Genomic DNA, 57,671 nt, shown 5'->3' on the forward strand with positions numbered 1-57,671 from the left:
TAAAGGCAAAATTAAAAATGAGCCCGGTGCAATACCGGACTCATTTGGATCAAGCTGCCTAATGAAATAACCGTGTCAACTTTTAGGGGTCACTTCAAAACTCGCTCTTTTTTTGTTATGTACAATAATTCATTACTACTCTAATTCAATCGAAACATTTTTTTGTGGTACGAATGTAGAAATTGCATGTTTATAAATAAGCTGTTGCTTACCTTCTGTTTCCAGTAGGACTGTAAAATTATCAAATCCTTTAATTAATCCACGAAGCTGGAAACCATTTAATAAGTACAGCGTAACAAACGTATTTTCTTTACGGAGTTGATTTAAAAACTGATCTTGAATATTGATTGATTGCTTCATGTCGAATCCTCCTCTTTTTCTCTACTTACTATTATTCGACTTTAGTTGTAACTTTCCTTCTATGTATCGTAAAATTTCTGACGTTTTTTCACCATCTGTAACATCAAACCATGTGACATCCATTTTATTACGGAACCACGTTAATTGACGTTTTGCATAACGACGTGAATTCGTCTTTAATTGTGATACCGCTTCTTCTAAAGAGACACGATTCTCAAAATAGTCATATACCTCTTTATACCCAATCGCTTGAATAGATTGACAATCTCTCATCCCACGATTATACAGCCCTTTTACTTCCTCTAATAAACCTTGTTCCATCATTAAATCCACTCGTAAGTTAATGCGATCGTATAGCATTTCTCGATCCATTGTCAAGCCAATTAGTGAAACATCATATAATAACTCGTTTTCTTGTTTTTCGAGTTGTTCACTCATTTTTTCGCCCGTCGTGTGGAAAATTTCTAACGCCCGAATGACACGACGCACATTATTAGCATGAATACGCTCCGCGCTTTCTGGATCTACTTCTTGCAATTTTTCATGTACATATTCCACACCACGTTCTTGAGCTAGCTTTTCCATTTTCTCTCGGTATATAGCATCACCAGCATCATCTGTAAACTGATAATCGAATAAAACAGATTGTATATAAAGACCGGTTCCACCAACAATAATCGGTAATTTACCCCGCTCTGTAATTTCTCGAATATGTTTACGAACACGTTCTTGAAATTCTGCGACAGAAAATGAATCTTCCGGATCTTTTATATCGACCATATAATGTGGAATTCCGTCCATCTCTTCTTTTGTCACCTTTGCGGTTCCAATGTCCATCGTGCGATAAATCTGCATGGAATCTCCACTTATAATTTCACCATTCAACGCTTTGGCAAGGTCAATACTTAACTTCGTCTTTCCAACAGCAGTTGGTCCAATGATGACAGCAACCTTTTCGCGTTGCATTTCTCCCATATCATTCAACTCTCTTTATGTAATATACTCCATCTATTGATTATATCCAATCTTAACAATTTTAACGGTACGATTGCAAGTTCTTTCATTCTGGTACATGAAATTTCATATAAAAAAAGAACATAGTTTGTCCAATTCTGCATACACATGATAAAAAATAGCTTTGAGAGGATGAGTTGACTATGAAACAATCTACCATCAATTTTTCATCTTTAACAAAAGACCTCATTTTAGCCACTGCTACAAAAGAACAAAACTGTTCACAAGAAGAATTATACTTCGCTCTAAATTGTTTGCTACGTTCTTTTCATTCTACGCTCCAAGAAACAACATTACATCCAGAAAATAAAAATACAGAGTATATGCAGACTCAATTTTGCAGTGCATATAAAATTCTTACAGGTACAACTATTTATCCCTTTCAATAATCCATAAAAAGCGGTTGCTTGAAAATATGTAAGCAACCGCTTTTTAAATTAATACATATACACTATTGTATAACTTTCACTTTTACAGACTTACGGCCCCAGCTATTAGCACTACCATCTGAGCCCACTAATACATCAATGCGATTTCCTTTAATCGCACCACCAGTATCTCCAGCAATCGCTTCTCCATATCCTTCTACCCATACTTTCGATCCAAGTGGAATTACCTTTGGATCAACAGCAATTACTTTCATATTTGGATTCGCTGTTAAATCATGCCCCATTGCAGTTAACACACGACCACCATACGTACCATTCTCACTTGGATTTGCTGTATACGCCGTCGCTTCTACTGTTATTTCACGACCGCCAGCAGGTGCATTTGTTTCAGCAGATTTCTTAACTGGTTTCGCAGCTGGCTTTTCCTTTGCTACAGGCTTACTTGATTCTACATTTTTAACAGACTCTTTGCTCTTAACTGCCGTATTATTTTTAACCGACGGATTTACTCTAGCCGGTTCTTCTTGCGTTACAACTTCTTTCTTTTCAATCACAGGTGCTTCTCCTGTTAAAAATGGTACGTGAACATATGCAACTTTTCCATTGTAGTCGAATTGTAACCATTCATTTTGAACTTGATTTGTCGTTTCAATCAAATCATTTTTATTAAATTTACCAAGAATTTCAGAGTCAGTATTCGCTCCAGCACGAATATTTAATACGTTCGCAGTTACATAATACGTACCTTTAGTAAATTCAGCACTTACAAATGCTTCTTTACCGTCTAATTTAATTTTCGACCATCCGTTTTCTGTATTTATAACATCTAATTTATTTCCACTTAACATTTTACCTACAAGCTTTGACTCTACATTTGGGTTTTCTCTCACATTTAATACGTCTGTTGTTACAATCGTTTCTGCTTTCGCAGAACCTGCAAAAATCCCAAGACCAAAAACTGCCGCTGTTGCTATACCTAATAATTTTTTCATGAATAGCCTCCATTTGCTTTGTTTTCGTATTTTCATTATAGCAACAGATTTTTTAGTTTTTTAGAAATCACACAATTACAAAGCATTCGTAATATACGATTAACGAGTTGTAACATAAATTTCCACATTAATGAAATGCATTTTCAATAGAAACCCCAATATTTTTCATATATTTTCCACATACAAGCATGAAAATTTTTTTCCAAAAAAAATTACAGTATTACTGTTTTGTTACAAAAAAATCATATTCCATTACATCTTTTACCATAAAACATCATTCTCCAATTATTAATCTCTTTTTTTGTAATAAAAAGGAGTAGCTTATAGCAGCTACTCCTTTTTCATTTATTATTTAACTTTCTTTTTCCAAATTCCCATCATAAGAGCAGAAATAACTGTCCCTACTAATATAGAGAAAATATATAGCAACGGTTTATTTACTAATGCTATAACAAATAACCCACCATGTGGTGCCGGTAATGTAATTTGGAATAACATAGATAACGCGCCTGCAATACTTGAACCAACAACACAACTTACAATTACTCGAATCGGATCTGCAGCTGCAAATGGAATTGCACCTTCTGTAATAAACGATGCTCCCATAATATAATTTGTTAAACCAGATTTACGTTCCGCTTCTGTAAACTTCGTTTTAAAGAATGTAGTTGCAAATGCAATTGCAAGTGGCGGTACCATACCACCAGCCATAACAGCAGAGTGAACTCCAAAGTTCTGCGCTTCTATTGCAGCAATACCAAATGTAAATGCGGCTTTATTAATTGGACCACCCATATCGATTGCCATCATACCACCTAAAATAAGACCTAGTAATATAGCATTTGTACCGTTCAAACCATTTAACCATCCTGTTAACATTTCATTCAATGCTACTACAGGTGGATTTACTACTTTTTGCATTACAACTCCTGTAATTAACAATCCAAAGACTGGATATAACAAAACAGGTTTAATTCCTTCTAACTGCGCTGGTAATCCTGAAAATAATCTTTTCAATCCTAAAACAACATATCCAGCTAAGAAACCAGCAATTAATCCTCCTAAAAACCCAGCATTCGCATGTGCCGCTAAAAATCCTCCGACAACACCAGGCATAAAACCAGGACGATCAGCAATAGAACTCGCAATAAATCCAGCTAAAATTGGTACAAGGAATAAAAACGCCCCTGTTTTTCCTCCACCAATAGACATGAACAATTCAGCTAATGGACCTTCCGCCTTTATACCACCAAACGAAAACGCTAGCGCTATTAAAATGCCACCGCCAACAACGAACGGAAGCATATTACTTACACCACTCATTAAATGCTTATAAATTCCTAATCCTTTTTCTTTCTCTATACTCTCTGACTTCCCATTCTCTTTTACACCTTTAAAGATTGGTGCATCTTGTTTGACAGCTCGATTAAGAAGCTTTTCCGTTTTTCTAATCCCATCAGCTACTGGCACTTGAATGACATGTTTTCCAGCAAAACGATTCATTTCTACTTGTTTATCTGCCGCAACGATAATGGCTGTTGCACGTCCAATGTCCTCTTTCGTTAAACCGTTTTTTATACCTGTTGATCCGTTCGTTTCAACTTTAATCGCAATCCCTAACTCTGCCGCTTTCGCTTTCAAACTATCAGCAGCCATATATGTGTGAGCGATTCCAGTCGGACAAGCTGTAACAGCTAATACGTATGGTTCATCCCCTTCTGGTTTCGCTACTTCAACTTCTTCTTCTTTTTCATTCTCTTTTTCATCAAATAAGCGAAGAAGTTCCTCTTCATCCTTTGCTTCTAATAATTGCTTGCGAAAGCCTTCATCCATTAATAATGTAGAAAGACGGGACAACGTTTCTAAATGTGTATTATTTGCTCCTTCACTTGCAGCAATCATAAAGAATAAATGTGCAGGCTGTCCGTCAAGCGATTCATAATTGATACCGCTTACACTTCTACCGAAACAAATCGCCGGTTGCTTAACAGCCTTCGTCTTCGCATGTGGTATGGCAATGCCTTCCCCAATTCCAGTCGTACTTTGGGACTCCCGCTTTAAAATAGCTTCTTTAAATTCCGTTTTACTATTTAAACGATTTGCCCCACTTAATTTCTCAACTAATTCATCTATGACAGCTTCTTTATTTGAAGCTGTCAAATTCATAATGACTGTATCCCTTTTTAATAGTTCTGTAATTTTCATATGTTACTTCCCCCTATCGCTTAACTACAATTACTTGCGACAATAATTCTTCTACTTTTTCCTTTTTACATAAATCTGCCGAAAATGCTGTTGCACTCCCTGTTGCAACACCATATTGGAATGCCTTTTCAATATCTTTTGTCTGTTCGTATTTACCTACAAATCCAGCAACGAGAGAATCTCCTGCCCCAACTGAATTAATAACAACACCTTTTGGAACAGTTGCTTCATATATACCTTCTGCCGTAAATAATAAAGCTCCATCTCCGGCCATTGATACAATAACGTTCTCTACACCTTGTTCGACTAATTTTCTTCCATACGGTAAAATCTCTTCTACTGTTAAAAGCTCCACTCCAAATAACTCACCAAGTTCATGATGATTTGGCTTTATTAAAAATGGCTTATTTTTAATTACATGTTGCAGTGCACTTCCACTTGCATCCACTACTACACGAATACCTTTTTCAGCTCCAAACGCAGCAATTGATTCATAAAAAGTATTTGGAATAGAAGTCGGTACACTTCCAGCAAGTACAACACAATCTCCACGTTGCATACTTTCAATTTTGTTCATTAACTGTCCGAACTGCTCTTTTGTCACAATAGGACCTTGTCCATTTAATTCTGTTTCTTCTTCCCCTTTTATCTTTACATTAATTCTAGTATCTTCATCTACTTGGACGAAATTTGTTGTTACACCTTCATCATGTAATACATCTTGCATAAACTGACCAGTAAATCCACCAGTAAATCCAAGTGCAACATTTCCAACACCTAAACGATGAAGAACGCGAGAAACATTAATCCCTTTTCCTCCAGGAAACTTCATGTCTTTCTCTGCTCGATTTACTGTGCCTAAATCAAAAGAATTAACTTGTACTACATAATCAATAGATGGGTTTAAAGTAACTGTATAGATCATTGTTTATCAGCCTCAATTACATTGGTTTGTCTTTTATATTTTTCTAAATCAATTTCTAAATGGTTTGTAATAATATTTGCATCTTCAACATTGGCAATTTTCGCAAACGCAACTTCTGAAAACTTACTTTCATCAATTAAGAAATACCCTTCGTTCGCTAATGTTAATGCCATTTGTTTTAAAAGCGCTTCTTCTGGATCTGGTGTTGTAAAACCAAACTGTTCATGTACGCCATTCGCTCCTAAAAAACATTTATCAAAGCGATACTTCTGCATACTTTCCTGTGCCATCGCACCAATTAAAGCCTTCGTCCTACTCTTCATCATTCCGCCTAGTAAATACGCACGAATATTATTTTCAACTAAAGCTTCAATATGCATAAGTCCATTCGTCACGACAGTAACATCTTTATTTATTAGAAATGGAATCATTTCAAATGTTGTACTTCCTGCATCTAAATAAATACAATCCCCTTGTTCCACAATAGTAGCTGCATACTTAGCAATTTGATGTTTTATTTGAATGTTTTTGGATGATTTTTCAGTCATCGTTGGCTCCTGTCCCTTTGCTGTTAAAACAGAGGCACCACCATGAACTCTTTTTAATAACCTTTGTTTTTCTAATTGTGCTAAATCACGACGAATTGTTGATTCAGAGCTTTCTGTTCTTTCAACTAATTGCTGTAATTTAACTACTTTCTGTTCTTTTACAAGTTGCAATATCATTTGATGACGTTCAGGAGTTAACATTTTACTCACCTCTTCTTTGATTACAGTATAATGAAAACGATCACAAAAATCAACCACATACATTCATAAATAATCAAAAACAATCAAAAACAGTTATAGACAACAAAAAAAGGAACCCATTTGATTGTTATATCAAATAGGTTTCTTTCCTCGATTCACTTATAAAGAAGCTTTATATATGTTTAAAACATCATCTTTATTTAATTTTTTAAAGTTACCAAATTCACCATAAGCCATCGCTTTATCCGCCATTAAATCAATTTCATTTTCTCCAATAGTATAATCAGATAATGTTACTGGTGCCTCAATTGAAGTCCAAAATTGACGCAGTGCCTCAATTCCTTCTAACGCCACTTCTTTATCTGTTTTGCCATCTGTTTCTATATCAAATACACGAATAGCGAACTGTTTAAAACGACTTACATTTTCATCTATAACATGCTTCATCCAATTTGGGAATAGAATTGCAAGGCCGCCGCCGTGCGGTATATCATGAACAGCAGAAACTGCATGCTCAATATTATGAGTTGCCCAGTCTCCTTTTACTCCCATTGCTAAAATGCCGTTTAACGCCATAGTACCGCAATATAAAATTGTTTCCCTATGCTCATAATTTTCTAGATCACTTAAAAGCTTAGGAGCTGTTTCAATTACTGTTCTTAAAACAGATTCACAATAACGATCTTGTAGTTCTGTATTTGTTCCATGATGGAAATATTGCTCTAATACGTGTGACATAATATCTACCATACCGTAAATTGTTTGATCTTTCGGTACAGACGCAGTATGAACTGGATCTAAGATTGAAAACTGCGGGAAAGTAACCGGGCTACCCCAGCCGTATTTTTCATTCGTTTCCCAGTTTGTAATTACCGAGCCTGCATTCATTTCAGATCCTGTTGCTGCAAGAGTAAGTACAGTACCAAATGGTAATGCCTCGCTAGCAAATGCTTTTTTCGTTACAATATCCCATACATCTCCATCGTACTTACTACCAGCGGCAATCGCTTTCGTACAGTCGATTACACTTCCTCCACCAACTGCTAAAATAAATTCGACACCATTTTCTTTACAAATTTGAATCCCTTTTTTTACTGTTGATACACGAGGATTCGGTTCAACACCAGTCAATTCAAATACTTCTGCATTTATATCTTTTAAAATAGAAATTACATTATCATATATACCGTTTCTTTTAATGCTGCCTCCTCCATATACGAGAAGAACTTTTTTACCGAACTGTGGAATTTCAGTTTTTAACTGCTCTAATTGTCCTTTACCGAAAATAAGTTTTGTCGGATTACGAAATACAAAATTTTGCATATCTTTTTACCATCCCTTCTATTTAAAAAGCAACTATACTTTTGTATACCATATTTTTTTCATTTCACAAAAATATTTGCTTAACAAAAAAATCCCAGCCTTTAGGGCTGAGATTTTTTAGTGATAATAAGGTGAGATCATTAAGTAAACAATAACACCAGATAGACTTACATATAGCCAAATTGGCATCGTCCATCGTACAATTTTACGGTGACGTGTTAATTGATTCGTAAAACCAAATACAAGTGCGAACAATGCAAGTGGTACAATAATTGCCGCAAGGATAATATGTGTAATTAAAATGATGAAGTACACATATTTAATAAATCCTTCCCCGCCAAAATGTGTTGCTGGCGCCAAGTAATGATACGATAAATACGAAACACAGAATAGCAAAGTCGTCGTGAATGCCGCAAGAATGAAACCGCGGTGCATTTTCACATTCTTTTTAATAATAGAGTATAAAGCTGCTAATAAGAATACGAACGTAAAGCTATTAAAAATTGCATTTAACATTGGTAAAATCGTTACATCAAAATGTACTTCTCCTTCATAGCCAACAGGTCCAAAGAACAAAAATAAAATAATCGCATTTACAATTACAGAAAGCGTTATCACAATAGGAGCATAGCTTTTCTGATTTGTTGATTGATCCACCAAAATGGTCACTCCCTCTTCCTTCAAATATGTATACGTAACCTCACTATTTTAACATATTATTCACAGTGTAAATGTGACAATAGTTTGACACAGTAAGACAAGACAAAGAAAAAAATCCTTCTTAATAAAACTTCTTAAGAAGGATTTTATCGCTTTATTATTCAAATAGCAATGCAATTAGTTTTTGTTAAAAAACGTATCGCTATATGCTTGAAAAATTTCAGATACTTGATATCCCATTAATGAAATTGCTGTTAATGAAAAGAAACCAATCATAAGAAATCGAAACCACATATAAATCTCCTCCTTGTATTTAGCTTAAAAAACGTTAGCTATATTACAAGTTACGTGGCACTCTTCATCATCACTTTCTTTCTTCTTTACAATTGCTGTTATAAATCGAATCATAAAGAATAGAACAAAAGGAATTTGTTCGTAATTCACCTTGGCATAGTTCAGCAACGGCTCACGCTGCACATCGAACGGGGATGAGAAGGAATAGAACATACCTTGCTCTTCCATATATACAATTACAATTTTCATGCAAAATACTATTCCTAGAAACGAAACAATATCTTGCCATTCTGTCGTATATAACAGGTTATACAGCTCTAATACGTACTCTTCCATCATCATCCCCCCCTTCCTTTTTTACCATTTTGCTCGCCTTCGTATAAAAAGTCAAGAAAAAAGTTTATATTCACTATGACAATAGTAATTACTCGTTTCTATGTTTATATATGATTCTTTTATAGCAATGATTGGGTGTAACTCTATTCCAAAACAATAAATTAGAATCGAACGGATTCTTCATTTCTACTTTTAGGTTTCAAAACTGTGCTATTTTTATTTCTATTAAAAATAAAATAAGAAAGTATTATAAGAACAGTAACAAGCATCGTTAAAAGTGCTTGTGGACGCAAAGATTCAATTGCAAGCATTGCAACTAAAACTGCTATAATAGCAGCAATTGTAACATACGTTACATATGGGAAAAGCCACATTTTCACTTTCAAATTTCTTTGTTCTACTTTTCCCATTTTTTTACGCATCTTTAAATGCGAAACTGCAATAACGAGATAAACAAGTAACGCGATCCCACCAGAAGCATTCACTAAAAATAAAAATACTTTATCTGGAGATATGTAACTAAAAACAACTCCAATATAAGCGAAGAAAGTTCCAAATAAAACTGCTCGAACTGGAACACCACTACTGTTCAATTTTAAAAACACCTTTGGAGCATCTCCTCTTTCTGCCATCGAAAAAAGCATTCTTGAGTTTGTATATAAGCCCGAATTTAAACAAGAGAGTACAGCTGTTAAAACGATAAAATTCATAATTTGTGCTGCCGCTGGTATTCCTATATGTTCAAGTACCGCTACAAATGGACTTTTTAGTATGTTTGCTGAATTCCACGGAAGGAGTGTAACGACTATAGCAATAGATCCAATGAAAAATACGAGAATACGCCAAATTACACTATTTGTTGCTGTTTTTACTGCTTTTACAGGCTCAGCAGACTCACCAGCCGCTACTGCTACAATCTCTGACCCCATAAATGAAAATATAACGACGGTAATTCCAAGCAGCACCGAACTTATCCCATTTGGCATAAATCCCCCTTGTCCTACTAAATTTGAAGTGCCAGGTGCTTCCGTTCCTGGTACAAATCCTAAAATAACAGCAAGTCCAAGACAAAGGAATAAGACGATACTTATTACTTTAATAAAAGAAAACCAATATTCAAACTCTCCAAATGATTTCACTGAAAAAACATTCGTCAACGTTAATAAAATCGTTAATATTAGGCTTAATAACCAGAGTGGGATGTCTGGAATCCAGTATTGAATAATACCAGCACCTGCTGTGGCTTCTATTGCAATAACAATTACCCAGAAAAACCAATATAGCCACCCAATTGTATACCCCGCCCATAGACCAATAGCTTCTCGTGCATATGTTGCAAATGAACCACTTGTCGGGTTAATAGCTGCCATTTCCCCCAACATTCTCATGACGAAAATGACTAGAAGTCCTGCTAATGCATATGAAACGATAGAACCTGGCCCGGCCGAATGTACAACTGCACCACTTCCAACAAACAAACCAGCCCCTATTACACCACCAATTGAGATCATCGTAATGTGGCGTATTTTTAGGTCTTTCTTAAGATTTTTATCCAAATCTTGTACATCCCCTTCCAAACTTTATTTTGAAATTTATGTAAGAGTATTATGCAAAAAACCTTGTCTTACATTTCTTAATATATCAAAATATTCTGAATTTAAAAATTATAAATCCACCTCCTTCATAAATTATTACATTAGGTTTAATAATTTTCCATACACAATTGTTGAGAAAATTATTAAACCTAACAAAAGATAAAATTTTCAGATATCATTAAAGAAACAAGATTATACATCTAGACAACTTTTTGTATAGGAGTGTTGATATGTTAAACAAGTTCAAATTCATTTGTTGTATGTTAGTAATTTTCTTACTGCTACCGCTAGCCCCCTTCCAAACAAAAGCAGCAAACAATTTAGGATCAAAATTACTCGTTGGATATTGGCATAACTTTGATAACGGTACTGGCATTATTAAATTAAAAGATGTTTCACCAAAATGGGATGTAATAAATGTATCTTTCGGTGAAACTGGTGGTGATCGTTCCACTGTTGAATTTTCCCCTGTGTATGGTACAGATGCAGAGTTCAAATCTGATATTTCCTATTTAAAAAGTAAAGGAAAAAAAGTAGTTCTTTCAATAGGTGGACAAAATGGAGTCGTTTTACTTCCTGACAATGCCGCTAAACAACGTTTTATTAATTCCATACAATCTCTAATCGATAAATACGGTTTTGATGGAATAGATATTGACCTTGAATCAGGTATTTACTTAAACGGCAATGACACTAATTTTAAAAACCCAACAACTCCTCAAATCGTGAATCTTATCTCAGCAATTCGAACGATTTCAGACCATTACGGTCCAGATTTCCTATTAAGCATGGCCCCTGAAACAGCTTATGTTCAAGGCGGGTATAGCGCATATGGAAGCATATGGGGTGCATATTTACCAATTATTTACGGAGTGAAAGACAAACTAACTTATATTCACGTTCAACACTATAATGCTGGTAGCGGCATTGGGATGGACGGTAATAATTATAATCAAGGAACCGCAGACTACGAGGTCGCGATGGCAGATATGCTCTTACATGGCTTTCCTGTAGGCGGTAATCCAAATAATATTTTCCCCGCTCTTCGTTCAGATCAAGTAATGATTGGACTTCCAGCGGCACCAGCAGCAGCTCCAAGTGGCGGGTATATTTCTCCAACTGAAATGAAAAAATCTTTAGATTATATCATTAAAGGCGTTCCTTTCGGAGGGAAGTATAAGCTTTCTAATCAAAATGGCTACCCTGCATTTCGTGGTCTAATGTCTTGGTCCATTAATTGGGATGCAAAAAACAACTTTGAATTCTCCAATAACTACAGAACATATTTTGATGCTATTCCTTTGCAAAAATAATAAAAAACAGCAATAGGTTATATAAAGTAACCTATTGCTGTTTTTTATTTATGTAAATTACTTTTTCACATCCATATCTACAGTACGAAGAGATTCATCTCCATTTCGTAAATAGCTATTTACGAGACTTAAAAGTAACTTCCCACCAACTAACATTGCACGTTCATCAAAATCAAATTGAGGATGATGATGTGGATATGTTGCTCCTATTTCTTCATTACCCGCACCTGTGAAGAAAAATGCTCCTGGAACATGCTCTAAGTAGTATGCAAAATCTTCACCACCCATAATCGGCGGCACTTCAATGACCCTTTCTCTTCCAAGATCACGTTCTGCAACCTCCATAAAATGACTCGTTTCCTCTACATGATTTATTAATATTGGATAGCCACGTTTATATTGAATATTAACTTCAGCCTGAAGAGACTGACAAATCCCCTCAACAACTCGTCTAAATTCCTTCTCCATATATTCTCTTACTTCAGGATCTAACGTTCGAATGGTTCCTGTAAACGTAGCAGTATCCGCAATAATATTATCCGCTTGACCAGCATGGAATGTACCAACTGTTAAAACTACGGATTGAAGTGGATCGACTTTTCTACTAACTAACAGTTGCAACTGGTTAATAATTTGTGTTGCAACAATAATAGCATCTACAGTATGATGTGGCATACCTCCGTGACCACCTCGCCCTTGAACCTTCACCTCAAAAGAATCAGCTGCCGCCATCATTGCTCCTGCTTTCGCACCAACAATTCCTACAGGCATTTGAGAAGATACATGCGTACCAAAAACAACATCTACTCCTTCTAAACAACCATCCTCAATCATAGCGATAGCCCCGCCAGGCTCTTTCTCTTCTGCATGTTGGTGTATAAGAACTATTTTTCCAGAAAGTTGGTCTCTATGATCACTTAATATTTTTGCAACTCCTAAAAGTGTTGCTGTATGTCCATCATGGCCACAAGCGTGCATTACGCCCGGAACCTTTGATTTATATGAAACTTTCTTTTCATCTTGAATAGGTAGTGCATCAAAATCAGCACGCAACGCGATTGTCTTCCCAGATTTCCCACCTTCAATTACGCCGATGATTCCTCTTCCCCCGACATCTGTTTTCACATCAATATGAAAACTTTTTAAGATTGCAGCTATTTTTTTCGGTGTTTCTATTTCTTGAAACGATAGCTCTGGGTATTGATGAAAATCTCTTCGCCACGAAACCATTTGGTTATACAAACTTTCCAACTCTTTATGCCATGTTTCTATCATAGAAATTCCCCTTTCTTTTTTAACACTTTAAATTTAATTTACATAACATTCTGTATTTAATCAATAAAAAGGAGAACTTTCTCTGAAAGTCCTCCTACTATTCTAGAATCGTCTAATTACTATTTTGCTTCAACACAAATACTGAAAGTTCAGGTACACTCCAAAATCTAACCGGCATTCGGGTTGTCCCAATACCTCGATTTACGTATAAATGTAACGGCTTATTCTTCCCTTCTAATTCATACATACCTTCAACATAGCTCTCAGCTAATTTTGTAGTAATTAATGGACCTATAAAAGGAATTTGAACTTGTCCTCCGTGACTATGCCCTGAAACTTGAAAATCAACTGGATAACAAGCTACTTTGTCTACAACATCCGGCTCATGTACTAATAGCATATTGAAATCTTGTTGCCTTACATGTTTTAAAGTCGCGTCTATTTGCGGCTTCCCTAATAAGAAATCATCCAAACCTGATATTGTAATATATTTGCCGTTTCCCACTTTAATTTTCTGCACTTCATTTACTAATACAGAAAAACCAGCTTCCTCCATATACTTTTTATAAAACACACTCCCCCCCCCGCCCCTATCATGATTCCCAAACACAGCATATTTCCCTAAGGGAGCATTAATTTTCTGCAAAATAACCTTCGCTTCATCTTTTTCCGCACTATAAGATCCAAACTTATCTATTAAATCCCCTGTGAAAACTACTATATCTGGATGCAATTCATTCATCTTCTCCACCAAATTTTCTAGTTGTTTCAATGTAAACTCTGGTCCTAAATGTACATCTGAGAATTGCAATATTTTTTTATTATTAAACTCTTTAGGAATCGTCGGGGCTTCTATTTCATTCCACGTAACTGTTATTAGTTTTCGTTCTATTTCTGTCGCATAGAAATACAAGCTTACTGGAATCATTACTATACTTATGAAACTTATAATAAGTTTCTTGAAGATTGATTTTTTTTGTTCTTTTTTTACATGATGCGTATTCATGTTTTCACCTCTAGATGTAGTTTAAAATCCTTTTGTTACATTGATGTGACAACATGAAAAAAATTGGGGTTTCAACACGTTGTAGCAAATATGTTTGTTATCCCAGCTGCAATTTTTACCGGTCATGTAACTTGGATTGAATATTTCCCAAACTTCTTGTTTTCTTTGGGAATTTAGTAGGCGGTTTGTATTTTGTAGAACTACCTTATTTCATATCTTATAATAAGAAACTACCTACAAATAAAGAGAAGACTGAAATACAGAACAAATCTATATCCGCTTAAATGGAATGGTTATAAAGTAGGCCTAAAAAATATTACAAATTTCATTTTTTTCGTGAATATATCTACGTACACTTGTTCTCGAATGTTTTATACGTTATAATAACAACTTAAATAGCATTATTTACATATGAGGTGAAAAACATGAATAAAACAGAATTAATTAAAAACGTAGCACAAAATGCTGAGATTTCTCAAAAAGAAGCTACTGTAGTTGTACAAACTGTAGTAGAATCAATCACTAACGCTTTAGCTGCTGGTGAAAAAGTACAACTTATCGGATTCGGTACATTCGAAGTTCGTGAAAGAGCTGCTCGTACAGGCCGTAACCCACAAACTGGTGAAGAAATGCAAATCGCAGCTTCTAAAGTACCTGCTTTCAAAGCTGGTAAAGAACTAAAAGAAGCTGTAAAATAATGAAAAAATAGCCTTCTCGTTTATGAGAAGGCTATTTTTTCATAACATAATTAATAAAAATCTGACCATTGTGCTGTTTTTTTTGTTCCTTTATGCAAATAAAACCTTTCCTTTCAAAGAAAGGTTTTGCTGTAATACTCGCCTCTGTATATATATCCCCGTGCCCTAAGTTCACTGCTTCTTTTTCTAACTTCTGTAATATGTATGAAGCTACCCCTTTTCCTTGATAATCTTTATGCGTAAATAAGCGATCTATGTAATGCTCATCATTATAATTCCCAAACCCCACTATCACACCTCTATACTCAGCAACGTAACAAATATTCTTTTCTAAAGACTGTAGCCATCTTTCTCTATCTAGTCGCTTTGGCGCCCATGCCTGTAGCTGTAACTCGTTATAATCTCTTGCATTCACCGTATGAACTGTTTCATAGAACAATTGTAATACTGTTTCTAAATCCTCTTTCTGGAATGTCCTAATTATAATATCCGTTAACATATATGAGTCTCCTTACTAAACTAACACTCGGCTTTCTACTATAATAAGATTCAATATTGCTGCTTTATTATACCTTTTTTCTTTTTATACAAACAAAAAAAACAACACTTATTCAAAGTATTGTTTTTTTGTATAAAAGCATTTTCAATTACTCTATAAATTAAAATTTTTATTATTTTAATTTCACTCTTTGCAATCTTAGTGCATTTAATACGACTGATACCGAGCTAAATGCCATCGCCGCCCCTGCAACCCAAGGTGCTAAGAAACCTAATGCTGCAATTGGGATCCCTAAGCCATTATAAGCTAACGCCCAGAATAGGTTTTGCTTAATATTTCTAATCGTCATTTTACTCATAAAAATTGCATCGGCAATACTATTTAAATCACCACGGATTAACGTAATATCCGCTGCTTCCATCGCTACATCCGTTCCTGTTCCAATTGCCATACCAATGTCTGCTGTAGCAAGAGCAGGAGCATCATTTATTCCATCTCCAACCATCGCTACTTTCTTACCTTGCGCTTGCAGTTTTTTCACTTCTTCTGCTTTTCCTTCTGGCAATACTTCTGCAATTACGTGATCAATACCAACTTGCCCTGCAATTGCCTGAGCAGTTTGTGTATTATCCCCTGTAATCATAACAACGTCTAGACCCATTTTCTTAAGCCGTGCGATAGCTGCTTTTGAAGTATCTTTTACAGTATCCGCAACAGCAACTATTCCAGCATACTCCTTATCTATCGCTATTAACATTGCTGTTTTTCCTTCTCGCTCTAGCTCTTCCATCGATTTAGAAACTTCTTCAATATCAATATTAAACTTCGTCATTAATCGACGTGTACCAATTAATAATTGTTTCCCTTCAACAATCGATTCAATACCGAACCCAGGAATTGCTTCAAATGTTTCCGAACTTGGTATATCAATTTTCTTTTCTTTAATTCCTTCTACTATCGCTTCTGCAAGTGGATGTTCAGAATTTTTTTCTGCCGCTCCTACTAAACGTAGTATTTCTTCTTCATGGAATCCATCTGCTACAATTATATCTGTTAACACTGGCTTCCCATTTGTCACAGTACCCGTTTTGTCTAAAATAACCGTATCTAATCGGTGCGTTGCTTCTAAATGCTCTCCACCTTTAAATAAAATACCATACTCAGCTGATCTTCCTGATCCAGCCATAATAGATGTAGGTGTCGCAAGACCTAACGCACATGGGCAAGCGATAACAAGTACTGCTATCATTTTCTCAAGCGCTCCGCCAAAATCACCAGGTGTAACAAATATCATCCACACTGCAAATGTAATAATAGCAATTACAACTACAACCGGTACGAAAATACCAGAAATTTGATCAGCTACCCGTTGAATAGGCGCTTTCGATCCTTGCGCTTCTTCTACTACTTTAATAATTTGAGCTAATGCCGTATCTCTACCTACCTTAGTTGCTTTAACTTTTAAAAATCCATTTTTATTTATTGTAGAACCAATTACTACATCTCCAATTGTTTTATCAACTGGAATACTTTCACCCGTTAACATCGATTCATCAATCGCAGATTTTCCTTCTACAATTTCTCCATCAACTGGTATTTTTTCACCAGGTTTTACATAAACGATATCACCAGCTACCACTTCTTCGATTAAAATCTTCATTTCTGTTCCATCTCGCACAACTGTAGCTGTTTTCGCTTGTAATCCCATTAACTTTTTAATTGCTTCTGATGAACGTCCCTTTGCCTTTGCTTCAAATAATTTACCTAAAATAATTAATGTAATAAGTACCGCACTCGTTTCAAAATATAAATCTGTCATATGTTCCGAAGAACCAATAGATTGAATACTTAAATATACACTATAGAAATAAGCGGCCGACGTTCCAAGTGCCACGAGAACATCCATATTCGCACTTTTATTACGTAACGCTTTATAAGCTCCAATATAAAACTGTCCACCAATGATAAATTGAACAGGAGTTGCAAGGGCTAGCTGTACCCAAGGGTTCATTAGCATATCAGGTAAATAAATAAACGATGTAAATGAGAAATGACTCACCATTGCCCACAATAACGGGAATGATAAAATAAACGAAATAATAAATTTCTTCTTTTGTCGTTCAATTTCTTGTAAGCGATGATCTGTTGATCCATCTTGCTCATCTGATTTCACTTCTAATTTATATCCTAACTTTGTAATCGTACTCTTCATTTCATTTACACTGACTTCATCAGGATTAAAGTCTACCGTTGCCGACTCTAAAGCGAAATTAACCGTCGCTTTGTTCACACCATCTAACTTATTTAAACGCTTTTCAACTCTATTCGCACATGCTGCACATGTCATTCCTGAAACAGTAAATTCAGCTTTATCACTTACAATTCCATATCCTAACGATTCAACTTTTTCTTTAAAGTGTTGCGGATTTGTTTTAGTTGGATCGTACATTATTTTTGTTTTTTCAAGTGCAAAATTTACATTTGCATCATGAACACCTTCTACTTTTTTCAGACCTTTTTCAATTCTATTGGCACATGCTGCACATGTCATTCCTGATATTTGAAGATTGGCCTCTTTTTGTTCATTCATGTCTCTCACCTCTATATACCCTTATAAGGTATAATTATTAGCAAAATAAATCGTACTTCGTTTAAAGTACGATTTATTTCCATATCTAAAAATAATTATTGAACATCGTATCCTTGATCTTCGATTACAGCAACGATATCTTTTAATGTTATAGCAGATGAGTCGATAGTAACTTCAACAGTTCCTTCTGCTAATTGAACCTTCACTTGTTCAACACCGTTTAGCTCTTTCACACTGCTTTCGATAGAGTTTACACAATGTCCACAAGACATACCTTCAACTTTTAATGTTAACTGTTCCATTTAAAATCCTCCTCTTGTTTCTTCATTGTTTGTTAATCACAACTACATCTTACCATACCCCCCTAAGGTAATCAATGGTTTTGTATCATGATTTTTCAATTATTTTCTAAACGTTTATTTTACACACACTTTTTCACTACAATACACCTAAATCCAATATACGGGTAAACAAAAAAAACAAGCCAGTTACATACTAGCTTGTTTTTACGCTTTTGAAAAACGTTCAAATACTGTCATTAATTCTTCAATTGCTTCGTCACCATTTCCATTTTTAATAGCTCCTGAAACACAATGACTCGTATGATTTTTTAAGACACCCATTCCTACTTTTTTCATCGCTGCATTAATCGCTGAAATTTGCACTAAAATATCAACGCAATAACGATCATTTTCAATCATATTTTGAATACCACGAACTTGTCCTTCGATTCTCTTCAATCTATTTATAATTTGCTCTTTTTCTTTTTCTGATCTATGTGTTACTGATTCATGCTCTTTATGATCCATATTATCACCTTCTTAAAATTTCTCTTCATCCAATAAAACAATTGCTTTTATGAGTATACTAATTATAGCATTAAATATCTATGTATGATACCCCATATGAGTATATTTCCACTTTATGATTATTCTTAACACATTATTAGCTTCTCAGTCTCAATTTTTATTATACCCTTTCCTTTTTGTAAAAAAATCATTATATCTCCAATCAAAATCCAATAAAGTGAAACTTTAATTAGCACTCCCCAATCGGGCTTTTACGGGTAGCCTGCCCGGCAAATAGCGGGATAAATTGAAACAATAATAAGCGGGGATTGTCCATCCCCGCTTATTATTCGCCTACAAATATAAAAGCCTCAATCTTCACACGTTTAAATTGAGACTTTTTTCTTCCTATATATAGTTATTGCTGATCACATACTTTTGTATCATTCACTACTGAAGTTCCTTCAACGGTCACCGTATGAAAACAATCATTCACTCGAACTGTCACAACATTATCTTGCCGATCAATGATATGATATTCATTAAAATTTTTATTCAGAGCACTGCGAATTTGTTCTCCTTCATAAATTGGGATGCCATGTGATAGAACCCAAATCAGTCCAGCGATAGCAAGAATAGTTTTCATACGATCTACCTCCTTGAGAATATAGTGAACTTTTAATCCGCGCTTTTTCAGCTCTATTCCTCTTGATTTGAATGAATCAAGCCTTTTTGGAAATAAGTTCATTTCGTCTATTTTATGTTTATGCTAATTGTGACGGAAATGTGACAACTTTTTGTCTCTTTAGACGAAAAGTTGAAACAAAACTTTCAAAAAGGACAATTCTACTTGAACAACACAAAAGACTATGGAGAATTTCCCCATAGCCTTTTGTTTGCATTTTATTAGACGATCACTTGATTAACTAACTTAAAAATGTGAATTTACTCCAATCACTAGCCTTTTAAACACTGGATACATGACTAATAAATCTCAACCCTTTACTTAAAGAAGTCGGCACAACAGATGCATGATTCTCTCCTTCTGCTTCATAAAACATAAATCTAAATTGATCGTGTTTTACTTGGAGAAGGCGCTCTGACAATTCATTTGCACCTACAACCATATGCTCTCGTTCAAGTGAACCAACTGTAAGAAATACTCCTGTTTTAACCTTTGCATTGTTTAATTCATTTATAAGATTCTCTTCTTTTTCAAGTACAGATCGGTTATTCCACCAAATAGATGGGCTACTAATAAAATAATTTTGAAAGGCATTTACGTTTGTAAATAATATATGTAAAGCAAATAGGCCACCTAGCGAATGCCCAAATAACGTTTGTTTTCCTTTATCAATCGCAAAACTTTTTTCAATTTGCGGTTTAACTTCTTCTTCAATAAAAGTAAAGAAGTTATGCGCTCCTCCTGTTTTAGGCCACGGTTTACCGTCTGGTTTTAAAGGAGCATCTTTTGAAATTACGCTAGGTGTAAAATCATAGCATCTTTCTTCACCTGAAAATACCCCTTCAATCGGATAACCAATACCTACTATAACGGCTGGTGCAACACCTGTTTTTTCCGCTCTAACTGATTGTATTTTAACCGCTTCATGGAATGTTTGAAAAAAGGCATTGCCATCTAATACATATATAACAGAATATCCTGACTCTGGTGCTGGCTGCTTCGGCTTTGAAATATGAATTTGATATTCCTTACCTTCAAATTTTGAATACATTTTCCACTGTTCTGTATTAGATGTTATAATCTGCTGTTTTTCAATCGTAGTAGTCATCTTATATCTCCCCTCCTTAACTCGTCACATATATTTCTACTTTTTCTTCTTGAGGTACAACGCTATCATAACCGAAACAAACAGGAGACCCATTATACGGATCAATCATGACACGTGCATCAATATGAAATACTTCTTTTAGCACTTCATTTGTAATGATCTCTTCTGGGCTACCAGTTGTAACAATTTCCCCTTCCTTCATTGCAATAATCTCATCTGAAAACCTTGCTGCATGGTTAATATCATGTAGTACCATTACGACCGTACAATTATGTTCTTTATTTAACTTCTCCACAATTTGTAATACATCTAATTGATGAGACATATCAAGATATGTAGTCGGTTCATCTAATAGCAACACTTCTGTCTCTTGTGCTAAAGCCATTGCTAGCCATACCTTTTGTCGTTGACCACCTGATAAATTTGCAATTTGTCTCGTTCTAAATTCTGAAGTTTTCGTTATATCTAATGCCCAATCAATCATTTCTTTATCTTTTGAGGTTAACTTGTTTACGTTATTTCGATGTGGATAGCGTCCATAAGAAATTAATTCTTCTACTTTAAGCTCTCCTGGTGCAATCGGAGTTTGCGGAAGTAAAGCTAACAGCTTGGCAATTTCTTTCGTTGGAATTGTATTTAAATCCTTTCCTTGCAAATACACTTTACCGCTTTTTTGCTTTAAAATTCGTCCCATCGTTTTTAATAGTGTTGATTTACCGCACCCGTTTGGTCCTATAATTGTCGTTACTTTTCCTTCTTGTATTTCCACATTTAAATCGCGAAACACTGTAAGTTTTTCATAACTTGTTTCTAAATTTTTTGCACTTAACATACTCACTTTTATTCCTCCTCTTACGCTTTCGCCTTATAAAGTAAATATAAGAAATACGGTACACCGACAATAGAAATAACGATTCCAACTGGTAACTCTACAGGTGTGAAAACTGTTTTTGCAATAAAGTCTGAAGCAATTACAAGAAACATTCCGATTACTCCGCACGTAGGAATGATATGCTTATGCTGAATACCAACAAGTCTTTTCGCTATATGCGGTGCCATTAGTCCTATGAAACCAATACTTCCTGAAACAGCAACACATGCGCTTACAAGTCCGATACTACTTAATAGTAAAATTGATTTCTCTCTTTCTACTGAAACACCTAAACTCGTAATACTCGTTTCTTCCAATTGAAATAAATCTAATAAATAAGCTTTCTTCTGTATAAGTGGAATTAAAATGATAAGCCACGGTAACATAGCAATAATATACTTCCAGTTTGCACTATATATGCTTCCAGACACCCAAACTGCAGCCATCTCAAAATCAGTTGATTTCATTTTGAGTGATAAATACATAGAGAATGCGCCAAACCCTGAACCGATTGCAATCCCTGTTAACAAAAGTCGCTGCGAATCTAACTTACCGTTTTTCCAAGAAAACAGATAGATTATAATGGCTGCACCTAATCCACCAACTAGGCCAAACATCGGCATCATCATTATAGAAATCCAGTCTGTGCTCTTTAATTGTCCTTGAAAGAAAAACATAAAAATGACGATAGCTGTACCTGCGCCGGCATTTACTCCTAAAATACCTGGGTCCGCCAAACCATTTCTCGTAATCCCTTGAATTACAGCACCCGCAACGCCTAATCCTAATCCTACTAATCCAGCAATTACAATGCGCGGAAGACGAAACTCAAAAATAACTAAATCATGCTCTGGTAACGGATCTATTCTAAAAAGTGTTTTAAATACATCTGTAATCGTAATATCAAACGTTCCATTCGTTAAACTAATATAAATGGCACATAGTATTAAAAATATAATAATCCCCATCGTCATTCCAAAACGTTGACTTGAACTTTTAAGCATGTCTCTCTCCTCCTCTTGTACGGATTAAATAAAGGAAGAAAGGAATCCCAATTAAAGATGTAACGACTCCAATTGGCGTTTCAAATGGATAGTTTACAAATCTACTTAATACATCACATAAAGCTAAGAAAACTCCACCAATAACACCCGCACATGGTAAAATCCACTTATAATCTACCCCAATAATAAAGCGAGTAATGTGTGGAATAATTAAGCCTACAAAACCAACTTTTCCTACTAAAGCAACTGCTGTTCCTGTTAAAAAAATTACTGATAAAATTGCCATCGCTTTTACTAGTTTTGTACGCTGCCCTAGATTAATAGAAACTTCTTCTCCTAAAGAAAGAATGGTAATAGATTTCGCTATTAACAGCGCTAAAACTATCCCAATTATCCCAAAAGGTATCGTGATTTTAATTATATTAGGGTCCACTTGGTCTAACTTTGCATTAAACCAAAAACTAACATTTTGAGAGATTTGGAAATACGAAGCCATCGCAGCTGATACACTGCTTAAAAATGTTCCAATAACTGTCCCTATAATTGCTAACCTAACAGGAGATAAGCCATTTTGAAGAAGTGAGCCAAAACCAAACACGATACCGGCCCCTAGTGCAGAACCAATCATTGAACATAAAACCATACCGATCGATGACATTCCTGGAAGAAAAATCATACATAGTGTAATAATAAAGGCTGCACCATCCGTCACACCCATAATCGAAGGGGATGCAAGATAGTTTCTTGTCATCCCCTGCATAAGTGCTCCTGATATGGCTAGAAATGCTCCGACTAAAAGAGCTGCAACTACCCTTGGTAAACGTGAAGTAATAATAATATTATGATTTACATCGCTTGAATCAAAATGAAATAATGCGTTCCACACTGTTTCAGCATCAATACTTTTCGCACCATACAAAATAGAAAGTATAACTGTAGCTAAGATGAGTATGGGTGCTATACATAATATAGTTACTGGTACTGCATTTGTTTTCTGCATATCATTCAACGCACCTTACTTATTGTATTATTTAGATAAACTTTTCACTGCTTCTTTTAAGAATGCTGTTTTACTCCAAGCTGTACCACCTTGTGCCATTGGATCCACAACGTTTACAAATACTTTCTTTTCTTTCGCAGCATTCATACTTTGCCAAATTGGATTGCTTTCAATTTCTTCTAGTACTTTCGGGTTTTTATTTTCACTTGCCTCGTATTGTAAGAAAATATAATCCGGGTTAAGTTCAGCAAGTTTTTCAAATGAAATTTTCTCTTGTGCTTTTACAGTTTTCAATTGCTCTGGAGCAGTTAGTCCAAGATCTTTATAAATGACAGGGTTAAAGTATACGCCTTCAGGATATAGGAATAATTCGTTTGCTCTTAGTCTAACGACAAGTACTTTTTTGTCTTTTAACTTATCTCCTAGTTTTGCTTTTGCTTTTTCAGCGTCCGCATTGTAATCATTAATAATCTTTTCTGCTTTATCTTTTTTACCAGTTAATTCTCCCATTAACTTTAAGTTATCTTCCCAATTTGTTGAAACGTGTGATACTGGGAACGTCGGAGCTACTTTCGTAAACTTTTCAGCTGTTTCTGCTGGGAATTTCGTACTTGATGTAATAACATCTGGTTTTAATTGAAGTAATGTTTCAAAATTCGGTTGCATTTTCTCACCAACAGATTTTGCACCCTCTAAATCTTTTTCAAGATACTTTGGTAATTTACCACCTACAGTAATCGCACCAACTGGTTTAATTCCAAGTACTGCCGCATCTTCCATTGACTCTAAACTCGCTGTCGCAATTTTATCTACTTTTGCTGGCACTGTATATTCTTTACCTAAATATGTAATTTTTCGTTTTTCATCTTTTTTTGTTTCCGTAGCTTTTGTCTGTTGCTTTTGCTCCCCTGAAGTTTTATCCGCACTATTACATGCCGCTAACCCTACACTTAAAACTGTAACCATCCCTAATGTAAATAACTTCTTGTTCATCTTTATATATCTCCTCTCGAAACCTGTAAATAGATTATTTTTATATAAAAACTTAACTACATGAAACTTGTTCTAAGCATATATTTCATTAGATTAATAATTTTATCCGGAACTCATTCTCATTCACTTCCCCTAAAATATAATTCTTTTATACTTCACCCATTGATAATTCTTTTCACTGATAATGATTATCGTTACTAAGTATATATTTAATATGTAATTATTTCAAGAATGATTTGAAAAATTTTAACAAACTGAATTAAAAAGAAGTATCCGCCTATTATTAGCGAGATACTTCTTTTTTTAGAAATTTATATGTAATTCAACTGGACAATGGTCTGATCCTATTATTTCACTGTTAATTTTCGCATCCGTTATTTGCCCTTTTATTCTGTCCGAGACAACAAAATAATCTAAACGCCATCCGATATTTTTCGCTCTTGCTCCCATACGATAGGACCACCAAGAGTATGCACCTTCCTGATTAGGATAAAGGTGACGGTACGTATCAACAAATCCTTCTTCTAAAATACGTGTAAACTTCTCCCTTTCTTCATCAGAGAATCCAGGGTTTTTACGGTTACTTTTTGGATTTTTTAAATCTATTTCTTTATGAGCAACATTTAAATCTCCACAGAAAATAACTGGTTTCTTTTCATCTAATTGCTTTATGTAAGCCCTGAAATCATCTTCCCATTCCATTCTGTAATCTAAACGCTCTAATCCTCGTTTTGAGTTTGGCGTATATAACGTTATCATGTAAAAATCTTCGAATTCTAAAGTAATGACTCTTCCTTCTTGATCATGCTCTTCAATGCCTAAACCGTACGTAACAGAAAGCGGTTCTTTTTTCGTAAAAATTGCCGTTCCTGAATAGCCTTTTTTCACAGCATAATTCCAATATGTATAATATCCCTCTAGATTTAAATCAATTTGTCCACTCTGTAATTTAATTTCTTGTAGACAAAATATATCTGCATTGGATTCCTCAAGATATTCTAAAAATCCACCTTTTGTGATAACTGCACGTAAACCATTTACATTCCATGAAATTAACTTCACTTATAATCCTCCTCTTGCTGTTCACTTTCAAAGTTCATGCTATCACAAAATAGAAAAACAATCATATTTTCATCTTTGTAATCTTGCTCTTACATTTTTGAATACGTACATACGCACTTTATTCAGGTTATACTAATTTCAGAGGTGATGTTCTTTGCACAATGGAGAATTTATGTTAACAAGTGTGTATTGGCAAGCAATTATTCATAATGATTCTTCCTATGACAACAAATTCTTTTATGCTGTGAAATCAACTGGTATCTTTTGCCGACCATCGTGTAAATCAAGAATACCGAATCAAAACAATGTACGAATTTTTCTTCATGCAGAGCAGGCATTACAAGAAAACTTTCGTCCGTGCAAACGTTGTAAACCAAATGGGATCACTTTACCAAATGAAGAGTGGGTAGAACAAATTAAAGAGTATATTGAAAAGCATTTTGACGAAGCATTAACTCTCGACATACTGGCGGAAATGTGCCACGGTAGCCCCTTTCATTTACAACGCACTTTCAAAAGAATAACAGGAATTAGCCCAATGGAATATATACAGCAATTCAGGATTGTAAAAGCGATGGAATATCTTTCACATACAAAGCAATCCGTTAAGGAAATTAGTACTGCTGTCGGGATAGAAAACCAAGAGTATTTCGCAACTTTATTTAAAAAGAAAACTGGATTTACTCCTACTGAATATAGAAAAAAGAACGTAATGAAAGAGGTAGACAATAATGAATTCCTACAAAAATAAATCTATATATTGGACGCTACTTACACATAAAAATTGGTGCTTTCATATTGCTGCAACTGAAAATGGAATTTGTTTCATTGGATCACTAGACGCAAACTTTGAAGAACTAAATATATGGGCTAGAAAAAAACAGCCCCAACATATATTGACTTGCAATCCAGATTACATGCAAACATATACGAAAGAAATTATGGAGTATTTAGAAAACAATCGTGAAACTTTTACTTTCCCTATCGATGCTTACGGAACTGCTTTTCAATTATCCGTTTGGAATACGGTACGTGAAATTCCTTACGGGAAGACCTATTCTTATTCAGAAATTGCAGAAAGAATTCAAAAACCTACAGCTGTGCGTGCCGTTGCTTCTGCTATTGCCGCCAACCCTCTTCTCATTACGATTCCTTGCCATCGCGTTATAGGAAAAGATGGAAAACTAACTGGTTTTAGAGGCGGATTAGAAATGAAAAAAGAATTGCTCACATTAGAAAAATTACAGGTGGAATTCATATGACAGCAGAATATAATAACGCATTGACTTTAGCAGCTCCAAAAGAATTTAATTTCCAAGAAAACTTACGCTATCTATCACGTTCTAACAATGAATGTATGTTTCACATTGAAGATAACAAAATTTATAAAGTCATTCCTGTTGAACATGTAAACCCTTTAGTTGAAATTAGTATAAATACTGACGGAAATATTCAAATACGTTTTTTAGGAGAATCCTATAACTCTGAAAAATGGGTATGTGATGCTGTAGCTAACTACGTAATAGAGTGGTTTGATTTCACTACCGATTTAGCTCCTTTTTATACATTAGCTAAACATGCCCCACTCCTTCAAGGTCCTATTCAAGATTATTATGGGCTTCGCACATTAGGTATTCCAGATTTATTTGAAGCACTTTCCTGGGGAATTATCGGTCAACAAATTAACCTCGCATATGCTTATACGCTAAAAAAAAGATTAGTTGAACAATTTGGAAGTTACGTAAAATGGAACGATAGAAAACATAGGATATTCCCATCACCTGAAACAATTGCAAATTTACATGTAGAGGATCTTAAAAAATTAAAAATGACGACTAGAAAATGTGAATATTTAATCGGTATTGCGAGGCTTATTACAGAAGGGAAACTATCAAAAGAATCGTTACTACAAACACAAGATGTAAAAATTGCTGAAAAACAATTAACCGCTATCCATGGTATAGGACCGTGGACTGCCCACTATGTTTTAATGCGCTGTTTACGCTTCCCTTCAGCCTTTCCAATTGATGATGTTGGTCTGCATAATGCAATTAAATTTATTACAGGTTCCGAAAATAAACCGACTAAACATGAAATAAAAGACTTTGCGGCAAACTGGACAAATTGGGAATCTTATGCAGCTTTTTATTTGTGGCGCGTGCTATATTAAAAAGAACCAAGTAGCACATTCGTACTACTTGGTTCTTGTCTAAGCTTGTTCTTCAAATCGTCTTGCGATTTCTACAATAACTTGAACAGCTTTTTCCATAGTATCTACCGAAACATACTCAAATTTACCGTGGTAGTTTTCACCACCAGTGAAAATATTTGGCGTCGGTAATCCCATATATGATAATTGTGATCCATCTGTTCCACCGCGAATCGGGTGAATGTTCGGTTCGATATTTAAACTTTTCATCGCTTCATATGCAATATCAACAATTTCTCTTACCGGTTCAATTTTTTCAAGCATGTTATAATATTGATCATTCATTTCTAAAACGACCGCATCTTGCCCATACTTCTCTTGCATTTGCTTCACAATATTTTCAACGTTATTTTTACGTGTCTCAAAATTTTCACGATCAAAATCTCGAATAATGTAATACGCTTTACTTTGCTCAACATCACCATTTAAAGAAAGTAAATGATAGAACCCTTCATAGCCTTCTGTATATTCTGGCGCCTCTTCTACTGGTAAATGCCCGTTAAACTCCATAGCAAGTTTCGTTGCGTTACGCATTTTATTTTTCGCTGTTCCAGGATGTGTATTCGTTCCGTTAAACGTTAACTTAGCACCTGCAGCATTAAAACTTTCATACTCTAAACCACCTAATGGACCTCCATCCATCGTATAAGCACATGATGCACCAAACGCTTCTACATCAAAATGCGCTGGCCCACGACCAATTTCTTCATCTGGTGTAAATGCTACTCTTATTTTCCCATGTTTAATTTGCGGATTATGTATTAAATAGTTCATTGCAACCATAATTTCAGTCAGACCAGCTTTATCATCTGCTCCTAGAAGTGTCGTACCATCCGTTGTAATAATCGTATGTCCTTTATATGATGGTAATTCTGGGAACTGCTCTGGTGTTAAAACAACATTTAGCTCTTCATTTAACATAATCGCATTGCCATCAAAATTTTCATGAATTTGTGGTTTTACGTTTTTCCCCGTAAAGTCTGTTGCCGTATCTAAATGGGCTAAAAATCCGATTACAGGCACATCCTTGTCCGTATTAGCGGGAAGTGTTGCCATTACATAACCATTGTCATCCATCGTTACTTCTGTTAACCCAATTTCTTTTAACTCTTCAACTAATAATTTACCAAATTCAATTTGTCCAGGTGTTGTTGGCACTGTATGGCTTTCTTCATTTGATTGGGTATCAATTTTTACATATCTCGTAAATCTTTCAATAAGTTCTTGTTTCAAGTTCGTTCACTCCCTTTTCTGTTTCTCTCTCCATTATAATCCTTAAAACGAAATATTTTAACTGTTTTGACTGTGAAGATGTATATTTCATTTACATTGTTAACAATTTTAAACGAATGATAAAGAGACATAATATTTGTACATTAAAACCGTAACAGGTAACATACATAATTATAAAATATGGGAGGTTTTAAAGATGAGGCTAACTCTCTTTCGCTATTTTCTTTTTTTCTTAGGATTAATTTTCTTTGGCCTTGGAAACGCTCTTGCAGTCAAAGTTAAATTTCTCGGTTTGCATCCTTGGGAAGTTTTAAATATGGCCCTCTACCAAAGATTTGGATGGACCATTGGTACGTGGAGTGTCATATGTGGATTATGTCTCGTTCTCATTTCTTTACTAGTAGATCGAAAATATATAAACGTAGGCACATTTTTAAATGCACTACTTATCGGTCCTATTATGGACTTTTTCTTACAATCAAATATCCTTCCAAACGCTACTCATTATTTATGGATAAACTTACTCATCTTATTTTCCGGTATTGCAATCACAGGTATTGGGGGAGGTATGTATGTTGCGGCTGGAATTGGCGCTGGACCTCGCGATGGATTCATGCTTACTATTTCCGACAAAACGGGACTGTCTATTAGCCGTGCTAGAATCATAGTAGAATGCGTTGTATTAGTTATTGGATATATGCTAGGAGGTCCTGTTTTCATCGTAACGTTTCTATACACTTTTATTCAAAGTCCAATCTTTCAGCAATCATTTACAATATTCCAAACACTCTTACATACTTTACATAACAAAAATAAAGAGCAAATTAATGAAAATATATAAAACACAACTGAATACCTATTGCTCTTTTCATTAACTTTCTAACAAATAATTCACCCTATTTACGATTCTCACCGCAAATAGGGTGCTTCTTTTTTTATCTCACAATATAAGAGTATATACTACTCGCTCACAGTAAAAGTATAGATATCGTCATAAACACAACCATTTACCCTAATCACATACTCGCCAGGTTTACTAAAACTAATTGTGTATTTATTTAGCTGAATTGCTTCTTTATCTCCCGAAAGAACATCAATACTTCTACCACTCAATAAATACTGCTCACTTTGATTCATCTTTACATGAATCGCATTAAAATTCTCCTCCTGTACTTGCGATGTTTCTGCAGCACTTATACTCGGTTCTAAAAAAAGTAGTCCACTTAATCCAATTGTCCCCGCTAAAGCTACTCCCGCAAATTTTCTCATCTTTTTCATCACAATGACCTCCTTCTAAATGTAGCGCAAAGGCGATGTCTCCCCCTTACACCACAAAGCCTATATGTAACGGAATAAAAAGTAAACACGTACAACAAGACAAAATTCTACATCTTTTTCTTCTATTGAATATAAATCCAACGTTTGGAGTTTTGTCATATTTAAAATGGTTTCCTTAAACCAATTTTCCCATAATTTATTCAAATACTGAATAATTACTTATTGATGTAACATTCTAAAAATAGTTGATAAAGATGCTTTCTATTCAAATAAAAAAGATTTTGCTATAAAAGTAACTTTTACAGCAAAATCCATGCAACCAATTTTATTCCGCTTTCCATAATCTCTCTACGTTCATTAATTGTTCTTCTTTAAATTCCATCTTATATATATCCGGTTTTGCTGTACTCATTAAAAATTCAAGCCCATATTGCTTATCAAAATAGTTCATCATCAATGTCATGACAAGCCCATGTGTACCAATTACAATTTTGCGCCCTTGAAAATCGATTAAGATTTCTTTTAATACTTTCACTACTCTTCTCTGACAATCCGCATATGACTCTCCTTCCGTTCGTGCAAAGTCCGGATTAGAGAACATCTTCTTTACAAGTGGATACACCTCTTTGTCTAATATAATCTGATCCTCACTTGCAAATCGACACTCTTTAAGATTTTCATATACTACTATTTCTTTTTCATAGAAATTAGCTGCCTCTTCTATCGTTAACATAGCTCTCTTATACGGACTTGAAATGAAAGTATCAATTCCCTCTGTTTTTAATATCTCAGTTACTCTATGAGTATCTAAATTTCCTTTCTCAGTTAATCCACGTGTTCTTTCATTCCCCTCTATTTTAAGTGATTCACCATGTCTAACCATGTAAATAAATGTACTCATAATTCCTCCTTAAGATTGTTTATACATCACGTTAATCTGTCCCATCCAAAAACTTAGGCATAATCGCAATATTAATTTATTCTCCTTTAATATACTTTATACACTTTGCTAAGTTGTTCTTCTAATCCACTCTCCTACTAAACTCTCAAATAGTTCAGGCTGTTCAATTTGCAAATTATGTCCTGCCGTGTCTAACACAGCTAATGTCGCTCTTGGATAATTTTCAATCATTCCTATAATATCTTGATACCCTACCGTTATATCTTGTCTTCCAGCTAATAAAAGAACGGGTTTCTCATATTTCTTACGGTGAAAATCTATAGTAAGAGGGTAATTCTTTTGCAACCTTTCAATAAATTCATAATTAGCAACATCTAATCCTGGCTTAATTTCTTCTTTGAATCGTGTATATGTATATTCATTTGCTACCACTGCCAAATCACAAAATTCTTCTCTTTCGATAGAAGTGAGCGTATTTAAAAACTCCTCGTCTCTTACAAGTACCTGTTTATCCGGTAAAATTCTTTCTTTTGGTTGTGCTACAACAACAGGACATACTAACAATAATCCATTCACCTTCTCAGACATCTTTGAGAGTATCCCTCTAGCCAAATATCCTCCGTACGATTCTCCTACCAATAAGAATTTTTCAGTAGAAATAATCTCCTCAATAAATGCAATAAGGACTTCTAATATATGGTCTGAACTATTTATCCAATCTGGAGCGTTCGATTTTCCCATGCCAGGTAAATCAATATAAATTTTTTGATATCCTTCATATTTCTGAAATACTGATTCCATACATCTTTGCATTAACCTATGATCAGGGGCACAGCCATGTATTATAAGGACTGGTTTCCCCTCTCCAACAATTTCGTAGTATATTTCTACATCTTTAATTCGACATAACATTAAAAGTTCACCCTCTTTTTATAGTTTTAATGGCAACACTATCAAACCCACAAAATCATACTTTCTTATCATATTACTTCCCATAACTGATTTTCAATTATAAATTTTCAGATTATAAAACAAAAAGTCTTCCCTTTCGTTTTATAACCTAGAAGGAAGTCCCTTGTCATTCTATATGTAATGTTGCATTTCTGCTTGCAAATCACTAAAAAACCTTTAAAATCTAAAGGATGACTAAATATACAAATTCTATCTATATTCCTTATAAACTAAAAATTATTGAACGCAATACTTTTTCAATTTTAAGAAGTATTACACTCTTCAATTCTTTTCTTATTAGCATGCTTTTTATATGGAAATCTGATACAATCCTTAAGTAATATTATTATGTATAGATATTACGAATATGGTGCATAATTAAAGAAGGTGATTTTATTGAAATTAAATAAAAATTTACAACTATGCATATTAATTATAACGTTAGTATGCTATTCAATCTATTTTATGTTTTTCTTTCTGTTCCCTACTCATTTTTCAAATTTCAATGTACGCTTCGCTTCACTCATCATTGAAGCCATTACATTTGTATCACTAATTTACTCTATATATTCTAAAAAAGTTAGTTCAAATCCTTTTTGGATATGTATCACAATAGCAATTGGTAGTTTTTTATTAGGAAAAATAGTATATACGTATCAAGATAACTTTTTTGAGATTCCAATACATCGTTTTACTGTTTCTGATGTATTTTACATGTTTTTTCTATTCTTCTGCCTTATCGCTTTCTGCTATAAAATCTTAAAAGAATGCAACAAATGGGAAAAGGCATTCTTTATTTGTGATCTATGCATAGTACTCATTTCCGTATTCACATTAGAATGGTATTTATTTAATCAGCCAGATTTAAATATATTTTCCCTTTCACTGGGAGATATTTTTCTTTCCTTTCTATATCCAATTGCAGACCTATTATTTCTTCTATTAAGTGTGAGTCTCTTTTTCCGTCCAACTGTTTTTAATTCCAAACGGAAAATTTATATTTTTATTTTTGTATTAATAAGTTCTGCAACTTTTAACTATATTTACTTCTACCTATATAGCCATTTAGCAAATGATACTATAACGCTATTACGTCTTTTATATAGAGTACCTATATTACTTATCGCAATAGCTGGTTCCATTTCAGACGATTATAATAGTAATAAAAATTATTTTACTGTACACCCTAAATTAGGGAAAAAAGTTTTAGTCGTATTCCCCTACCTTGCCGTCGCAATACTAATCGGGTTTACGTTAAAAGAACAAACATCATCTTCCACTCTCATTACAGGAAATTGTATCGCTTTTGTTTTTGTACTTATTCGACATTCTATTGTGGGTATGCAAAATGCTACTCTAACAAAACGTCTACAAGCATTTAATGCTCAACTTGAAGATAAAGTTACTTTAAAGACTTCTGATTTAGTCCATAAGTCAGAGGCTCTATCTCAGAAACAGCAAAAATTCGAATCATTATATGAATATCACCCTGATCCTATTTTTACAATTGATTTAAATGGAGTATTCTTAAATGTAAATAAGGCAGGAAGCGTCCTACTCGGAGCACCAACAAACGAGTTACTCGGTGAGACATGTTTCTCGATCATTTTAGATGAAGATAAACACAAACTGTTAACTGCATTAGAAAAAGTTAAACAACAAAAATCGGCATCCTTACAACTTAGTTCTCAATATAAAGATGGTTTTATTTATTTTTTATACGTTACCATCGTCCCTATTATGATAGATGGACAAATTTCAGGAAGCTATATTATGGTAAAGGATATTACCGCACAAAAAAAACAACAAGAAGAAATAAAATATTTAGCATTCCACGATACTGTAACGAAAATTGGGAATCGAGCCTATTTCCATAAGAAATTAAGAAAAGTTATAAAGAATGCTCAAACAATAAATAGTGAGTTTGCATTATTATATTTAGATTTAGACCGCTTTAAAGCAATTAACGATACACTTGGGCATTCGTCAGGTGATTACATATTAGAAGAAGTGGCACAGCGATTCCAATCATGTCTTCCATCACATACTTATGTATCAAGAATCGGTGGCGATGAATTTACAATCTTAATTGAAAACTATACTGACCATGATTCCTTATTTCAGTTATGTAACGAATTATTTGAAAGTATGAAAAAACCATTTGTCATACATGAACAAAAATTAAATGTATCACTTAGTATTGGTATCGCTATTTATCCACATTCTGGAATCGATGCCTCTACACTTTTGAAAAACGCTAATGTCGCAATGTATGATGCGAAAGAAAAAGAGCTTAATTCAGTCTCTATTTATGACGATGTAATCGCTAAAAAAATCGAAAGACGATTACGATTAGAGAAAGATTTACCAAACGCACTTCAAAATGAAGAATTATTCCTTTTATATCAACCTCAAGTTGACAGTGAATCTAACAAAATTATCGGTGCTGAAGCTTTGATCAGATGGAACCATCCCGAATTAGGTGTTATTTCTCCATACGAATTTATTCCTATTGCTGAAGAAACACTACAAATTATTCCAATAGGAAAATGGACATTACAACAAGCTTGTGAGCAAATGAAACGTTGGCATGCACTCGGGTATTCTCATTTAAAAATAGGAGTAAATTTATCTGCTAAAGAATTTGAACAAGAAGATTTTGTAAAGTCTATTTCATCTACTTTAGCAACTACAGGCTTACCAGCAAGTTCTCTCGATCTTGAATTAACAGAACGAATTGCAATGATGGATGAAAGAGAAACATTAATAAAACTGCGTACACTAAAAAATTTAGGAATTCACATTTCAATCGACGACTTTGGTACAGGCTATTCTTCGCTTGCTTACTTACCTTTATATCCAATCGATACTTTAAAAATCCCGAGGGAATTTATGACAATGTCTGAAACGTGTGAAGATGGAATGGAAATCATTAAAACAATCATCACATTAGCACATACATTAGAGATGTCGGTTATCGCTGAAGGTGTAGAAACGAAAGAACACGTGAATTTCCTTCAAAAAAATAAATGTCAGTTTATTCAAGGTTACTATTACAGTAAACCTATTTATTCTAATGCATTTACTAAGCTGTTAAAAAACGGTATTCGTCTATAGTATATAGCTCTATACAGAATATAATAGGCTACATAATAATGAATTTGAAAAACAAAAGGAAAGAAGATACCTTTTTTCCTTTTGTTTTTCTATTTAACTTTCTATTATTTCACCACTTCATTTATTAAATCTATTAATTGATGAATCCCCTCATCATTTGTTTTCTTATATCCATTCATGTTTTGAACATATCTCTCCTTATTTGCATATAGCCGGTTTACTGCATGTGTAAATGTACTATTACTTGCTCTGTCTTGAAGTAAAACTTCCGCATACCCTTGCCTAGAAAAATAGTCAGCATTTAAAACTTGATCCCCTCTACTGGAACCGTTAGTTAACGGGATAAGCAACATCGGTTTCTTCAAAAATAACAATTCAGAAATAGCAGTAGAACCCGCTCTGGAAACGACAACACTTGCCATATTCAATATATGCGGCAATTCTTCCCCTATATATTCAAATTGCATATAACCTTCCATGCCAATAGATGAATCTACCTTTCCTTTACCACACATATGAACAATATTAAAACTTAATAATAATGTATCTAAACTTTTCCTTACCATATCATTTATCCACTTAGCACCTTGACTCCCACCCATAATTAACAATACTGGCTTATCTTGCTGAAATTCACAATAACTTCTTCCTCGTAATACGTTACCTCTCTCAATTTCTTCCCTTACAATTGGTCCTACATAAACTTTTTTCTCGTTACTTACACTCTCCCCTGTATGAGGAAATGTTGTGCATAGTTTTGTAGCAAAAGGCAATGCTATTTTATTTGCTAACCCTAACGTACTGTCTGGCTCACGTATTACGATTGGTACATGATTTAACCATGCCCCTATAACTACAGGAACTGAAACAAATCCTCCTGCCGAAAAGATAACGTCTGGCTTCACTTTCTTAATTAATTTATAACTTTGTAAGCAGCCTTTTATAATTTTAAAAGGATCTTTAAAGTTCTCCCAATCCCAATATCTCCGAAGCTTCCCCGTTGAAATACTATTGTACTTAACATTTTGAACTAATAACTTTTCAATTCCATTTTGAGATCCAATATACTCAACTCCCCATCCTTTTTCCATAAATTTAGGAATCAACACCATATTAATCATAACGTGTCCTGCTGTACCGCCCCCAGTAAAGAGAATCTTTTTATTCATAACTTATATCCACCTTTATCATTAAAAATCTTGCTTTATATCAACCTATTACATGTAAGTAAACTTACTATTTATAAATATTTAACTCAAATCCTATATCTTGCAAAAGATCTTTGATAAGTTCATAAAAATCATTTCCATACTCACTACATTCACACTGAGTAAAGACTTGGATTACAGGCCTAATTCCCGTCTCTACTGCTGGATTTTTCCGATTAACCTTTTCCACGTATGCTCGACATTTATTTATCGCCTCATAGATGTGCAAAACATGCGCTTCTTCATCTTTCCAATCCAGCGTATCGACAATCGAAAGAAATAGTGTATTTTGATTATTTATTGCTTCATAACCATTCACATTCATATACTTCTTACACCCTTTTTTATTTTTCATTGCATGCAGATGTCACTGCACTTCGCATATTCAAGTACATCTTTTAATGATTGATGAAATTGAATTTCTGGGATCCAACCTAACTTTTTTATATCCTCTATTACTAAGCTCTCATTTGAGCTGCTTCCACTATTCTCTGTTTCTTTTATAGTAAAATGGAGCTGTGTTAATCTTTTATATTGTTCTAGTACATCTAATAAAGATCGTCTCACTCCTGATCCAATATTATATTGTTTCCCATTTATACCATTACGTAATAACACATGATACGCTTTAACCGCATCACGTACATCTAGAAAATCCCTACTATCTTTCAAACTGTTTACTTCAATAATCGCTTTACTTCTATCCGATTCTATATCTATCATTTTTTTTGCGAGAATCGAACAAATGCCATTCGATTCTCCTGGACCAATTAAGTTTGAGGGCTTTGCAATGATAATATTTGAATCCATTAATCCGCCCCAAGCCTCTGCAATAATGACTTGCATCGTTTTACTTAAACTATATGGATTTGAAACTTTTATGTTATTCATACTATCTGCTTGCAATGCAGATCCTATAACTAATGTTTTACAATGCGAAGCTTCCTGCTTAATCGCTTCTAATAAATACAAAGTCCCTATTACATTAATCTCCATGTATTCAAGAGAAGCTGTCCAAGACTCTATAACTGAATTTCTTCCTGCTAAATGCAATACATAGTCTGGTTTTATTTGTTTCATTACCTTCATTACTTCGCCCTTATTAGTTAAATCACAAGTAATACTATTTCCGATGTTTTCTCTATGTGGACGGTTTTGAAACATAGGAATTACATGAAAGCCCTGCTCTAAAAAATATTGGCAAGCATGTCTACCTGTGAAACCATTTGCACCAGTTATTAAAAGGCTTGCATTTTTTTTCATCGTAGAAATCCTCCCTTTAATAGCATTTGTTTCACCTCATCTTTTGCAAGTAAGTCTTGTTGAGAACTAAAACTCTTCACATCCACAAGCGGATAACTAGCATAATATTCTTGAAGTCCCTCTATAGGAATAGTCGGTAGTACCACAAAATAATTTTGATCAAAACTTATACTTGTTTTACTCTCTACTTCAGATAAAAGCATTTCACTTAATTTTTCACCTGGCCTTATCCCTACTTCTTTTATCTTCACGTTTTCTTTTTTCGAATCTTCGATCAACACCTTTGCTAAATCTGTGATTTTACATGCCGGCATTTTCATGACAAAGATCTCCCCTCCTCTTCCTTCAAATGCTGCTTTAAATAACAACCGAACAGCATCTTCAATCGTTAAGAAAAATCTAGTCATATTTACATCGGTAATTCCTATTTGTGAAGACTTCTTAATTTGCTTTTTAAAAAGCGGCACTACACTTCCGCTCGTCCCTAAAACATTTCCACCACGAACACAAATGAATTTTGTTTTCTTCGTTTGCACATTCGCATGAACCATTAATTTTTCACCAATTGCTTTTGTCATCCCATACGTATTTGATGGATCCGCTGCTTTATCTGTTGAAACATATATAACTTTCTCAACTTGCATCTGGATAGATGCTTCAATTACATTTTGCGTACCATGTATATTTGTTTTTATAGCTTCATAAGGATAATACTCACATACTGGAACATGTTTTAAAGCTGCAAGATGAAATACATAATGTACATCTTGGCAAGCATAGACGAGTTGGTCTTTATCACGAATATCTCCAATGATAAATTTTAATCTAGTTTCATTTATAAACTGTTGCTGCATTTCAAACTGAACCGTTTCATTCCTTGAAAAAACTCTAATTTCTTTCGGTGATTTTTCTAATAATTGTTTTATAAGTTCATGTCCCCACGAACCTGTACCACCAGTAATTAAAATTATTTTATTAAGCATTTCTTTTCCTCCTGCTGTACATTTCATAAAAATTGTATTTATTAAAAGCTATTGAATTATTTTCAATTGATTCAAATCATAATTGTCATTTGTTACATTAAATTGACAAAATAAAAAAACAGAAACTATTAAGCATAGTTTCTGTTTTTTATTTCGCTTCATAACGGTAAGATTTTTTATACTATTTGCATGATAAATAAATTCTTTGTAAAAAACACCGCTCATTTATTTCTTATACTCGTAATAAAATAAAGTGAAACTTTATTTAGTGGGGGGGCATCCCCCACTGATTATCAGCCCTCACCAATCGGGCTTTTACGGGCAGCCCGACCTCCACTGAACTTCTTTGCTTCCGCTGAATTTTGAGGTGGGGATCTTACTGCCCGGCAAATAGCGGGATAAATAGAATGATTCATAGCCAATAATCACGTTTAAACTTATGAAAAAGGGAGGTAACGGAATGGACCGAAGCAATTCAAATCATACATATAACGGACCTTCCAAAGCACTGCCTCTCTCCCTATTTGATGTAAAAAATGAATTGAAACAAAAAAGCAAACTTATTCATTCTGACACCATGTATACATTAACGAAAGAAGAGCAATTCATCATCAACAATATAAAAATACAGACAGAACAACTAAATAAAAATAATGTTACGAGAACACGCGCGTACTACCAATTTTACATTCGATATCCAGAAATACATTGGGCACTACTTGGGCATATGGTATCACGTAACGGTGGTTGGAATATGACTGATTTAAAAGGAGACTTATATACGAAACTTTTATCAGAGAAAGATCAAATTACATTTTTTTCTTTTTTAGAAAGAGGGAATTGGCTCATTTTTCAAGATGTATATCCTCAATTTTTACTTTATGAACAAAGTGTTAAAAAAGCAAAAAAGCTATTTCATCTTCTCCCTCACCTAAATGTTTCTACATTTATGGAAACGATGTGGAACGATTTTTGGAAAACTGGGAACAAAAAAACATTAGCAATCGCAACTATTATTAATGAGCAAAACTACTTAGAAAAAAGAGTGATTCAAAATGCACACTTTCAAAAGACCGTACTCAATAGTATCGGATTTAAACTCTTTGATTTCTTTCAGTTTAATCATATCCTTTTCCCTTTCTACGAAAATAATACAAATCAAAAAACTTTATTAATTGGCGATACAATGAAACATTTTACTTCCTTGCATGAACGAATCTTAATTGGAAAAAGGTTGTATTCATTATTATTTCGAGATACACATATTTTATCTCAAATCATATATTGGGCCGAGCATCATCCACATACAGGCTCAAGGAAAGATTACTGGCCTCATTTATTTTCAAGTGTAAATGAATCTTTTTCCCGTGAGTTTTATAAACGCCGCATAAAGAAATGCCAGTTGCGTAGTGGCGCATATCGTATATACAGCCCTGCACTCATCTATGCATGGCGAAATATGAAGCATGAAGAAGTTGAAAGTGAAGATTGGTTTACGGACTGGCAAGTTGTAAATTACTTAGTGGATAAGGAGGAAAATATGAATGGAAAAATTACAGAAGACTACTGCAAAACACTCGAAAAAATTGAACTGGCAATTCTCGCAAAGAAAAATGTCCTCCTTCGAGAAGAAGAATAATTTTCTAGCATTAGCAGTTACAATCTTACTCTCTTCAATTATCGGAACTTACTTAGATGCTTTCTTTGTCCATAAGCACATATATTTCTTTCCAGTTAGGCCCTTCCCATCCATATTTTCAGTTAACATTGGCTTTACGTTGTTTGTACTACCGATTTTAACAATCATTTTCATACAAATTTCAAAAACATTATCTGCCGTTTCTAGAACTATATTTATTATTTCCATAGGTATTTGTGCTAGCATTTTTGAACATGTTGCTGAAGGTTTAGGTTTATTTATACATAGTGCAGACTGGAACCATACATATTCTTTATTTGGTTATATGATGTTCCTTTCTTTTATTTGGAAAGTATATAATTGGATACAAAAATAAAGAGACCATTATAGGTCTCTTCTTAAGCATACTCTTCAGTTACTGCTAATGGTGCAAACGTTTGAAGACTTTTAGAACGTAAACGATAGGCAACAACTTTCTTCTTATATTGCCTTATTACATCAATATGTTCTTCATAACTATATATCGATAACGTAATTACTCTTTTTCCTTTTTTCGTTTCAATGATTATCGGCGTGCCTTCACCTTGTGGCGGAAAATAATGTTTATCTAAAAATAAAGCCTCGTTAAAATCATTTATAACTTGCAGTTTCACTTCGCCCTCTATATTCTTTCCATCTAGCGATACAGTCGTATGTTCTTCATCAAGTTTTTGATGTAATTCAAATCTACTAATAATGGATTCTACAACAGAAGTTGGCATACTAGAAACTAGAACTTTAATGGCACCAAAAATAAATAATGTAACTATAAACCATGTTGTCACTTTTATCATCTCCATACATTTTAAAATAAGTAGCATTATACTTCTTATTACAACTTTTAAAATATAAATTTCGTTCCATAAGGTATTAATATACTAATGAGTATTCCTGTTACAATCATCGTTACTGAACCGATAGTCGCTTCTTTCTCGCCTTCCTTCACGAGTCGACTCACACCGATAATATGTGATGCGCAGCCCATCCCCACTCCTTTTCCAATCGTACTTGTTATCCGGAAAAACTTAAGTACTGTCGGTCCGATAATAGCACCTGTTATTCCTGCAACAACTACAAAACTAGAAGTCATAGTTGGAATACCACCAATTTGATCCGCTAATGAAATGGCAATTGGCATTGTCGCTAATTGCGGAAGAGTTGTTAGTATAAATTCCTTATCTATATTCAAAATCCCACCAATCACTACATTCATACTCGTTAAAGCCACTATACCTATCAATACGCCAATAAGTATCGATAAAAAGTTTTTCATAAGTATCCTTCGTTCTTTAAATAGAGGTATGGCTAACGCTACAATTGCAGGACTCAAAAAGCCTGAAAGAACGTCCCCACCATTTTCCTTATACTCATGATGAGAAATGCCAAACATCAGAAATAAGCAAATCATAATTGCTGTAACTGTTAATACTGGTAACATAAATGGAAACGTATATTTTTTATACAGCTTTGTCGCAAATAAATATATGACTACAGTAATAAGTATTAAGACCATTTGAATCGTGCACCTTGTCGATTTTATTTTTTGAATGTTACTAATAATTGACTTACATACCCTGAAACAATCAATGTTACTACCGTACTTGCAACAACTAAAAGGAATATAATACTTCCTTTACTTAAAAGAAAAGATCCATATTCCATTAATCCTGTTGTCGAAGGAATTAAAAATAACGGTAAAAATACGATTAACTTTTCTGCCCCTAACTCAAACCACTTTAATGGCAAAATACGAGTAGAAAGGAGTAGAAACAGCATTAACATTCCTATTAAACTTCCTGGCATCGATAGATGGAATATTCCCTGAATCCACGTACCAGCTAAGCTAAACACATATAGCACGCCTACTTGAAGTAAAAGCGTCACATACTTCATTTCTTCCCCTCATTCCAATATTATGCATCACTATTATGAAATTTCGTTTAGCGTTTCCGCAAACCTCGTAATTCCAAGTTGGATTTGTTCTACATTTACTCTCCCAAAAGTAAAACGAATATATTCACTTTTAGAACCTAAAACACTTCCAGGGACAAATGCTACACCATTCCGTATAGATTCACCTAATAAATGATATTCATCAAACGTTCCTTGTACTTTGCACCATACATGTATTCCACCCTCTGGAACAAAAAATTCAACGCGGTCCCCTAATATTTCTTCAAGCTTTCTAATTAACTCATCTCTTCTTTGTTTCAATTGTCCACGAAGCATTGTAATATGCGTATGAAAATCTTCTGATTCTAAAAATTGATTTGCTACCCACTGTGTAAATACACTATGACCAAAATCAACTTGTTGCTTCGCATCTGCTAAACGTTCTATTACGCGCGTAGGACCAATTACCCAGCCAATACGTAATCCTGACGCAACAATTTTTGATAATGAACTTATATAAAGAACATTCCCATTCTGATCCATTGATTTTAATGTTGGATTCACTTCTCCATTAAAAGAAGTTAAACTATATGGATCATCCTCTACAATCGGTATACCGAATTCAGAAGACAGTTCTAAAATCTTTTTACGCCTCGCTAACGAAAGCACAGTGCCCGTCGGATTTTGATAATCCGGATTCAAAAACACCATACGAATACGATGCTTTTTGTGCAAATCGATTAAGTCATCTGGATTCATTCCATGCTCATCCACAGGTAAATGGAATATATTTAAACCGGCCGATTTAAACATGGGAAGCGAGAAACAATACGAAGGATCTTCAATTGCAATGGCATCGCCCGGTTTTAATAAGCATTGAACGATAAGATTAAGTGCCTGTTGTGCTCCAGATGTAATCAGAATCGAGCTTGATTCTGATTCAATTTGTTTGTATTGCTGAACATGTACTGCAATTGTTTTTCTCAACATCTCATTTCCAAGTGGATGGTCATAACCGAGGTTTTCCATAAATGTTTTCTCCGACAAAATCGTTCGAAATCTATCGCTCGGAATTAATTCTGGTGACAATTCTCCACTCGCTAAATTAATTAAGTCATCTTTTTGTGTTTCCGTTCGAATTTGTTGAACAAGTGGTACGTTAGGTAAGAACGATCCATCCTCAACGTACCTCCCCCAGTTCGGTATTCGTTTATGTGACACACCCCATATGTCTGTATTCACCCGAGTTCCGCTTCCTTTTTGCCGTTCTACTACTCCAAGTGATTTTAACTCTTCATATGCAGCTACTATTGTGCTCCGGTTCACTTGTAATTCCTTTGCTAGCATACGCTCAGAAGGTAACTTGCTATCAGAAGGAAATTCACCTGAAGAAATACCCCTTTCAATATAATCAGCAATTTGTTTATATACGGGTGTCTTATCTGCACGATTTGGTTTCCATTCCATCTAGTTCCCTCCTCTCAAAACGAACTATCCCTTACTCATTAATAACAGTATTTACTGTAACAATCGTATTAATTAAGCGCATGATTTAAAAATGTTTCTACCGTCATATTAAAGCTAGTTGGCTGCTCTAAATAAGGTAAATGTCCACTATTTTCAAACTCAATGAAAGTCGTATTTTTTAAATGTATTTCAAACTCTCTTACATATTTCTCAGGGACAAAATCATCATTTCCCCCTCTTATTATTAAAACAGGACATGAAATATTTGCAAGAAACGGTCTCTGATCATAATCAACTAATTCAGCAAATAATCTTTGAATATGCAATGGGTTAATAGACTGTAAAGATTGATAAAATCCCCGGACAATCCCTTCATTATCTGCTACTCCCATCGCCTTCAATAATGTATCCGCCCATGTTTTTCCGTTATCCTGTAAGCTAAGTAAATCATATACTTCAAGTCGCTCTTTACGATCCTTTAGTTCCAAATAAGGAAATGCATTTACAACAATTAAGCTAGAAACAAAGCTTGGATATTGTATAGCAAAATCAATTCCTACTCTAGCCCCTTTTGAAAGACCACAAATGACTACTTTTTGTAGTTTTAAATAATCGCATAACTCATACAAAACATTTGCGTATTCTTTAAAGCAAATTTCTAGTCCTTCAGATTTCCCATGCCCAGGTAGATCTATTGAAATCACTGTCCAATTCCCCTTGAAATATCGCCTTTGATATAACCAATTATTTGCGTTTCCTCCAAGACCGTGTAAAAATAATATGACGGGACCCGATCCTTCTATATTATAAAAAACCTTTCGATTCTTATATTCAAAATACATATTCATCACCTTCAGCTATAGCATCACTTATTTTTATCTTTGAATGGGTATATCCAAAACGGTTCTCTCTCTAACCACTCGACTGTTTCCGGAACACCATCTTCATACTTTCTTTTCAGTTCTGTTACCTTAGTCGCAAATTGTGATGCATGTGCTTGCAATGCGTCCAACTTTTTTGGAACATATTCTTTTACTTCATTTTTAAAACTTGGTGGCCCTATTTCTGCTTCATGATTATTTGAAAAAGCTACAGCATAAAATGTTGGCCTCTTATTTTCCGGAATATTAGCTAACGCCCTGGCTACTGCTTCTCCTGTTGCATTATGATCTGGATGCACTGCATATCCCGGATAAAAAGAAATGACTAACGAAGGATTCAATTCTTCCACACAATTTTGTATTACACTTCTTAATTCTCCCGGAGTTTCAAATTCAAGCGTTTTATCACGATATCCCATCATACGTAAATCTTTAATCCCTAAAATATTAGTTGCGCTCTTTAGTTCTTTCTCTCTTATAGCATATAATGATTCACGTGTTGCAAAAGGAGGGTTTCCCATCGCTCTCCCCATTTCGCCAAGCGTTAAACAAACATAAGTAAGAGGAACATTCTGCTGAGCATAAGCTAAAATTGTACCAGCCACGCAATATGATTCATCATCTGGATGCGGAAAAACAATTAAAACGTGGCGCTCATTTTTTATCAAAGTGCTACTCCTCCATCATACACAATATGAATGTGCTCCTTTAAAAAGTTATTAAATCACTACCGCATACCACGTTACCCCAACAAGTAGAACGAAAAGAAGGATAATATAGATAGTCGATAAGTTTTTCACATTTCTCTTTGTAGACTTGCCGTAATTCTCCTCCACATTTCGTGCAACTAGTACGGTCCCAAACAGCGATACAATTACAATAATAACTACTAGTGAAATTGCAAAACTCATTGTATTTTCACCTCTCTAAGGCCAGTCTATTTTAATTAAGAACTTCAATAAAAAACTTCCTCTTTAAAGCATCAAAAAAATACTACCTTTCTTCTCTTATCATAATGGATGTTTGTAAAAAACGGACCAACCACTTTTATGTTTTTTTGCTCATCCACTTCAAAATAAAAAACAACCAATCACTTAGATCAGTTGCTTTTTCAAAAGGTTATTTGTATTCATTTTTCACTTGAAATGAATTCGATTTAAAAGTTTCGTCTTTTCATAATGAAACATTGATTGCGATAGCTCGAAAATTGTTCCATTTACAAGAAAAACTGTATTTTCAATAAGAAGCGACGTATTTCACCGCTTCTTACTATGACCATATTTACTATTTTACAAGTGACTTATTCGCTCTTATAACTTCTTGATAAAGTAATGGTGACCATTTTTCATTTATATAATCTTGTATTACCCAGCCCACTCTCGTAGGATTTTTTTGCTTCATATAATTTGCAATTTCAGGATTTATGTAGGACGCATAATAATATGGACTATTCCATGCTGTACCACCAGAAGACAAGCTTGTAAAATTAATATATAGATGATTAACATCTTCACTATTGTTAATCGTTTCATTTAATGTATCTTTAATAGCGTTTACTTTCTCATCATAACTCACTTTATATTTATCTTGTACTGTTACATTTACATTTTGATTTATAGTTGAGGTAAACGTCTCATTGTCTGGCCAATAGAAATTATTATATCCCCCAGATTCATTACTACCACTATATCGTTTTAGTAATACAATTTTCCCACGAGCATCTCCAAGCTTTATATTCCCTTCTGTTTTTAAAAAGATTGGATCACGAAAATAATTTTTCTCAAACGTACTACTAAATGAGCTTTCCGCCCCTTTCATATCCTCATACTCTTTTTTTAAAGACATAATAATCGTTTCACTTGGATTATCTTTTAAAAATTGTTTCGCTTCGTTTATAAATTCGTGCAGTGTTACATAAAGATATAATGGCCCATGATGAAGAACTATCGTATTATCATCTGTTAAACGCCCTCTTATATCAAAAATTCTAGCTCCATGATCCATTTGATAACGAAAATCATATTCTTGTGTCATTCCCCACACTTGCTTTATCGGATTTTGCAACTTGAACGTTCCACTATCATGTGTTCCTGGAATTGAAATTCGTGCTAACGGTATGTCATCATTTATAGGTTTCATCCATCTAGACCAATTTTCAAGCTCATTAATAGAGCTAGCTGCAACGGTTTTCTTATCATTGAAAGCAAATACAAAGGCGCTAAGTACCATACTACATATGAATAACTTCAAAATAAACTTCTTATTGTTCATTATTATTCCTCCCTTTTCTGTTTTACATCAAACTTATTGAATATAATATAATCTGGTGAGTAAAAAATAAATGACATTTCATAAATATGAAATATTGCATAGAAGTAACGTTTAACTAATCGGACGAATACGAGGTGGAATTCTTACTGCCGACAAATTGCGAGATAAAGTAAAAAAACATTCACGTATCCTGAATTAAAATAATCGAAAGGAACTTCATCTGAAGTTCCTTTCGATTATTTTATATTTAATACATATGAACCATCTTTATTCTCATACTTATAGACATATAAATAATATTTACCTGGCTTTGCATTATAGGTTCCTTTAACTACATTTCCTTCATTTTCACCATATGCTACATAGTTATTTACATCCGATTCATGATGAAGTACCCATGTCATTCCAATATTTTTTTCATTTAGTAGAGAGATATTAATAGTTTCTGGCGAGTCAATTTGGAAAGTAAATACATCTACGTTATCACGATTATGTAGTGTCCCTTTCATTGGTGTATGAAAGTTAATTTTATTTGCCTGTTTAGGTTCATTATTTGGTTCATTTTCTGTTACTTGTAACTCATTCCCACCGTTTAGTTCTCTTCGTTCATACCCTAAATTTACTAGGATAGACTTCAAATCCGGTAAAACACCAATTTTATCTGAATATGGATCTTTAGACTTCGTTCCAGTGTTATGGTTACTTAATATCGTTCTCAATTCACTTGGTCTATATGGTTGTCCTACATTTTCTTTAGCAATACTTTGTACTAAAGTCGCTGCTCCAGCAATAATAGGCGAAGCACTAGACGTGCCACTAAAGCTGGATGTATAAAGATTTACAGCACTTCTACTTTGCTCAGCTGTAGTTGTATCTACGTTTTCTCCCCAGCCATACACATCAATACGGCTTCCATAATTCGAAAACCACATACGTTCATGAGGGAAAGATGAAGAACCCGCTCCTACCATAATTGCACCCGAATCTTTAAAATCTTTACTATTACGATTTAAAACTTGTTTACCATTTCTATCTTTAAATTGATCTAAATCATTCCAACCATTTGCTCCAGCCTCTATAATTACAACACCCTTATCTGTACCCGCACGAATTGCATCAAAGATATCTGGTTGTACTTCAACAGGTAAATATTTATCACCATATCCATCAAAAGAAGCTTGTGCCTCTAATAATAAAGCATCCCAGCTTCTAAATGATTTACAGCACTTAATATTGCATCAGCTGTATTATACTGTCCGTTATCTCTTATTTGAGAAATCACTTTTGCTTTCGCTTTTGGTGCAATCCCAATATTCCCTACTTCATTATCTTCAGATGATACAATTCCTAGTACAGACGTCCCATGACCGACATGTTGATCTATATTTCTTCCAGACATCAATTCAATATTTCGATGTACTAAATCCTCATGATTTAATAACCAACCATATTCCATATCAACAAAGGTTACATCATTTCCATTACCGCCTTGAACGCCCCAGGCGAAGGGTGCATTAATACCGTATGGTGCTGCTTCAAGATAACCTTGTTTATTAAATCTAGGATTATTATTAGGAGTAAGAGATACACTTAATTGTTTCACTTCAGGCGGTATTATTTTTTCTTGTTTCTTCATATACACATCTTCTATTAAAGAAGATGCTTTTAACTTATCTACTAGTGTTTCTTCACGCCCATCATTTTTGGTTTGAAGAATATAGTAGTTTAATAGGCTTGTAGATACATTATTAGGTGCTTTCACTTCAAGATTTTGTATTTCTTCCGGACTTACAGATGTGAATAGACGAGTAAATGTTACATCTGGATATTCTGCCAAAAAATCTTCTAATACTTTATCGTTCGTTTCAGATTGTATCTGTTTTTCAATACCATCTTCATATGGTAATTTCAAATCTGCACTGAATTTTACAATGATTTGTTTATCTGTTTCTTGTTCTATCCCTAATTTACTCTGCTGTTCTATAGAATCAGCAGTTACAATATTAACACTGTCACCTATTCCTAAAAATGTTGAGACGATCACAGCTGAAACACCTACTCTTTGAAACATTTTCATTACATAAATCCTCCTAATTCATAACAAATAATAATCATTATATTAATCTATAATGATTTTATTTCTATAACATATTACCTTTCTACTAAATAGATTATAGTAAGCAGCAATATGAACTTCAATGTATTTTCATATGCAATATTTCATATTTGAATCCTATATGGATGTAAATAAAAAACTTATAATGATTATTTATTTTATATGTGCTAATATACTTACATTAAAATATTTATATTTCCATATTCTGAATTACATTATGCAACAGTTATACCTTACTTTTTTAGGAGGATTTACAATGAAATTATTAAAACTAAAACATATAATTCCTTTATCTGCAGTAGCACTTACATTCGTATGTAATCAAAGTACAGCTGAAGCTTCCACCATTCATACAGTAAAAAAGAATGATACACTTTGGGGCATTAGTAAACAATATGGAGTTTCCATACAAGCCATTAAACAAGCGAATAATAAAGGAAACGATCAAGCTTTTATTGGAGAACAGTTACATATTCCAGGATCTATGAAATCAAATGAGGTTACAGTTCATCAAAACGAAAAAACTACGAACACTTCTGGACAAATTATTTACCAAGTACAACCGGGAGATTCATTAGAAACGATAGCAAAGCGCTACAACGTAACCGTTCAATCTATAAAACAAATTAACAACACAATCGGTAACAAGCTTTATACAGGGCAACATTTAAAAATTTATTCCAGTATTTCCGAAAAAGAAAAAGACTTAATGGCACGCTTAGTTACCGCTGAAGCTGGTGGCGAATCATATAAAGGAAAAGTAGCTGTAGCAAAAGTTATCCTAAATCGAGTAAATGCAAAAGGGTTTCCAAATACAATAACAGGCGTTATTTATGAACCTATTAAATACGGATATGCATTTACTCCTGTTACAGATGGAAGAATTAATCAGCCTGCAAGCGCTGAAGCAAAAATGGCTGTAGAAGAGGCTATCTCCACAAAGGGAATACATTCTGATTGGCTTTATTTCTACAACCCAAAAACATCAACAGACAAATGGATTACGACACGTCAAACAGTAGCAGTAATCGGTAACCATGCCTTCGCTAAATAAAACTATACTTCCCTTCTAATTTATGCACTTAACAACTTTTTCAAATGATGAACAGACCTTTTTACTGAAAAGGTCTGTTCTTTTTATATGTAGACTTTTATGAATCATACGAAAAAGTGATTATTTAAAACGATATCTCCGTTCAAATAAAAACATTTATACTTCATCCACCACTTAGAGAAATTGAAAAAGTATAAAGTTCAAAAACTTTTTCTTTATTCATAAAAGCTATTTCTTAACTTCATAAAAGTGTTATACACTAGGAAAATAGTAAACAAACTATTCGTTAGCAGGTGAAAGAATATGTATGATGTTACAATTATCGGCGCTGGAGTAAGTAGCATTTTTATGGCTTATACATTAGCCAAAAGTAACAAAAACATTTTAATTCTTGATAAAGGTAAACCGCTAGAACATCGAAATTGTCCTTTAGATCAAGGAAAAACGTGTGACTGTAACATATGTGATAAATATTTCGGTTTTGGTGGCTTAGGAAAGTCTGAAGGAAAATTTAATTATACAAATGGATTTGGAGGAGAACTCGAACAAAAAGTAGGTAAAGAAGGTTTTATGCAACTTATGGCTGAAGTAGATGAAATTCTATGTCAGTTTGGTGGAAATTCAGTTTCAAAATATTCTACAGAAAATGTAAATCTCACTAAGAAAGCTGCAACTTGTGGTTTACAAATGTTAACAACAGAAGTAAGGCATCTTGGTACTACAATTTCCAGTACCATTTTTCAGCAACTCTATGAATTTTTACTTACGAAAATAAATATCCAATTTCATATAGATGTAGAGCATATTATGAAACAGAAAGATCATTTTAATATAACTACAAATCAAGGAACAGTTCAATCTAAGCAACTCGTATTTGCAACGGGGCGCTCTGGGGCAGATTGGTTAAAAGAAATGTGCACTTCTCTAAATATTTCTCAGGAACAAACACGTGTAGACTTAGGGATTAGAGTAGAAATGAAAGAACATCAATTACGTTCTATATTAGAAGATACTTTTGAAACGAAACTTTCTTATCAAGGTGAAAATTTCACAGCAACTACTTACTGTATGAATCCAAAAGGACGCATTATTCGAAAGTACGAAGAAGGTTTAGTTATGCCTGACGGTCAAAATTTTCGAGAGCAAGGAACTGGCACTCCTAACTTAAATTTCACTTTGTTTATCCCGCGCTATTTCCCAACTCTTAAAGAAGCCAATATATATGCAAACTCAATTATTAAAGGCATAAACCAAGGACGAGATCGGATTGTTATACAGCGCTTAGAGGACTTATTAAAGAAACAGCCTACAATGGAAAAAGATATGAAACATAATCGTATACAACCTACACTACACGGAGATTATGGAGATTTGTATAAAGAAATTCCTCCATTATATATTGACGGACTCAAAGAATTTTTATTACGCTTAGAACATTTTATCCAAGAACCTATCGATAAAGATACTTTATTATATGGAATAGATGGAAAGTTCTATGCCCCTACGATAAAAATCAATAACCATTTTGAAACAAGTATGAATGGGCTATTTTTAGTTGGAGATTGTTCAGGTGTTACTCATTCATTATCTCAAGCAGCTGCAAGTGGTCTATATGTTGGAAAATATTTATCTGATATGTGAGCTCTTTCATTACACTACTAGTCAAACGTTTTACGTTTCACCACCACTTTACTTAATGAAATGATTATCCTACAAAGAAGCATGATTTTACGGGATATATGAAAAACTACATTCTATGTAGAATGTAGTTTTCTACTCATTCATATAACCGTTTACTTTAAACTCACCTTTTATTCAAATTCCAACTCATTGAATGTCAATAGTTTAAAAAGCGTCTATTCCTTTTCACTTTCATTTGTTCGATATTTTGTAACATCATCATAGTGTTTAATATGTTAGGATGTCTATAAGTCACTTTCACTACAAATATGACTTTTTCTGCTTCGCATCTAAAAAAATTAAATTTATGTTACTTCGCATTTAAATTCCCCATTGTATGTATAGGAACACTGCAAATTATTACCATTAGAAAACATAATTTAAATGGTTCACCCTACTATAATAGTTATAAAAATATAACATATAACCTTAGTTAAATAAATTTTATAAAGAAGGTGTAAAAATGAAGAATAAAATAAATTTACAAATGCAAAATATAAGCTTTGTTATCATAATTGCTTTAGCAGTATGGTTAAAAACATATCTTATTACGCGATTCAGTTTTGATTTAAAAATTGAGTCTTCTACACAAGAGCTTATTTTGTTTATTAGTCCTCTCGCTGCATCGTTAGCATTTGTTGGATTAGCATTATTTGCAACTGGTGAAAAGCGAAATTATATAGCGCTATGTATTAATTTCTTATTAACGATCGTACTTGTCGGAAATGTAATGTTCTATGATTTTTATAGTGATTTCGTTACGTTACCAGTACTTGGACAAACATCAAACTTTGGCCAATTAGGCGGTAGTATTATAGAAATATTGAACTACAAAATTATACTCGCATTCGTAGACATTATTTTCTTCTTTATTTTATTAAAAAAGAAGACATTGGTCTTTAAAACAGAACGTGTAACACATTCTACACGCTTACTATATTTCGCCTTAACAATTGCTGTATTTTCTGCAAATCTGCATCTTGCAGAAAAAGAACGCCCTGAATTATTAACGAGATCCTTCGACCGAGTAATGCTTGTCAAAAATTTAGGACTATACACTCACCAAATATATGATTTAACGCTGCAAGCAAAAGCAGGATCACAAAAGGCACTCGCTGATAGTAGTAAATTACAAGAAACTGAAAACTACGTAAAAGCAACCCAAAGTGAACCAAATCCTAATATGTTTGGCACAGCGAAAGGAAAAAATGTAATTGTCGTTACTCTTGAATCCTTGCAAACCTTTTTAATAGGAGCATCCGTCAATGGTCAAGAAGTTACACCTTTCTTGAATGAATTCATAAATGAAAGCTATTACTTTGATAACTTTTTCCACCAAACTGGACAAGGAAAAACATCCGATTCTGAATTTCTAATAGATACATCGTTGTATCCATTAAACCGTGGAGCTGTATTCTTCACACACGGAAACAATGATTATACTGCAACTCCAGAAATTTTACGTGAACAAGGTTATTTCACTTCTGTATTCCATGCGAATAACGCAACATTTTGGAATCGTAACATTATGTACTCAGCTCTTGGTTATGATCGTTACTATAATGAACTTGATTACAAAATCACGCCCGAAACAAATTTAAATTGGGGATTAAAAGATATAGAATACTTTGATCAATCAGTAGATATGTTAAAAACGATTGATCAACCATTTTACGCTCGTTTCCTTACTTTAACAAACCATTATCCATTTACGTATGATGAAGACACAAAATTCATTGAACCATATAACTCTGGTAATGGCGTATTTGATCGTTACATCGTAACATCACGTTACTTAGACGAATCCATTAAAAACTTTATTGAGCGTTTAAAGGCCGAGGGGCTTTATGATGATTCTATTATTGTATTATACGGTGATCATTATGGCATTTCTGAAAAACATAACCGCGCAATGGCGCAGTTTTTAGAAAAAGATCAAATAACAGAATTTGATACTTTACATTTACAACGTACACCTTTATATATTCATATCCCTGGACAAACAAAAGGTCAAACGATTTCAAAGCCTACGGGACAAATTGATGTGAAACCTACTATTCTAAATTTATTAGGGATTGATACTACGAACGATATCCGTTTTGGTCACGATATGTTTTCAGATGAATATACAGGATTTGTTGTTTTACGTGATGGTAGCTTCGTTACAGACAAATATGCATACAAAAACAACAATTTTTATGACCGCATAACAGGTGAAATTGTAGATTTACCAAAAAAAGAAGCTCAAGCACTCATTAACCGTGCACAAAATGAATTACGTATGTCTGACAAAATTATTGAAGGCGATTTATTACGTTTCTCAGAAAGTAATAAAATTAAAACTGGCGAAGTAAAAACTAAAATTAAAGAAACTGAAAAATAATCTATATATGCGAAGGGAGCAACTCATTACGGTTGCTCCCTTTTTCCCCTCTTATAACAACGGATATAAACAAAAAAACAACTCCAAAATCCACTTTTGGAGTTGTTTTACGTTTATTCTATGCTTGTTTCTAAATTTAAATCTGTATAGGCATTATACTCACCTATATTTAAGATTACTTCACATTGACGTAATCTCAATTCAAAGAGCGTTATAGAATCATGATACACTTCAGGATTTGATTTCATTTTATGTAATATCTCTTGTTTTTCTTGTATTTCTAACTGCGTATTTTCTACAGCTTGTTTCAAGGAGTTAAATGGATTTCTAAAGAACATATTAATATCCCGCTCTTGTGTATTTTCAAACAGCTCAAATTGCAAGAAAAATTTCTTCATAATAGAAGCCGTTACTTCTGTATAATCTTCATTTTCTATATACTGTTTATATTTGTTATATAGCATAGATCTATTCTTTGGAAGAACCCCAAATAATTTACCGGCACTTTTCAGTAAAAATTGCGCTGGCGTAAATCGGCGTAAAATATTTACTTCTTCCATTTGTATTCTAGTCGTCATTCTATCAGTATCTCTGCGCCAGTCATCAAGCACTTTAAAGTCACATTCTAATTGTATTCGATTTTCTCCAAATAAAGAATTAAGTCCTTCACTGAGTTCTTCTAAGTGCGATTGACTTTGAAGTAACTCATTATTAGAAGTTTCAATCCAATTTTGCATAGAACGAGCAAAGTTAGGTAATACAGTTTGTTCTAAATATTTGTGTACTCTTTCGTTCATTGCTGTATTTAGTTCCATTTCAATGTTTCCAAAATCGCTTTCTTCACTGATTAAATCAGAACAACTCTGCAGTAGCTTCGGAATATGTTCAGTAAGATCATTCGTAATTTCTGTTTTCATTGTACGATACGATTGTGTAATGATATGAATTTTTTCCCTCTCAAAAGCAGTAAGGTTATTAATACTACCATTTAATTTAACTAACATATCTTCATTCCAATTCATAGCATCCACTAGATTGTTTTCCTTCTCAACGCGTTTATCTAAAAGGTATGTAATTGTTTTTCGAATGAAAAACAATAGCTTTTCAGTACGATCTGCATCGATATTTTTATAGTTAAAGTTAAAACGAATAAACTCAGTTAAATCATTTAGTTGTTGATTACTTGTATATAACGAAGAGTAAGGGAAAAGTCTCGCTTGCGGGAAATACGCGTTTATTCTCGCTTGCGTATCATGTAAAACTCTTTTTACTTCTGCTTCACTGTAAATGTTATCGATTTTATTTAATAAGAAATGAATTTGTAGATTTGGTGTATGTTCTTGAATACTTAATAGAATGTCACGTTCTTTGTCAGTAAAAGGTGAATCCGCATTCAATACGAACAATAATTCGTCTACAGAATTCAGATATTCAAATATCTCATCTCTAGTATCGTTATTTCTATTAAAGCCAGGTGTAACTACAAATGTAAGTTTATTTTTACTTAAAAATTTGCATGGTAGTTTAAATTCAACACACGCTCTATCTCTATACGTTTGGTGGTGTAAAGACATCATATCATGGTAATCAGAGAAATTCTCAGTTGTTGTAATTGCTGAGTCTGTTATAGCGTTAATTTCTGTATGAGCATCATTTTTTAAAACCACTACATTTGAAATTGAGTTTTCTAATATATTTTCTCCTACTATAGAGTTAATAAATGCAGTTTTTCCATTTCCTGAAGTGCCCGTTACTAAAATACGATTTGTTCTTAAATCTGCAAGTTCGCTAACTAACCATCTAAATCGGTGACCCATTTCTATATCATGCTTTTGTGCCCACTGTGTAATAGATTCAAAAAGATGTAAACTATACTCTAAGCCATCCACATGATTAATAGAATACAACAGTAGGTTTTCTGCATTTTTTATATTTGCTGCATCTATTTTGGAAGGGAAAATCTCATCCCATGCCAATACAGCTGCTGATGGAAATACAGCATAAGAAGAATTGACTACCTTTAACCAATTTGTTAACAGATTTGGAATGATATCATGTAATTGTCTAAGCGTATATTGGCCTTGAATTAATTCAAAATACGTTTCTTCGTAAAGAGAAGAAATTTTGTCCCATATATCGGACGAATGTATTTCGATATGTAAGAAAAACTCATTTATTGTGTTAAGCCATAATAAGTAATTTTGTTCATTTTTATAACTGTTCCAAAGTGATGATACAATTTGTGTAAATTGCACTTGATCTACATGATTTAATGTAACTAATACTTCATGAAAATAGTCTGGTGAAATATTTTTAGTAAATCCTTTATCGATATACCCTTTTAGCACCTCAAACCAAGGATAAGATTCTGTTCGAACCAGCTCATTCACAGCAAGCTCTACTGCACTATCAAAATCTTGCTGTTCTTCATAAAAAGAACGGGCAATTTTGGTGACATTCGGATAATCGGGATTTAAAGAAACCGCCTCTTTAATTACAGTGAAAGCTGATTCAAAATTATTTTGCTCGATGTAAAGAGAAAGTAATTGCAGTCCAATTTCGGTCATCAATATTTTGTTATCAGTAGTAATGGAAGTATAAACCTCTTCAGCAACTGATAGTCGGTTCAGTTCAAAGTAAGCATCCGCAATGTTTTTTTGTGCCCATGGTGCTAGTTCGTTGCCAACTTTCTCCCATTTGAAAATAGCTGCTTCAAAATCTTGATGGTGATAATAAAATTCACCTTGTGCAAAACGAATATAAGACCCATCGGAAATTTCATATTTTTCTTCGTTTACATAAACTTCCCCAAGTACGTCAAGAGGTGGTTTTGTTTCATTTTCCATTAGGAATGTTTCATAATACATCTTTTTTATTAATTGTTTTTCTATTCTCATCTTTTCCCCCACTATATCTTGAAAACACACTTTTAAGATATGTCAATACTTTTTTTATGTATGCTTTTTATCTTAACAAAGAATTTCTTTTGGAAAATTTCATTTTCCTTTCATTTTTCAAGTAAGATTGAATTTTTATGAGAAAAGTTTCAGTTCTTTTTCAATTCGCTTTCAGTTGTGAAACAACATTAAGTGTTCCTAATAACCTAATAACACTATAATATTCCGCATTATATTATCAGGAAAACTATATATATATTACATTATAAAAACAATCTATAACGAATATATATGCATTGTTTGTTTCACCGATAAATAAAAAAACTCGCCACATAATGGTTATTAGATAGACCAATATGCTACGTCCTTTCAGAATTTCAAACACACCACGATAACTTAAACAACAATAATAGTGAACGGCTATCATTACAATACCTCTCTCAAATTGTTTTCCTTTAAAATATTTCAGTAGTT

General features: G+C 33.8%; 53 protein-coding genes and 4 pseudogenes. 14 read left to right on the top strand and 43 right to left on the bottom strand.

Features of this window, described 5'->3' with window-relative positions; translation table 11 throughout:
• Positions 1 to 135 precede the first annotated feature (135 nt).
• Positions 136 to 360: an RNA chaperone Hfq gene (gene hfq / locus JDS81_RS11460; RefSeq protein WP_000813896.1), complete on the bottom strand. Its 225-nt coding sequence runs from the start codon at positions 358 to 360 to the stop codon at positions 136 to 138.
• Between the two features lie 21 nt (positions 361 to 381).
• Positions 382 to 1,335, bottom strand: coding sequence for a tRNA (adenosine(37)-N6)-dimethylallyltransferase MiaA (gene miaA / locus JDS81_RS11465; RefSeq protein WP_000504364.1), 954 nt, complete (start codon positions 1,333 to 1,335; stop codon positions 382 to 384).
• A gap of 182 nt (positions 1,336 to 1,517) precedes the next feature.
• Between miaA and JDS81_RS11470 the strand changes: the two genes are divergently transcribed.
• Positions 1,518 to 1,763, top strand: coding sequence for a hypothetical protein (locus JDS81_RS11470; RefSeq protein WP_000814421.1), 246 nt, complete (start codon positions 1,518 to 1,520; stop codon positions 1,761 to 1,763).
• Positions 1,764 to 1,825: 62 nt separating this feature from the next.
• Here JDS81_RS11470 and entD read toward each other — a convergent pair whose 3' ends face one another.
• From entD to gabP, 8 genes are all read right to left on the bottom strand, one after another.
• Complete coding sequence (gene entD / locus JDS81_RS11475; RefSeq protein WP_097955326.1) at positions 1,826 to 2,755, bottom strand: cell wall-binding protein EntD; 930 nt, start codon at positions 2,753 to 2,755, stop codon at positions 1,826 to 1,828.
• A gap of 348 nt (positions 2,756 to 3,103) precedes the next feature.
• Positions 3,104 to 4,960, bottom strand: a complete 1,857-nt coding sequence (locus tag JDS81_RS11480) for a PTS fructose transporter subunit IIABC (RefSeq protein ID WP_097955328.1) — start codon at positions 4,958 to 4,960, stop codon at positions 3,104 to 3,106.
• A gap of 13 nt (positions 4,961 to 4,973) precedes the next feature.
• On the bottom strand, positions 4,974 to 5,885 hold the full coding sequence (pfkB, locus tag JDS81_RS11485) for a 1-phosphofructokinase (RefSeq protein ID WP_000640843.1): 912 nt from the start codon (positions 5,883 to 5,885) through the stop codon (positions 4,974 to 4,976).
• Positions 5,882 to 6,634, bottom strand: a complete 753-nt coding sequence (locus JDS81_RS11490; RefSeq protein ID WP_000957291.1) for a DeoR/GlpR family DNA-binding transcription regulator — start codon at positions 6,632 to 6,634, stop codon at positions 5,882 to 5,884. Before JDS81_RS11490 ends, pfkB begins: the two co-directional genes overlap by 4 nt.
• 159 nt (positions 6,635 to 6,793) lie before the next feature.
• Positions 6,794 to 7,957, bottom strand: coding sequence for an iron-containing alcohol dehydrogenase (locus JDS81_RS11495; RefSeq protein WP_097955329.1), 1,164 nt, complete (start codon positions 7,955 to 7,957; stop codon positions 6,794 to 6,796).
• 117 nt (positions 7,958 to 8,074) lie between these two features.
• Entirely contained in the window at positions 8,075 to 8,617 is a 543-nt protein-coding gene (locus tag JDS81_RS11500) for a DUF420 domain-containing protein (RefSeq protein WP_097955331.1), read from the bottom strand.
• Positions 8,618 to 8,935: 318 nt separating this feature from the next.
• Positions 8,936 to 9,253: a hypothetical protein gene (locus JDS81_RS11505; RefSeq protein WP_002059902.1), complete on the bottom strand. Its 318-nt coding sequence runs from the start codon at positions 9,251 to 9,253 to the stop codon at positions 8,936 to 8,938.
• A gap of 155 nt (positions 9,254 to 9,408) precedes the next feature.
• Complete coding sequence (gabP, locus tag JDS81_RS11510) at positions 9,409 to 10,803, bottom strand: GABA permease (RefSeq protein WP_097955332.1); 1,395 nt, start codon at positions 10,801 to 10,803, stop codon at positions 9,409 to 9,411.
• 269 nt (positions 10,804 to 11,072) lie between these two features.
• Between gabP and JDS81_RS11515 the strand changes: the two genes are divergently transcribed.
• Positions 11,073 to 12,155 carry a chitinase gene (locus JDS81_RS11515; RefSeq protein ID WP_097955334.1) on the top strand — a complete coding sequence of 361 codons (1,083 nt, stop codon included), beginning with the start codon at positions 11,073 to 11,075 and terminating at the stop codon, positions 12,153 to 12,155.
• A gap of 57 nt (positions 12,156 to 12,212) precedes the next feature.
• Here the strand turns inward: JDS81_RS11515 and JDS81_RS11520 are convergent, their stop codons facing one another.
• Both JDS81_RS11520 and JDS81_RS11525 read right to left on the bottom strand, forming a co-directional pair.
• The gene (locus tag JDS81_RS11520) at positions 12,213 to 13,430 is read right to left on the bottom strand and encodes a M20 metallopeptidase family protein (protein WP_000573505.1); all 1,218 of its coding nucleotides are present in this window, start codon (positions 13,428 to 13,430) and stop codon (positions 12,213 to 12,215) included.
• A gap of 112 nt (positions 13,431 to 13,542) precedes the next feature.
• A complete protein-coding gene (locus JDS81_RS11525) occupies positions 13,543 to 14,436 on the bottom strand; it encodes a metallophosphoesterase (protein WP_097953948.1) in 894 nt (297 codons plus the stop codon).
• A 63-nt stretch (positions 14,437 to 14,499) separates the two neighbouring features.
• Here JDS81_RS11525 and JDS81_RS11530 point away from each other — a divergent pair.
• A pseudogene (locus tag JDS81_RS11530) lies at positions 14,500 to 14,720 on the top strand (formate/nitrite transporter family protein); the annotation flags it as partial.
• Positions 14,721 to 14,861: 141 nt separating this feature from the next.
• Positions 14,862 to 15,134 carry an HU family DNA-binding protein gene (locus JDS81_RS11535; RefSeq protein WP_001043903.1) on the top strand — a complete coding sequence of 91 codons (273 nt, stop codon included), beginning with the start codon at positions 14,862 to 14,864 and terminating at the stop codon, positions 15,132 to 15,134.
• A gap of 31 nt (positions 15,135 to 15,165) precedes the next feature.
• Here the strand turns inward: JDS81_RS11535 and JDS81_RS11540 are convergent, their stop codons facing one another.
• From JDS81_RS11540 to JDS81_RS11590, 11 genes are all read right to left on the bottom strand, one after another.
• Positions 15,166 to 15,633 carry a GNAT family N-acetyltransferase gene (locus tag JDS81_RS11540; protein ID WP_097953949.1) on the bottom strand — a complete coding sequence of 156 codons (468 nt, stop codon included), beginning with the start codon at positions 15,631 to 15,633 and terminating at the stop codon, positions 15,166 to 15,168.
• A gap of 172 nt (positions 15,634 to 15,805) precedes the next feature.
• Positions 15,806 to 18,223, bottom strand: coding sequence for a heavy metal translocating P-type ATPase (locus JDS81_RS11545; RefSeq protein ID WP_097953950.1), 2,418 nt, complete (start codon positions 18,221 to 18,223; stop codon positions 15,806 to 15,808).
• Between the two features lie 95 nt (positions 18,224 to 18,318).
• Complete coding sequence (gene copZ, locus JDS81_RS11550; protein ID WP_000436968.1) at positions 18,319 to 18,525, bottom strand: copper chaperone CopZ; 207 nt, start codon at positions 18,523 to 18,525, stop codon at positions 18,319 to 18,321.
• A 204-nt stretch (positions 18,526 to 18,729) separates the two neighbouring features.
• Positions 18,730 to 19,032 (bottom strand): metal-sensing transcriptional repressor, encoded by a 303-nt coding sequence (locus JDS81_RS11555; protein ID WP_000349642.1) that lies wholly within the window; start codon positions 19,030 to 19,032, stop codon positions 18,730 to 18,732.
• A 397-nt stretch (positions 19,033 to 19,429) separates the two neighbouring features.
• Positions 19,430 to 19,657, bottom strand: a complete 228-nt coding sequence (locus JDS81_RS11560) for a hypothetical protein (protein ID WP_000849103.1) — start codon at positions 19,655 to 19,657, stop codon at positions 19,430 to 19,432.
• Positions 19,658 to 19,976: 319 nt separating this feature from the next.
• Entirely contained in the window at positions 19,977 to 20,804 is an 828-nt protein-coding gene (locus JDS81_RS11565; protein WP_097953951.1) for an alpha/beta hydrolase, read from the bottom strand.
• A 16-nt stretch (positions 20,805 to 20,820) separates the two neighbouring features.
• Positions 20,821 to 21,642 (bottom strand): ABC transporter ATP-binding protein, encoded by an 822-nt coding sequence (locus JDS81_RS11570; protein WP_097953952.1) that lies wholly within the window; start codon positions 21,640 to 21,642, stop codon positions 20,821 to 20,823.
• Positions 21,643 to 21,656: 14 nt separating this feature from the next.
• Positions 21,657 to 22,679 carry a FecCD family ABC transporter permease gene (locus JDS81_RS11575; protein WP_000920445.1) on the bottom strand — a complete coding sequence of 341 codons (1,023 nt, stop codon included), beginning with the start codon at positions 22,677 to 22,679 and terminating at the stop codon, positions 21,657 to 21,659.
• Positions 22,672 to 23,679: a FecCD family ABC transporter permease gene (locus tag JDS81_RS11580; protein ID WP_097953953.1), complete on the bottom strand. Its 1,008-nt coding sequence runs from the start codon at positions 23,677 to 23,679 to the stop codon at positions 22,672 to 22,674. The genes JDS81_RS11575 and JDS81_RS11580 overlap by 8 nt, the downstream gene beginning before the upstream one ends.
• A 27-nt stretch (positions 23,680 to 23,706) precedes the next feature.
• Positions 23,707 to 24,672 (bottom strand): iron-hydroxamate ABC transporter substrate-binding protein, encoded by a 966-nt coding sequence (locus tag JDS81_RS11585; RefSeq protein ID WP_097953954.1) that lies wholly within the window; start codon positions 24,670 to 24,672, stop codon positions 23,707 to 23,709.
• Positions 24,673 to 24,975: 303 nt separating this feature from the next.
• Positions 24,976 to 25,734 (bottom strand): exodeoxyribonuclease III, encoded by a 759-nt coding sequence (locus tag JDS81_RS11590; protein WP_000767623.1) that lies wholly within the window; start codon positions 25,732 to 25,734, stop codon positions 24,976 to 24,978.
• Between the two features lie 172 nt (positions 25,735 to 25,906).
• Between JDS81_RS11590 and JDS81_RS11595 the strand changes: the two genes are divergently transcribed.
• The 3 genes from JDS81_RS11595 to JDS81_RS11605 are packed head-to-tail and all read left to right on the top strand — an operon-like array spanning position 25,907 to position 27,904.
• Positions 25,907 to 26,485 carry a bifunctional transcriptional activator/DNA repair enzyme AdaA gene (locus JDS81_RS11595; RefSeq protein WP_015000850.1) on the top strand — a complete coding sequence of 193 codons (579 nt, stop codon included), beginning with the start codon at positions 25,907 to 25,909 and terminating at the stop codon, positions 26,483 to 26,485.
• Positions 26,466 to 26,996 (top strand): methylated-DNA--[protein]-cysteine S-methyltransferase, encoded by a 531-nt coding sequence (locus JDS81_RS11600; RefSeq protein ID WP_097953955.1) that lies wholly within the window; start codon positions 26,466 to 26,468, stop codon positions 26,994 to 26,996. Before JDS81_RS11595 ends, JDS81_RS11600 begins: the two co-directional genes overlap by 20 nt.
• Entirely contained in the window at positions 26,993 to 27,904 is a 912-nt protein-coding gene (locus tag JDS81_RS11605) for a DNA-3-methyladenine glycosylase 2 (RefSeq protein ID WP_097953956.1), read from the top strand. Before JDS81_RS11600 ends, JDS81_RS11605 begins: the two co-directional genes overlap by 4 nt.
• Positions 27,905 to 27,943: 39 nt before the next feature.
• Here the strand turns inward: JDS81_RS11605 and pepT are convergent, their stop codons facing one another.
• Positions 27,944 to 29,176: a peptidase T gene (gene pepT / locus JDS81_RS11610; RefSeq protein ID WP_000807011.1), complete on the bottom strand. Its 1,233-nt coding sequence runs from the start codon at positions 29,174 to 29,176 to the stop codon at positions 27,944 to 27,946.
• Positions 29,177 to 29,372: 196 nt separating this feature from the next.
• Between pepT and JDS81_RS11615 the strand changes: the two genes are divergently transcribed.
• Entirely contained in the window at positions 29,373 to 30,017 is a 645-nt protein-coding gene (locus JDS81_RS11615) for a YczE/YyaS/YitT family protein (RefSeq protein ID WP_001241267.1), read from the top strand.
• A 119-nt stretch (positions 30,018 to 30,136) separates the two neighbouring features.
• Here JDS81_RS11615 and JDS81_RS11620 read toward each other — a convergent pair whose 3' ends face one another.
• The 3 genes from JDS81_RS11620 to JDS81_RS11630 all read right to left on the bottom strand — a co-directional run bounded on the left by JDS81_RS11620 (position 30,137) and on the right by JDS81_RS11630 (position 32,267).
• The gene (locus tag JDS81_RS11620) at positions 30,137 to 30,454 is read right to left on the bottom strand and encodes a hypothetical protein (protein WP_016108957.1); all 318 of its coding nucleotides are present in this window, start codon (positions 30,452 to 30,454) and stop codon (positions 30,137 to 30,139) included.
• A 325-nt stretch (positions 30,455 to 30,779) separates the two neighbouring features.
• The gene (locus JDS81_RS11625; RefSeq protein ID WP_097953957.1) at positions 30,780 to 31,355 is read right to left on the bottom strand and encodes a histidine phosphatase family protein; all 576 of its coding nucleotides are present in this window, start codon (positions 31,353 to 31,355) and stop codon (positions 30,780 to 30,782) included.
• Between the two features lie 108 nt (positions 31,356 to 31,463).
• Positions 31,464 to 32,267: an alpha/beta fold hydrolase gene (locus JDS81_RS11630; RefSeq protein ID WP_097953958.1), complete on the bottom strand. Its 804-nt coding sequence runs from the start codon at positions 32,265 to 32,267 to the stop codon at positions 31,464 to 31,466.
• Positions 32,268 to 32,702: 435 nt separating this feature from the next.
• Between JDS81_RS11630 and JDS81_RS11635 the strand changes: the two genes are divergently transcribed.
• A complete protein-coding gene (locus JDS81_RS11635; protein ID WP_142311401.1) occupies positions 32,703 to 35,423 on the top strand; it encodes a GGDEF domain-containing phosphodiesterase in 2,721 nt (906 codons plus the stop codon).
• A 104-nt stretch (positions 35,424 to 35,527) separates the two neighbouring features.
• Here the strand turns inward: JDS81_RS11635 and JDS81_RS11640 are convergent, their stop codons facing one another.
• From JDS81_RS11640 to JDS81_RS11655, 4 genes are all read right to left on the bottom strand, one after another.
• The gene (locus tag JDS81_RS11640) at positions 35,528 to 36,592 is read right to left on the bottom strand and encodes an undecaprenyldiphospho-muramoylpentapeptide beta-N-acetylglucosaminyltransferase (RefSeq protein WP_097953960.1); all 1,065 of its coding nucleotides are present in this window, start codon (positions 36,590 to 36,592) and stop codon (positions 35,528 to 35,530) included.
• Positions 36,593 to 36,659: 67 nt separating this feature from the next.
• Positions 36,660 to 36,986 carry a DUF6572 domain-containing protein gene (locus tag JDS81_RS11645; RefSeq protein ID WP_097854958.1) on the bottom strand — a complete coding sequence of 109 codons (327 nt, stop codon included), beginning with the start codon at positions 36,984 to 36,986 and terminating at the stop codon, positions 36,660 to 36,662.
• Positions 36,983 to 37,894: an SDR family oxidoreductase gene (locus tag JDS81_RS11650; protein ID WP_097953961.1), complete on the bottom strand. Its 912-nt coding sequence runs from the start codon at positions 37,892 to 37,894 to the stop codon at positions 36,983 to 36,985. The genes JDS81_RS11645 and JDS81_RS11650 overlap by 4 nt, the downstream gene beginning before the upstream one ends.
• Positions 37,891 to 38,877, bottom strand: coding sequence for a UDP-N-acetylglucosamine 4,6-dehydratase family protein (locus JDS81_RS11655; RefSeq protein WP_000932617.1), 987 nt, complete (start codon positions 38,875 to 38,877; stop codon positions 37,891 to 37,893). The genes JDS81_RS11650 and JDS81_RS11655 overlap by 4 nt, the downstream gene beginning before the upstream one ends.
• 460 nt (positions 38,878 to 39,337) lie before the next feature.
• Between JDS81_RS11655 and JDS81_RS11660 the strand changes: the two genes are divergently transcribed.
• Positions 39,338 to 40,516, top strand: coding sequence for a DUF2515 domain-containing protein (locus JDS81_RS11660; protein ID WP_097953962.1), 1,179 nt, complete (start codon positions 39,338 to 39,340; stop codon positions 40,514 to 40,516).
• On the top strand, positions 40,491 to 40,892 hold the full coding sequence (locus tag JDS81_RS11665; RefSeq protein ID WP_141499360.1) for a CBO0543 family protein: 402 nt from the start codon (positions 40,491 to 40,493) through the stop codon (positions 40,890 to 40,892). Before JDS81_RS11660 ends, JDS81_RS11665 begins: the two co-directional genes overlap by 26 nt.
• A gap of 22 nt (positions 40,893 to 40,914) precedes the next feature.
• Here the strand turns inward: JDS81_RS11665 and JDS81_RS11670 are convergent, their stop codons facing one another.
• From JDS81_RS11670 to JDS81_RS11715, 10 genes and pseudogenes are all read right to left on the bottom strand, one after another.
• Entirely contained in the window at positions 40,915 to 41,340 is a 426-nt protein-coding gene (locus tag JDS81_RS11670) for a YfmQ family protein (RefSeq protein ID WP_097953963.1), read from the bottom strand.
• A gap of 56 nt (positions 41,341 to 41,396) precedes the next feature.
• Positions 41,397 to 42,068 carry an LrgB family protein gene (locus tag JDS81_RS11675; protein WP_097953964.1) on the bottom strand — a complete coding sequence of 224 codons (672 nt, stop codon included), beginning with the start codon at positions 42,066 to 42,068 and terminating at the stop codon, positions 41,397 to 41,399.
• A gap of 23 nt (positions 42,069 to 42,091) precedes the next feature.
• Positions 42,092 to 42,448 (bottom strand): CidA/LrgA family holin-like protein, encoded by a 357-nt coding sequence (locus tag JDS81_RS11680; protein ID WP_000878482.1) that lies wholly within the window; start codon positions 42,446 to 42,448, stop codon positions 42,092 to 42,094.
• A gap of 33 nt (positions 42,449 to 42,481) precedes the next feature.
• Positions 42,482 to 43,915: a MocR-like pyridoxine biosynthesis transcription factor PdxR gene (pdxR, locus tag JDS81_RS11685; RefSeq protein ID WP_000454969.1), complete on the bottom strand. Its 1,434-nt coding sequence runs from the start codon at positions 43,913 to 43,915 to the stop codon at positions 42,482 to 42,484.
• A 68-nt stretch (positions 43,916 to 43,983) separates the two neighbouring features.
• On the bottom strand, positions 43,984 to 44,757 hold the full coding sequence (locus JDS81_RS11690; protein ID WP_097953965.1) for an alpha/beta fold hydrolase: 774 nt from the start codon (positions 44,755 to 44,757) through the stop codon (positions 43,984 to 43,986).
• Positions 44,758 to 44,780: 23 nt separating this feature from the next.
• The gene (gene bshB2, locus JDS81_RS11695) at positions 44,781 to 45,461 is read right to left on the bottom strand and encodes a bacillithiol biosynthesis deacetylase BshB2 (RefSeq protein ID WP_097954023.1); all 681 of its coding nucleotides are present in this window, start codon (positions 45,459 to 45,461) and stop codon (positions 44,781 to 44,783) included.
• Positions 45,462 to 45,515: 54 nt separating this feature from the next.
• On the bottom strand, positions 45,516 to 45,707 hold the full coding sequence (locus tag JDS81_RS11700; RefSeq protein WP_000006467.1) for a hypothetical protein: 192 nt from the start codon (positions 45,705 to 45,707) through the stop codon (positions 45,516 to 45,518).
• Positions 45,708 to 45,932: 225 nt separating this feature from the next.
• Positions 45,933 to 46,046: pseudogene (locus JDS81_RS11705) on the bottom strand (GntR family transcriptional regulator); the annotation flags it as partial.
• A gap of 34 nt (positions 46,047 to 46,080) precedes the next feature.
• Positions 46,081 to 47,067: a phosphatidylinositol-specific phospholipase C gene (locus JDS81_RS11710; protein WP_097953966.1), complete on the bottom strand. Its 987-nt coding sequence runs from the start codon at positions 47,065 to 47,067 to the stop codon at positions 46,081 to 46,083.
• 236 nt (positions 47,068 to 47,303) lie between these two features.
• Positions 47,304 to 49,144, bottom strand: a pseudogene (locus JDS81_RS11715) (S8 family peptidase).
• A 295-nt stretch (positions 49,145 to 49,439) separates the two neighbouring features.
• Between JDS81_RS11715 and JDS81_RS11720 the strand changes: the two are divergent.
• The 3 genes from JDS81_RS11720 to JDS81_RS11730 all read left to right on the top strand — a co-directional run bounded on the left by JDS81_RS11720 (position 49,440) and on the right by JDS81_RS11730 (position 54,300).
• The gene (locus JDS81_RS11720) at positions 49,440 to 50,237 is read left to right on the top strand and encodes a cell wall hydrolase (RefSeq protein ID WP_097953967.1); all 798 of its coding nucleotides are present in this window, start codon (positions 49,440 to 49,442) and stop codon (positions 50,235 to 50,237) included.
• A gap of 303 nt (positions 50,238 to 50,540) precedes the next feature.
• Positions 50,541 to 51,878: an NAD(FAD)-utilizing dehydrogenase gene (locus JDS81_RS11725; protein WP_097953968.1), complete on the top strand. Its 1,338-nt coding sequence runs from the start codon at positions 50,541 to 50,543 to the stop codon at positions 51,876 to 51,878.
• Between the two features lie 502 nt (positions 51,879 to 52,380).
• The gene (locus JDS81_RS11730; RefSeq protein ID WP_097953969.1) at positions 52,381 to 54,300 is read left to right on the top strand and encodes an LTA synthase family protein; all 1,920 of its coding nucleotides are present in this window, start codon (positions 52,381 to 52,383) and stop codon (positions 54,298 to 54,300) included.
• Positions 54,301 to 54,413: 113 nt separating this feature from the next.
• Here JDS81_RS11730 and JDS81_RS11735 read toward each other — a convergent pair whose 3' ends face one another.
• Together JDS81_RS11735 and JDS81_RS30365 are read right to left on the bottom strand one after the other, a co-directional pair.
• On the bottom strand, positions 54,414 to 57,197 hold the full coding sequence (locus tag JDS81_RS11735) for a dynamin family protein (RefSeq protein ID WP_098054477.1): 2,784 nt from the start codon (positions 57,195 to 57,197) through the stop codon (positions 54,414 to 54,416).
• 331 nt (positions 57,198 to 57,528) lie between these two features.
• Positions 57,529 to 57,666: pseudogene (locus JDS81_RS30365) on the bottom strand (IS6 family transposase); the annotation flags it as partial.
• Positions 57,667 to 57,671: the final 5 nt, after the last annotated feature.

The sequence above is a fragment of the Bacillus cereus group sp. N31 genome, from assembly GCF_016483245.1.
In the GTDB taxonomy this organism is placed as follows: Bacteria; Bacillota; Bacilli; order Bacillales; family Bacillaceae_G; genus Bacillus_A; species Bacillus_A toyonensis.

What these genes read in the sequence shown, in the direction of transcription:
- JDS81_RS11645 (WP_097854958.1), bottom strand. Translation starts at nt 36,986, where the DNA reads ATGAAAAATAAAAAAGGGTGTAAGAAGTATATGAATGTGAATGGTTAT.
- JDS81_RS11545 (WP_097953950.1), bottom strand. Translation starts at nt 18,223, where the DNA reads ATGAATGAACAAAAAGAGGCCAATCTTCAAATATCAGGAATGACATGT.
- JDS81_RS11535 (WP_001043903.1), top strand. Translation starts at nt 14,862, where the DNA reads ATGAATAAAACAGAATTAATTAAAAACGTAGCACAAAATGCTGAGATT.
- JDS81_RS11560 (WP_000849103.1), bottom strand. Translation starts at nt 19,657, where the DNA reads ATGAAAACTATTCTTGCTATCGCTGGACTGATTTGGGTTCTATCACAT.
- JDS81_RS11640 (WP_097953960.1), bottom strand. Translation starts at nt 36,592, where the DNA reads ATGAATAAAAAGATTCTCTTTACTGGGGGCGGTACAGCAGGACACGTT.
- JDS81_RS11630 (WP_097953958.1), bottom strand. Translation starts at nt 32,267, where the DNA reads ATGTTATGTCGAATTAAAGATGTAGAAATATACTACGAAATTGTTGGA.
- JDS81_RS11720 (WP_097953967.1), top strand. Translation starts at nt 49,440, where the DNA reads ATGAAATTATTAAAACTAAAACATATAATTCCTTTATCTGCAGTAGCA.
- JDS81_RS11490 (WP_000957291.1), bottom strand. Translation starts at nt 6,634, where the DNA reads ATGTTAACTCCTGAACGTCATCAAATGATATTGCAACTTGTAAAAGAA.
- JDS81_RS11665 (WP_141499360.1), top strand. Translation starts at nt 40,491, where the DNA reads ATGTCCTCCTTCGAGAAGAAGAATAATTTTCTAGCATTAGCAGTTACA.
- JDS81_RS11480 (WP_097955328.1), bottom strand. Translation starts at nt 4,960, where the DNA reads ATGAAAATTACAGAACTATTAAAAAGGGATACAGTCATTATGAATTTG.
- pdxR (WP_000454969.1), bottom strand. Translation starts at nt 43,915, where the DNA reads ATGGAATGGAAACCAAATCGTGCAGATAAGACACCCGTATATAAACAA.
- pfkB (WP_000640843.1), bottom strand. Translation starts at nt 5,885, where the DNA reads ATGATCTATACAGTTACTTTAAACCCATCTATTGATTATGTAGTACAA.
- JDS81_RS11505 (WP_002059902.1), bottom strand. Translation starts at nt 9,253, where the DNA reads ATGATGATGGAAGAGTACGTATTAGAGCTGTATAACCTGTTATATACG.
- JDS81_RS11660 (WP_097953962.1), top strand. Translation starts at nt 39,338, where the DNA reads ATGGACCGAAGCAATTCAAATCATACATATAACGGACCTTCCAAAGCA.
- JDS81_RS11565 (WP_097953951.1), bottom strand. Translation starts at nt 20,804, where the DNA reads ATGACTACTACGATTGAAAAACAGCAGATTATAACATCTAATACAGAA.
- JDS81_RS11655 (WP_000932617.1), bottom strand. Translation starts at nt 38,877, where the DNA reads ATGCTTAATAAAATAATTTTAATTACTGGTGGTACAGGTTCGTGGGGA.
- JDS81_RS11520 (WP_000573505.1), bottom strand. Translation starts at nt 13,430, where the DNA reads ATGATAGAAACATGGCATAAAGAGTTGGAAAGTTTGTATAACCAAATG.
- JDS81_RS11600 (WP_097953955.1), top strand. Translation starts at nt 26,466, where the DNA reads ATGAATTCCTACAAAAATAAATCTATATATTGGACGCTACTTACACAT.
- miaA (WP_000504364.1), bottom strand. Translation starts at nt 1,335, where the DNA reads ATGGGAGAAATGCAACGCGAAAAGGTTGCTGTCATCATTGGACCAACT.
- JDS81_RS11650 (WP_097953961.1), bottom strand. Translation starts at nt 37,894, where the DNA reads ATGAAAAAAAATGCAAGCCTTTTAATAACTGGTGCAAATGGTTTCACA.
- JDS81_RS11675 (WP_097953964.1), bottom strand. Translation starts at nt 42,068, where the DNA reads ATGGTCTTAATACTTATTACTGTAGTCATATATTTATTTGCGACAAAG.
- JDS81_RS11680 (WP_000878482.1), bottom strand. Translation starts at nt 42,448, where the DNA reads ATGAAGTATGTGACGCTTTTACTTCAAGTAGGCGTGCTATATGTGTTT.
- JDS81_RS11585 (WP_097953954.1), bottom strand. Translation starts at nt 24,672, where the DNA reads ATGAACAAGAAGTTATTTACATTAGGGATGGTTACAGTTTTAAGTGTA.
- JDS81_RS11575 (WP_000920445.1), bottom strand. Translation starts at nt 22,679, where the DNA reads ATGCTTAAAAGTTCAAGTCAACGTTTTGGAATGACGATGGGGATTATT.
- JDS81_RS11540 (WP_097953949.1), bottom strand. Translation starts at nt 15,633, where the DNA reads ATGTTAACGGATATTATAATTAGGACATTCCAGAAAGAGGATTTAGAA.
- JDS81_RS11470 (WP_000814421.1), top strand. Translation starts at nt 1,518, where the DNA reads ATGAAACAATCTACCATCAATTTTTCATCTTTAACAAAAGACCTCATT.
- JDS81_RS11620 (WP_016108957.1), bottom strand. Translation starts at nt 30,454, where the DNA reads ATGAAAAAGATGAGAAAATTTGCGGGAGTAGCTTTAGCGGGGACAATT.
- JDS81_RS11625 (WP_097953957.1), bottom strand. Translation starts at nt 31,355, where the DNA reads ATGAGTACATTTATTTACATGGTTAGACATGGTGAATCACTTAAAATA.
- JDS81_RS11605 (WP_097953956.1), top strand. Translation starts at nt 26,993, where the DNA reads ATGACAGCAGAATATAATAACGCATTGACTTTAGCAGCTCCAAAAGAA.
- JDS81_RS11495 (WP_097955329.1), bottom strand. Translation starts at nt 7,957, where the DNA reads ATGCAAAATTTTGTATTTCGTAATCCGACAAAACTTATTTTCGGTAAA.
- entD (WP_097955326.1), bottom strand. Translation starts at nt 2,755, where the DNA reads ATGAAAAAATTATTAGGTATAGCAACAGCGGCAGTTTTTGGTCTTGGG.
- copZ (WP_000436968.1), bottom strand. Translation starts at nt 18,525, where the DNA reads ATGGAACAGTTAACATTAAAAGTTGAAGGTATGTCTTGTGGACATTGT.
- JDS81_RS11730 (WP_097953969.1), top strand. Translation starts at nt 52,381, where the DNA reads ATGAAGAATAAAATAAATTTACAAATGCAAAATATAAGCTTTGTTATC.
- hfq (WP_000813896.1), bottom strand. Translation starts at nt 360, where the DNA reads ATGAAGCAATCAATCAATATTCAAGATCAGTTTTTAAATCAACTCCGT.
- JDS81_RS11710 (WP_097953966.1), bottom strand. Translation starts at nt 47,067, where the DNA reads ATGAACAATAAGAAGTTTATTTTGAAGTTATTCATATGTAGTATGGTA.
- JDS81_RS11595 (WP_015000850.1), top strand. Translation starts at nt 25,907, where the DNA reads ATGTTAACAAGTGTGTATTGGCAAGCAATTATTCATAATGATTCTTCC.
- JDS81_RS11555 (WP_000349642.1), bottom strand. Translation starts at nt 19,032, where the DNA reads ATGGATCATAAAGAGCATGAATCAGTAACACATAGATCAGAAAAAGAA.
- JDS81_RS11515 (WP_097955334.1), top strand. Translation starts at nt 11,073, where the DNA reads ATGTTAAACAAGTTCAAATTCATTTGTTGTATGTTAGTAATTTTCTTA.
- JDS81_RS11690 (WP_097953965.1), bottom strand. Translation starts at nt 44,757, where the DNA reads ATGTATTTTGAATATAAGAATCGAAAGGTTTTTTATAATATAGAAGGA.
- JDS81_RS11615 (WP_001241267.1), top strand. Translation starts at nt 29,373, where the DNA reads ATGAGGCTAACTCTCTTTCGCTATTTTCTTTTTTTCTTAGGATTAATT.
- JDS81_RS11735 (WP_098054477.1), bottom strand. Translation starts at nt 57,197, where the DNA reads ATGAGAATAGAAAAACAATTAATAAAAAAGATGTATTATGAAACATTC.
- JDS81_RS11580 (WP_097953953.1), bottom strand. Translation starts at nt 23,679, where the DNA reads ATGCAGAAAACAAATGCAGTACCAGTAACTATATTATGTATAGCACCC.
- JDS81_RS11725 (WP_097953968.1), top strand. Translation starts at nt 50,541, where the DNA reads ATGTATGATGTTACAATTATCGGCGCTGGAGTAAGTAGCATTTTTATG.
- JDS81_RS11525 (WP_097953948.1), bottom strand. Translation starts at nt 14,436, where the DNA reads ATGAATACGCATCATGTAAAAAAAGAACAAAAAAAATCAATCTTCAAG.
- JDS81_RS11700 (WP_000006467.1), bottom strand. Translation starts at nt 45,707, where the DNA reads ATGAGTTTTGCAATTTCACTAGTAGTTATTATTGTAATTGTATCGCTG.